The sequence below is a fragment of the Sphingomonas pruni NBRC 15498 genome (assembly GCF_001598455.1).
GTDB lineage: Bacteria > Pseudomonadota > Alphaproteobacteria > Sphingomonadales > Sphingomonadaceae > Sphingomonas > Sphingomonas pruni.
This window is the reverse complement of sequence record NZ_BCYZ01000030.1, coordinates 1-50,291: the sequence shown is the minus strand read 5'-3', so window position 1 is coordinate 50,291 and position 50,291 is coordinate 1. Positions and strand designations below refer to the sequence as shown.

Here is a 50,291-nt window from a genome sequence, read left to right as displayed (position 1 = left end):
GGGGGGGGGGGGGCGGAAGCACGACGGGTAATGTGCCGCCGTCCTCCCCCTCCGTCGCCTTCGGCGCCACCTCCCCCTTGCGGGGGAGGATTGAAATTAGCCTACCCGCGGCCTGTAAAAAATGACCCGCTCAGCCCTGCCGCGCCAGCTCGGCGCACACTGCGGCAGTGTGCTCGTCGGCCGGGAAGGTGCAGTCGATGCGGATTTCGTCCAGCGTCACGTCATGCGGCGCGGCGAAGGTGGTGATCGTCTCGAAGAAGCGCAGCTCGCCGCGCGGGCTGGCGAAGGTGAAGGTCACGATCGGGTCGCCATCTTCGTCGGCGTCGCCGAGCTGCCAACGCTGGGGTACGCCGGGATATGACAACGCGGCATCGAGCAGCGCCCGCGTGCGGCGGTCGGTGGGATTTGCGGCGAGATCGTCGTGCAGGTGCCGCACAAACCGCCGCGCGACCTCGGGCCAGTTGAGAATAACCTGACGGAAGTCGTTGGGATCGAACAATTGGTGGATCAGGTTGCTGTGCGCACTTTGCCAATCTCCGAGCAACAGTTTGTTCATCCGGATCGCCGCCTGATTGACCTCCAGCACTTCCCAATGCCGGCTGATGACGAAAGCGGGATAGGGTTCCTGATGTGCCAGGATCAGGTCGATCGCCCTGCGGACACGATCGAGCGCGGGGGCCGCCAGCGCGCTTTCGGGATGAATCGCGGCATAGCCCGCCGCGCGGAGCAGCGCGTTGCGGTCGCGCAACGGCATGTCGAGCGCGTCGGCGAGGCGCGCGACCATCTCGCGGCTCGCACGCGCCTTGCCGGTCTCGATGCAGCTGAGATGTCGTGTCGAAATGCCAGTATCGAGCGAGAGGTCGAGCTGGCTCATACGCCGCGCACCGCGCCATTCGCGCAGCACTTCGCCGACCGGAGAGAGAAGAGGGGCGACGGATGAACTGGCCACGAATCGTCCTGTATTCAGCGATCTGCGATAGCCTAACCCATGGCGTCGCGCACCACACGCCGCGATTCCGGTCCGGCGGAACGCGGACGCTCTTCAGCTAACCGCGGCGATGATCTCCGCATAGATGTCAACCAAATCGTCCAGGTCCGCGACGGCGACCGCTTCGTCGGTCTTGTGCATTGTCGCGTTGACTAGACCGAATTCGACGGTCGGGCAGAGTTGCGACAGAAAGCGCGCATCGCTGGTGCCGCCGGTGGTCGACAAAGCGGGCAAGACACCCGTGACCTTCTCGATCGCGCGCGTAACCAATGCGGACAATTCGCCTGGCTGGGTGAGGAACGCCTCGCCGGAAATGCGCGCGATCACTTGCGCTTCGGGGGCATGCGCCTTCACCGTCCGCTCGATCAGCGCGACCAAGTCCTCGCCATTCTGCTCGTCGTTGAACCGGATCGACATCCGCGCCGAAGCCTTGGCGGGGATGACGTTTGTCGCCGGATTGCCGACAGTGACATCGGTCACTTCGATGTTCGACGACTGGAACCAATGATTGCCATGGTCGAGCTCGATCGCGTCGATCGCCGCCAGCGCCGCGACCAATTTGGGGATCGGATTGTCGGCGAGATGCGGATAGGCGACATGGCCCTGGCGCCCCGGCACGTCGATCCAGATGTTGACCGACCCGCGCCGCCCGATCTTGATCATGTCGCCCAGCCGCGCGGTCGAGGTCGGCTCTCCGACAAGGCAGTAATCGAGCTTGAGGCCGCGTGCCTCCAGCCGGTCGAGGATCGCCCGCGTGCCATAGATGGCGGGACCTTCCTCATCGCCGGTGATCAACAAGCTGAGCGTCGGACCCTCGATGCGCGCGACGGCAGTCACAAAGGCGGCGATCGCACCCTTCATGTCGACCGCTCCGCGGCCGTAGAGCAGGTCGCCGCGAATCTCCGGCATGAATGCGCCACTCGTCCAACTGTCACCTGGCGGCACCACGTCGAGATGCCCGGCAAAGGCGAAATGCGGGCCCTTGCCGTGGCGGATGGCGATCATGTTCTCGACCGGTCCGTCCGGTTCCTCGCCGACCGTGAAGCGATCGATCTCGAATCCGATCACGCTCAGCGCTTGGGCGAGCACGTCGAACACTTCCCCTTTGGCAGGCGTCACGCTTTCGGCGGCGATCAACGCCTTGGTGAGTTCGACGACGTTCGGCACGGCATTCCCCGGTTTGACTTGATCCGCCTCTTGCCTTGCAACGGCGGGAAGGGAAAGGTCGGCGCGTACGGGGGTGCGGAGAATTGCCAATGCCTATTCTGTTCCTTCTCGCCGCCGCGTCGCTCGCGCCGCAGCAAGCCGATGACGGCGCGGTGGTCGATATCACTCCCGGCCATTGCCTGGCTGCCGCCGACCGGCTCGACGACGCCGTCCGACTGGCGCGGGCGATGCTCGACAGCAAGAGCGCGGCGGGCGGGCCCGATCGCACGCCGACCGAGGCACGTGTTGCGCGGGCGCAAGCAGTCGCCGCGGCGATCCGGACGCGTTACCCCAAGGCCGCCGCGACCGAGGACGATCGCGATGATCTGTCGGGCGGCGACGTGATGCCGTTCGCCGAACAATGCCTGACTGCCAAGCCGCCCAAGGGGAAATAGGACGTGCCGAAGCTCGACCTCGATGCGAGCCCCCAGACCAATGCCACCGGCTACCCGCCCCATCTACGCCGATGTGGTGAAGGAGCGCTGGTATCGTCGCCTCGCCCCGGCCAGCGGCATCACCGATTTCGGCTTCAGTCATGTCACGCTCAAGCCCGGCGCCTGGTCGTCGCAGCGCCATTGGCACGAGGGCGAGGACGAGTTCGTCGTTATTCTGTCGGGCGAGGCGGTGCTGGTCGACAATGACGGCGAACATACGATGCGCGCGGGCGACGTTGCCGCCTTCCCGAAGGGCGACGGCAACGGCCATGTGCTGCAGAACCGCTCCAATGCCGACCGCGTGTTCATCGCGGTCGGCGGCCCCGGGGAGAGCGATCGCCACTACCCCGATATCGACATGCATTTGGCCGGGGAGGTTGGCGAGCAACGGCGAAAAGACGGAAGCGGCTTTTGATCGACTGGCTGCTCGCTCGGCAACGCGGCATTGTCGGGGGCAGCCGCTTCATCGTCTCAGGTTGCGCCTTCGCGCTGATGGGCATCGCTAGCTTGCCGCACAATGCCGTCGACCGGATTGTCGCGATCATCGGCCTGGTGCTGGTGGCGATCGTCTTCGCAGTCTGGCTGACAGTGGTCGTGTTGACCGTCGCGCATCCGCGCCTGTTTGTTCGCCTTCGGGAGCGTCGTGCGCCCGCAGTCACGAAGCAGCCCGAAGAACAATAAGGCGGTCGCGGCTGATGGTTTTATGATGGCGCCGCGCCGTGCCCGATGCTAGCGGAAGGATCGGCCGGTCGTCGCTTGCGGGGCCGCCAATGAGGGAGTTCTGACAATTCGCCAGATCGCGGCTTTGCCGTACCGGACCGAAGGCGCCGCCAACGACGCCCCGATCCGCATCCTGCTCGTCACCTCGCGCGAAAATCGTCGCTGGGTCATTCCCAAGGGCAATCCGTCTTCGGGAGTGCTCGCGCATGCCGCCGCAGCGATCGAGGCCGAGGAGGAAGCGGGCGTGCAGGGGCTCGTCTGCCCGACGCCGCTCGGCACCTATCGCTATCGCAAACGGCAAAAGAACGGCGCGTCGCTGATGATCGACGTCGAGGTCTTTCCGCTGGCGGTCAATCGCGAGCTCAGCGCCTGGAAGGAGCAGGGCGAGCGCGAACGACGCTGGGTCAGCTTGGACGAGGCTGCATCGATGGTCGACGAGCCCGATCTCAGCGACCTCATCCGTTCGTTTGGCCCTTCCGAATTCAAGGCGGCCGCGCGCCGCACCGGCTTTGCCGCCGCTACCAAATCGAGGATCAGTCCCATGTTCGCCTGGTTTCAGCGCCTGTTGCCCAAGACGGGCAATTTCTTCGAGATGTTCGAGGCGCACGCGCAAACCGTCACCGCGGCCGCCGATGCGCTGTCGCGCTTGCTTCAGGACGGCACTGGCGCGGCGTCCGATCATATCCGCGAAGTGATCGAGCGCGAGAATGACGCCGACGAGATCACGCGCTCGGTGCTCAAGACCGTGCGCGAGACCTTCCTGACGCCGTTCGATCGCGGCACCATCACCAGCCTGATCGGGTCGATGGACGATGCGATCGACGAGATGCAGGCCGCCGTGCAGGCGATCGACCTGTACGAAGTCCGCGAGTTCGAACAGGAAATGAAGGACATGGCGGGGATCATCGTCGATGCGGCGCGGTTGACCGCCGAGGCGATGCCGCTGCTGCGCGACGTCGGCCGCAATGCCGGACGGCTGCACGAACTCACCGAGCGCCTGGTCCGGATGGAAGGCCATGCCGACGACATCCATCGTGCCGGGTTGAAGCGCGGTTTCGTCGAATATGGCCGCGACGACACTTTGCGCTTCATCGTCGCGCGCGAAGTGTACAAGCATCTCGAACGGATCGTCGATGCATTCGAGGACGTCGCCAACGAGATCGATGGCATCGTCATCGATCACGCCTGAGCCCAGTCGATGCACGAGCTCGCTTTCCCGCTGCTGGTCGGCCTGATCCTCGTCGCGCTGGCGTTCGACTTTTTGAACGGCCTGCACGACGCGGCCAATTCGATCGCGACGGTGGTGTCGACCAGATTGCTGAAGCCGGTCCATGCCGTGCTCTTTGCCGGCGTGTTCAATTTCGCCGCTTATTTCCTGACCATCACCTTTCCCAGCCTGCATGCCGTCGCCTCGACGATCGGGCAGGGGCTGATCGACAAGAATTTCGTGACGCCGGGCGTGGTCTTCGGCGCCCTGGTCGGGGCGATGTTCTGGAATGTCGTCACGTGGCTGAAGGGCATTCCGTCTTCGTCGAGCCACGCATTGGTCGGTGGGATCATCGGCGCTGGCGTGGCGCATGCCGGTGTTTCCGGGATTCAGTGGACTGGGCTCAACAAGACGCTGATCGCGATCGTGCTGTCGCCCGTGCTCGGCATGATCCTGTCGATGCTGATCATGCTGGTGACGAGTTGGATGTTCTCGCGGGCCAGCAACCAGGGGGCGGAACGCAGCTTCCGTGTGCTCCATATGATCTCGTCGGGCACCTATTCGCTCAGCCACGGCCTCAATGACGCCCAGAAGACGATGGGCATCATCACGGTGCTGCTGTTCTCGACCGGCTATCTGCACGGCAAGTTCGAAGTGCCGCATTGGGTCGCGATCAGTTGCTATATCGCGATGGGCCTGGGGACGCTGATGGGCGGCTGGAAGATCATCGAGACGATGGGTAGCCGCATCACCAAGCTGTCGCAGCATCAGGGCTTCAGCGCCTCGGCCGGCGGCACGATCATGGTGTTCACCGCGTCGCTGCTCGGCATTCCGGTCTCGACCACGCACACGATCACCGGGTGCGTGATCGGCGCCGGCGTCGCCAAGCGTGCGAGCGCGGTGCGCTGGGGGGTGGCGGGCGACGTCGTCGTCGCCTGGATCGTGACCATCCCGGCGTCGGCTGCGGTCGGCGCGGTGTTCTACTTGCTGACGACGTTGTTCTGATCGGTAGCGACCGTCAATCAGGCGCGCGCAATCCACGATAGTCGTTGCTGGCGGCAATCATGACCTCCGCGATCAGCGCGTAAGCCGTCTTCCAAGCCTCCATAGTCGCGCTGTCGATCGCGGGACCGCCATGCACGGTCACCATCCGCATCAGGGCGTCGCCCGCGACCGCATAATGGTGGTCCTCCACTCCGTAATCGACATGCCGCTCGGCCAGTTTGGATAGTCCGGGCAGCATGACGTCCAGCCTGCTAAGTCCTGTGACGATCCTGCCCAGCGCTTCGATCAGATGCCTGCCCTGTTCGACCATGTCGGTCCGGAACAGCGGGCGGGTCTCAGGGGCCAGCTCGAACAGGCGGCTATAGAATAACCGCGCGGCAGCATCGGTGTCGAGCACGATCTGGATGAAACTGTCTCGAACGAGATCGATCTGGTCGGTATCCATTGCCCGACGGTCAGCGCGATAGCGGGCGATGAGGCCGCATGATCCCCATCTACGTATTCGCCGGTGCGTGCTCGAATTTCTCGATCACCCATTCCTCTTCCTGGGCACCGGCGATCCAGTCCTGCATGAAGGGGTGTGTCAGCACGGCCTCGACATAGGCCGCCGCGAAGCGTGCGACAGGCAATTGATAGGTCACGATGCGCGTGCAGACGGGCGCGTACATAATGTCCGCCGCGCCGAATTCGCCGAACAGGAACGGCCCGGTTCCGCCGAACCGGGCGCGGGCCTGCGCCCAGATTTCCATCAGCCGTGTCAGTTCGGCGACGACGTCGTCATCGGGCCGCTTGGGCGGATAGACCTGGCGGATATTCATGCCATGCTTGTTGCGCAGCGCTGGGAACCCCGAATGCATCTCAGCCGCCATCGATCGCGCCATCGCCCGCGCGGCCTCGTCCTTGGGCCAGAACTTCCCGCCGCCGGTCTTGTCGTTGAGGAATTCCACGATCGCCAGACTGTCCCAGACGACGATGTCGCCATCCCACAGGATCGGCACCTTGCCCGACGAGGGCGCGAATTCGTCGCCCTGACGGCGCTTGTCCCAATTGTCGTCGTACAGCGGCACGACGACTTCCTCGAACGGCAGTCCCGATTGCTTGCACGCCAGCCAGCCGCGTAGCGACCAGCTCGAATAGGCCTTGTTGCCGATGATGAGCTTGAGCATGGCCGGGGGATAGAGGCGCGGCTGGGGCGCGGCAAGCGCCGAACGATACGCTAAGCCCGGTGGGCCGAAATCTCGCCCCGAGCATTGATCGCTTCATGATTGCGCACGCCTCGCCGCGCATGATCCATATCGGCTGCGCGGGCAGGAACTACCGGGACTTGAGCGGCGCATTCAATCCGGACGGCCTGCGGGCCTAGGACTGTCTGGCTTTTCATGCCGGGCCATTCGACACTGTCGATTGCGCGATATAAACGGTGGCATTCGCGCCGCTCAGGCTCAGTCGCCGATCACTTCCCGGATCCTGTTGATCAACACGTCCACCGCGAAGGGCTTGGTCACGACGTGCATGCCGCGCTCCAACTGCTTGTTCCCGATGACCGCGTTCTCGGCATAGCCGGTGATGAACAACACTTTGAGGTCGGGCCGTTCGACGCGGGCCGCGTCGGCCAATTGGCGGCCGTTCATTCCGCGGGGAAGTCCGACATCGGTAACCAGCAACTGGATCGCCGGTTGCGCCTGGAGGATTGCCAGGCCCGACGCCCCGTCGCCGGCTTCGATAGCGGTATAGCCAAGATCGTCGAGAGCGTCCGCGATCAGCGCGCGAATGGCGGGCTCGTCATCGACCACCAGCACCGTCCCGCCCGCGGCGGAAGGGACTGGCGGCACACTATGGACGGATTCCGGCTGCACCTCTTCACTAGAGTGCACGCGCGGAAAATACAGGGACATCGTGGTGCCCTGGCCCAGTTCGGAATAGATCCGTACCTGGCCGCCGGACTGGCGCACGAAACCATAGATCATGGACAAGCCGAGACCGGTTCCCTCGCCCAGCGGCTTGGTCGTGTAGAAGGGATCGAACGCGCGTTCGATGGTTTCTGCCGACATGCCCGTTCCGGTGTCGGTCACGGATAGCGACACATATTGGCCGGGCGGCAGATCGCGGTCGCGCGCGCCGGCCTGGTCGAGCCATTTGTTCGCGGTCTCGATCGTGATGCGCCCGCCATCGGGCATCGCGTCGCGCGCATTGATGCACAGGTTGAGCAGGGCGTTTTCGAGCTGGTTGGGATCGATCAACGTCGTCCACAAACCGCCGGCCCCGACCACCTCGATTTCGATCTGAGGGCCGACCGAGCGCCGCAGGAACTCTTCCATATTGGCGATCAGGCGGTTGATGTCGGTGGGCTTGGGGTCGAGCGTCTGGCGCCGCGAAAAGGCGAGCAGGCGGTGCGTGAGCGCCGCGGCGCGCTTCGTCGCGCTGCGCGCCATTTCGACATATTTGTCGATCTCCGCCGTGCGGCCCTGCTTGATGCGCATCTCGATCAGTTCGAGACCGCCCGAAATGCCGGTGAGGAGATTGTTGAAATCGTGCGCCAGCCCGCCGGTCAGCTGGCCGACGGCCTCCATCTTCTGCGCCTGTCGCAGCTGTTCCTGCGCGGCCTCGCTTTCGCGCGTGCGCTCTTCGACCTGACGTTCGAGCGATTCGGCCAATGCGGCGAGCGAGAACTCGGCCTGGCGACGCTCGATCGCGGCCTGGGTACGATCCGCAACGTCGCGGACGAAGGTGATGTCCTCTGTGATCCACGGACGCGGTCCCTTGTCGTTGAGATAGAGCAAGGCGACGAAATTGTTGTGATCGACCAGCGGCATGTTGAGGACCGCGCGGGCATGGATTGCTTCCAGTGCCGCGGCGGTCGGGGCGGTACGCGGGTCCTCGCGGGCATCGGCGATCGCAACCAGTTCGCCGCGCTTCAGATTCTCGATATAGGACCCATAGTCGCGAAAATGCAGCACGCCCGCCAGACTGGTCGTCCCGGCATTATTCCAGTCGCGCTCGATCGTGATCGTTTCAGCCACCGGATCGATGATGCCATAGCCCGCCCGGCTGACGCCAAGCGTCGAACCCAGGATTTCGGCCGCCAGGAACGACATTGCGGCGGGGTCGTCCATCTGCCGTAGGCGGTCCCCCAGCGCGATCAATGCAGCCTGGTAGGTTTCGGTGCGGCGACGCAACGTGATGTCCTGCGAAACACCGACCATCTGCGAGATCCGGCCGCGGTCGTCATACTCCAGCCGTCCATTGACCTGGATCCAATGGAGCGAGCCGTCCCTCCAACGTGCCCGGTATTCGACATCGAGATGTTCGCCGCTCGCCATCGCTCGTTCGGCGGCGGCACGCGCCGGATCGCGATCGTCAGGGTGGATCGCGGCGATAAGTTCATCATACCCGAACGGTTCGTCCGCGGCCCGGCCGTAATGCGCCTTGCATTCTGGGGACGCGTGCAGCGTCTTCGTCTCCAGCTCCATCGTCCACGCGGCGAGCCCGCCGGCGGTCAGCGCGACACGCAATCGCTCCTGTGCCGCGCCGACGTTCTCCAGCTGCGTCCGCGCTTCGTATTGCCGCAATCGTGCGCGCCGCGCCGCGCGGGCGAGGCTGATCAGCGTCGTGGGGTGAAATGGCCGTTCGAGGAACGTGACGTTGCCCAGCGTCTCGAGCAGCCGTACCGCGCCCGGGTTGCGCTCGAGCCCACCGCCGCGCGCGGTCAGGACGATGAACGGAAAGTCGGACCATTCGGCCTGGTCTGCGATGAACCCAGCGAGATCGCGCAGATCGGCGCCGCGCAATGCCTCCTCAGTGACGATCGCGTATCCGGCACCGCCGCGCAGCGTGCGGACGAACGACGGGAGATCAGGGGAGGCGGCGGCGTCGAGACCCGCTTCACGCAGCATGGCTTCCGCCACCATGGCGTCGCGACCATGCGGCGCCAGGACGACGGCCCCTTCGGCGATCGTACGATTCAAGGCCGGGTCACCCTCGCTTCACGTCGAGTAGACCGGCATCGTCGCCGACCATGCTCGGGACGCCGCGGAGTACTCCCTGGAACGCGGTAAGCGGTTCGCCAAGCGTGATCCCTTTTCTATCGATCATAAATTCTCTGATCGTGTCCTCATGGAAGCCTGTCCGCTTCTTAACGACCGAGATCGCGCGACGGACCCGTCCCAGCGCTTCGAAATAGCGCAACAGGATCACCGTATCGGCAAGGTAGGTGACATCGACGGGCGCCTTCATGTCCCCGACCAGGCCATGCTGAGCGACGGTCAGGAAAGTGGTAGTCCCCTGGCGGTTCAAATATTGCAGCAACTCGTGCATGTGCAGGACCAGCGCCTGCTCCTCGGGCATCGCGGCCTGATAGCCGTTAAGGCTGTCGATCACGACCGTACGCGCGCCATGCGTCTCGACGCAGACGCGCACGCGCTCGGAAAACTCCCCGGGGGTCAATTCGGCAGCGTCGATCTGCTCGATCGCCAGCCGTCCGGTATCGACCATCGCCTGAACGTCGATGCCCAACCCCTTCGATCGCTCGAACAACAGTCCGAGTTCCTCGTCGAAAATGAACATGGCCGCGCCTTCGCCGCGGGCGATCGCCGATGCGACGAAGCTGAGCGCGAGCAAGGACTTGCCGGTACCGGCGGGGCCAAGGATCAGGTTGCTCGCGCCGCGGTCGAAACCGCCACCGAGCAAATCGTTGAGGCGAGCATTCTCGATCGCCACGGTTTCGCGCTTGAACTCGAAGCGATGCTCGGCGGAGACCAAGCGGGGAAACACGCGAATGCCGCCGGTATCGATCACGAAGTCGTGATATCCGCCGCGATACCGACGTCCGCGATATTTGAGTACGCGCATGCGTCGGCGCTCAGGTCCGTAACTGGGGGATAATTCCTCCAGACGGATCACCGCATGCGCAACGCTGTGCACGGTCTTGTCCATGACGTCGGCGGTTAGGTCGTCGAGCATCATCACGGTCGCATCGTTGTGCGAAAAATAATGTTTCAGCGCAAGGATTTGGCGGCGATAACGCAGTGAGCTCTGTGCGAGCAGGCGGATTTCGGACAGGCTGTCGAGTACCACCCGCGCCGGCTGCAAGCGTTCGAACACCTCAAAAATCCGCCTCGTCGTCTCACCGAGCTCGAGATCGGATGAGTAGAGCAGGCTTTGCTGCTGTTCGTCGTTGAGCAAGCTTTCGGGCGGGACCAGCTCGAAAACCTCGAAGTTCTCCGGGAAGGTCCAGCCATGCGACGCGGCGCCGTCGCGCAGTTCCTCCTCGGTCTCCGACAAGGTGATGTAGAGTACCTTTTCACCCTGCTCCGCACCGGCCATGAGAAACTGGCTGGCGAGGGTGGTCTTGCCGGTACCCGGGCTGCCCTCGACAAGAAATAACCTGCCCTTAGCTAGGCCGCCGGCAAGGATTTCGTCCAGGCCGGCGACGCCGGTTGCACAATTTCCCATCGAAACTCCATCATTCGCAAAAATCGGACATTAACGGTATCGCGTCCGTTACGAGTTGATATTGCTCAATGCTGGATGGGCGATTTTGATCCCTTCCTATTGGCACTTGCGGGGTCATGCGGCCTCCAGCGAGGACGAGGGATTTTCATTTTATCGATACAGATCAGCTGCTTGGTACAGTTGGTCGGTATTGTGCAGCGGTAGGAGGTTGGGCAGTCGCGCAACAGCGAGCTCCGCGCGACGCCGATCGCGCGCACGAACGGCACGCGCCGTTCACGACGCGCGGCGGTCGATGGATGGACGATGTTGGCCTGCGCCGGTGAGCGGCGATCAGCCGGTCGCAGTCGGGACGATCAGATATTTCTCGCCGGTCTTCTTCGCGCTGTAGGCGAGCAGAATGTCCTTATCGAGCGCTTCCGCGAGCGAGATTTCCGCGGTGTAGTGGCTGGCAAAGGTCGTGCGGATTTCGGCGGCGACGCGCGCGCGCATGCGGCCGACCACCTCGGCGCCGGCCTTCATCAGGAACGGCGTGAGCAGGAAGCCGCCGACGCCCCAGGCAAATCCGACATCGGGGCCGATCAAGGTCGGCCCGAGGTCAAGCCGGCCATAGATATAGACCTGCTTATGGGTATTCGAACCATAGCGGCTATAGCTCGTCGCGTTGCGATTGGCGGCCACTTCCATCGCCGCGAGGATCTGGCCGGCCAGCTTGCCGCCGCCGATCGCGTCGAACGCCAGGGTCGCGCCGGTCTCGGCAAGCGCATCGACCAACTCGTCGCGGAAATTCTCCGATGTCGAATCGACCACATATTTGGCGCCGATATCGTGCAGGATCTTCGCCTGCTCGGCCGAACGGACGATATTCACCAGGCTCACGCCATCGGCGATGCAGATGCGGTTGAGCATCTGGCCGAGATTGGAAGCAGCGGCAGTATGGACCAGGGCGGTATACCCCTCGGCGCGCATCGTCTCGACCATTGCCAGCGCGGTCAGCGGATTGACGAAGGCCGACGCGCCCTCGCGCGCGGTTATGCCGTCGGGGAAGGGCAGCAGGTCGGTCAGCCGCGCCTTGCGATATTGCGTGTACATACCGCCGCCGATCACCGCGACCATCTTGCCGATCAGTTCCTCGGCGCCGTCGCCGGCGGCGATCACCGTGCCGGCGCCTTCATTGCCGACGGGCATCGATTCGTTGAGCCGCGCTCGCACCATCGGCATGCGCTGCTCCGGTATGCTGGCCGTCAGCACGGGACGATCGGCGGTACCGCCTTGTTCGAGCGTGGCGAGGTCGGCCGGGCCGGTCAGCAGGCCCAGGTCGGAAGGATTGATCGGCGCAGCCTCGATCCGGACGATAACCTCCCCGGGTCCAGGCGGTGACAATTCGACCTCGGCCAGCGACAATTCGAGCTTGCCGTCGGACACCAGCGAACGCAGTTCGAGGCCCTTGGTCGATGCGGTCATTCCATCCTCCCAGATTTTTCGATTGTCCGGTATGTAAGCCGGGGCGGGATGGACGCAAGCCCGAACCTCAGGGTTTCGGCCGGCCCTCCGCTTTCCATTCCGGTTTGAAGCCACCGCTCGCAAGCAGGCTGACCGGCGCGACCAGCGAGCGGATCGCGTTGGTCATATAGTCGATGTCGAGATTCTCGACGGTGTCGGTCGGCTGGTGATAGGTCGGCACCACCGCCCAGCCCGAGAAAGTGTGAGCGACGATCCCCTTGAGCGCGAGCGAATAATTGTCCGAGCGTTCGAAGAAATGCTGGTCGGGATAAGGGTCGGCCGCGATCAGCGCGCCCCGGCTCTTCATCATGTCGAACAGGTTGGAGCGTTCGGAGCCGGTCATCATCAGGGATCCCTTGGGCAATTTGGGGTCCTGTGCGCCGATCATCTCGAACTCGATATTGGCGACCAGCTCGCTCAGCGGCACCGGCGGATGTTCGCCGAACCAGGTCGAGCCGAGCCCGCCAATCTCCTCGCTGCCATAAGCGACGAACAGGATGCCGCGCTTCTGCCGCCCCATCGCGGCGAAGGCGCGCGCGAGTTCGATGACGGCAACGGTGCCGGAAGCATCGTCATTGGCGCCGGGCATGACAATGCCGTCCGGCCGCACGCCGAGGTGATCGAGATGCGCCGACAACAGGATCACGCCTGCCTTGGGATCGGTGCCCGGCAGATAGCCGATCGCATTGGTGGTGGTCGCCTTGGTAGTTTCGATCGGAACATGGATCGATATCTCGGCGCCTGCCGCGATACCGGCCAGTGCGTCGGCGGGAATTGTCGCGATCGTCATCGGCGGACGGCGGCTCGGCGTGCCCTCGATCGTCGTCGGCAAGGACGGCTTGCCGCCGATCATGGCCAGGAATTTGCGGCTGGCATCGCTCTCGGCGGTCAGCAGCAATTTGATCCCTTTGCCGCGCAGCTTGCGGGCGAAAGCCATCAGATCGTCGGCCGGTCCGGTATAGACGATCACGTCGGCCGCGGGAATGTCGCCATCGGGGCGCGTCACGATAACTGCCTTGCCGCCCGCGGCCCCTCCGCCCGTCAGCAACAGGTTGACACCCGCCACCAGCTTGCCGTCGACGGTCAGGACCGGCGGGCCGGCGATCGCGCGGCGGGTCAGCGGCGCGGTCTGGAGATAGGACTCCATTCCGGGCGCCCGGCGCAATCCGCAATCGCGAAACAACGAAGCGACATAGCCGGCGGCGATCGCCTCGTCGGCGGTAGCGCTGCCGCGTCCGCGCAAGCCAGGCCCGGCGAGCAATGTCTCTTCGGCGAGGACTCGATCGCGGTTGATCGTCGGCGGCGCCTTGTCGCGCGATGCGGCAGGAACCGCCGGCAACAAGGCGAGCGCCAGCGCCGCGACCAGACTGATATTTTTCATTGATGCTCCCCGGATCGGTTTGCGCGATCCTTAGGAAGGCCGGCGCGGGAAAGCTAGCCGAGCGCCTCGATCACCGCGGCGCGCAATTCGGGCATGCCGAGCCCGGTCTCGCTCGAGGTAGACAGGATGTCGGGGTGTGCGGCGGGGCGCTTGCGCGCTTCCTCGGCGGTTTCGGCGGACACCTTTTCCAGCTCGGTCGGCTTGATCTTGTCGGCCTTGGTCAGGACTAAGCGATAGCTCACCGCCGCCTTGTCGAGCATGTCCATTATCTCGCGATCGACATCCTTGATGCCATGCCGCGCGTCGATCAGCACCAAGGCACGCTTGAGCGCCTGGCGCCCGCGCAGGAAGTCGTTGACCAGATACCGCCACTTCCTGACGACATCCTTGGGCGCCTTGGCGAAGCCATAGCCGGGCATGTCGACCAGCCGGAAGGCGAGGGGCTCGCCCACGTCGAAGAAGTTGAGCTCCTGCGTCCGGCCCGGCGTGTTCGATGTACGCGCCAGCGCGTTGCGGTTGGTCAGCTTGTTGAGCAGCGACGACTTGCCGACGTTCGACCGGCCGGCGAACGCGATTTCGGGCACCACCGGATCGGGCAGATGTTCGAGCGCCGGGGCGGATTTGAGAAACGCGACCGGGCCGGCGAAAATCTTGCGCGCCGCCTCGATCGCGTCCTCGTCGAACTCGCTCACGTTACTTGACCACCGCTTGCTTGAGCGCGGGGTGCCGCGCGTAGAGCACGCGCTGCTGCAGCACGGTCAACAGGTTGCTGGTGATCCAGTAGACCTGAAGGCCGACCGCGAACGGCGCCATCACGAACATCAGCACCCAGGGCATCAGCGCGAAGACCTGCTTCTGGGCATCGTCCATCGGTTGCGGGTTCATCTTGAACTGCAGCCACATCGAGATGCCGAGCAGGATCGGCACCACGCCGATCGCGATCATGTGCGGCGGGGTGAAGTTCAACAGGCCGAACAGGTTGAGCGGCGTCAGCGGATCGGGCGCAGACAGATCCTTGATCCAGGCGACGAACGGCTGGTGCCGCATTTCGATCGTCAGCATCAGCACCTTGTAGAGCGAATACATGATCGGGATCTGGAGGAAGGTCGGCAGACAGCCGGCGAGCGGATTGACGCCCTCCGCCTTGTACAGCGCCATCACTTCCTGCTGCTGGCGCTGCTTGTCGTCCTTATGCTTTTCCTGCAGCGCCTTCATCTTCGGCTGAATCGCGCGCATCTGCGCCATCGAGGCGAACTGGCGTTGCGCGATCGGGAAGATCAGCAGACGGATCGTCACGGTCAACAGCATGATCGCCACGCCGAAATTGCCGACCATCCGGAACAGCCAGTCGAGATAATAGAAGATCGGCTTTTCGATGATGCGGAACCAGCCCCAGTCGAGCGCATAGTCGAGCTTACTGACGCCGTCCTTGTCGGTATAATGGTCGAGCAGCCGCACTTCCTTCGCGCCGGCGAAGAAGCGGCTGGTCTGGGTCAGGCGCTGGCCCGGCGCCAAATCTTTGGCGATGCGCGAATAATCGGCCTGATAACCGCCCTTGCCGGTCGACTGGAACTCGCCGGCAAAGCCCGCCGCCTGATCGGGAATCAAGGCGGTCAGCCAATATTTGTCGGTGAAGCCCAGCCAGCCGCCGGTGGACGAGAATTTTTGCGCCCCCTTGTCGACGTCCTTCCAATTGACGTCGTAATCGGCGGTGCCGTTGTGGACCGACATCGGGCCAACCTGGATCGACCAGGTGTCGAGGTCCTTCGACGCCTCGGCACGATTGACCAGGCCGTAAGGCGCGACCTTGATCGGCTGCGCCGCGCCATTGGCTACCGTCTGGCGGACGGTGAACATGTAATCCTTGTCGACCGCGAGATCGATTTCGAAACGCTGGCCCTGTCCGTTGCTGGTAGTCAGCGTGACCGGCTTGCCGGGGGCGAGGACGCTGCCGCTCGCAGCCCAGACGGTGTCGGGCGAGGGCGGCTTGATGCCGGTGTCCTGCCAGCCGAACTCGGCGAAATAGGCGCCGGACGTGCCAGCCGGGGACAACAGCCGGATCGGCGGCGAATTCTTGTCGACCGTATCCTTATACTGGGTCAGCAGCAGATCGTCGATCCGCGCGCCCTTGAGGTTGATCGAGCCCTTGAGCGTCGGCGTATCGATCGCAACGCGCTGCGCCGCGGTTTCGCCGAGCACGACCTTGGTGTCGCGAATCGCGCCGGAGCTGGCGGCGGTTGGCGCGCCTGGAGTTGGCTGAACTTGGGTCTTGCCACCCTGGATCTTGGTGACCGGCGGATTGGCCGGCGGCATGATCCGGTTCATGACCAGCGGCCACGCGAACAGCAGCAGTACCGCGAGTACCGCGAACATGATGAAATTGCGATTGTCGTTGTTCACGCGATCAGGAACCTTCGATCAGAAAAATCAGGGAACGGGATCGGGCCCGTACCCGCCCCAGGGATGGCACCGGGCGATGCGCTTTACCGCCAGCCACCCACCCTTCAGCGCGCCATAGCGGCGAAGCGCGGTGATTGCATAGGCCGAACACGAAGGCTGATAGCGACAGGTCGGCGGCATCACCGCCGACGGACCGATCTGCCACAGGCGAACCAACGCGATCAGGATTTTCGCGATCATCGGGAAACCTTCGCCAACGCCTTGGCGAGATCGGCCTTCAGCAGCGCGAAGTCGCGGGTCAGCCCGTCGGCGCGTCCGATCAGCACATGATCCGCGCCGGCCACGCCGTTGACCGGCAGGATATCGTGCGCGAGCGCCCGGAAACGCCGTTTGATGCGGTTGCGGACCACCGCGTTGCCGATCTTCTTGGTGACGGTATAGCCGATGCGCATCGCCGGATCGCCATCGTCGCGGCGGCGGACCAGCAGGACGAAGGCAGGCATCGGCGCGCGTCTGCCGCTGTTGGCGGCCAGGAAGTCACGACGCTTGGTCAGCGTGATGACGCTCTGCGCAACCGGCGCCGAAACGGCACCAGCCCGCGTCCCGGAAGGGAGCGGGCTGGCGAAATCCTGCGGCAAAGCAGGGTCGGGTGTTACGCCGACAGCTTCTTGCGGCCGCGATTGCGACGCGCACGGATCACATTGCGTCCGCCCACCGTCGCCATCCGCGCGCGGAAGCCGTGCCGGCGCGCACGCACCAGGTTGCTCGGCTGAAAAGTCCGCTTCATCGTTCATTCCCTGTACGTCGAAATTGAAAAGGGCCGCCACAGGGACGGCCTTGTGGGGTGGGCGCTTAAGCGAGAGCGCGGCCGAAGTCAACGCGGAACGGTCAGCCGGCATGGCGCGGAGATGGGAACGGTGTCTTGGCGATACAAGACACGTGAGATGGCGCCAAAATGGCGATAATCCCAATCGCGCCGGCGGGATAGCAGGCTAAGCAGGGGCAAGGGAGCCTGCATGACCACCATCGTTTCGACCGTCGCCTATCTCGGACTGGAAGCACGCGCGGTCGAAGTGCAGGTGCAGCTGATTCCCGGGCTACCCAAGTTCATCGTCGTCGGACTGGCCGACAAAGCGGTGGCGGAAAGTCGTGAGCGGGTGCGCGGAGCGATCGCGGCGATGGGATTGTCGATGCCGCCCAAGCATATCGTCGTGAACCTGTCGCCGGCCGATTTGCCCAAGGAGGGGACGCATTTCGACTTGCCGATCGCGCTCGGCCTGCTCGGGGCGATGGGGGTGGTCGATGCCGAGACGCTGAGCGAATTGGTCGTGGTCGGCGAACTCGGGCTGAACGGCCGTATCGCGCCGTCGCCGGGCGTCCTGCTCGCCGCGCTCCATGCGTCGAGCGAGGGCAAGGGGCTGGTCTGCCCGGCGGCGCAGGGCGCGGAAGCGGCCTGGGCGGGATCGATCGACGTAATCGCCGCGCCCGACCTGATCGGCCTGCTCAATCACCTCAAGGGCAATCAGCTGATCGGCCCGCCGCAACCCGGCGAGGCTGCGGAACCGACCGCCGGCCCCGATCTGCGGCAAGTCAAAGGGCAGGAAACCGCCAAGCGCGCGCTCGAAATCGCCGCGGCGGGTGCGCACAATCTATTGATGATTGGCCCGCCGGGCGCGGGCAAGTCACTGATGGCCTCGTGCCTGCCGGGCATCCTGCCGCCGCTCGACCCCGCCGAGGCACTCGAAGTGTCGATGGTCCAATCGGTTGCCGGCACGCTCGACGGCGGACGGATTACGCGGACCCGGCCTTATCGCGCCCCGCATCATTCGGCGTCGATGGCCGCTCTGGTCGGCGGCGGGCTCAAGGTGCGGCCGGGCGAAGTCAGCATGGCGCATCTCGGCGTGCTGTTCCTCGACGAACTGCCCGAATTCCAACGCGTCGTACTCGATTCGCTGCGCCAGCCGCTCGAGACCGGGACGGTCAGCGTCGCGCGGGCCAATGCGCACGTGACCTTTCCGGCGCGTGTGCAACTGATCGCGGCGATGAATCCGTGCCGGTGCGGGCATCTCGGCGATGCGTCGCTCGCCTGCGCCCGCGCGCCCAGATGCGCCGCCGACTACCAGGCCAAGGTGTCGGGGCCGCTGCTCGATCGCATCGACTTGCACGTCGAGGTCCAATCGGTCAGCGCCGCCGATCTCGTTCTGCCGCCGCCGGCCGAGGGATCGGCGGAGGTCGCGCGGCGCGTGATGGCGGCGCGGCAAGTCCAGACGCAGCGTTATGCCGGCGAAGCCGCCCGCACCAATGCCGAGGCCGATGGCGATTTGCTCGAGGCAGTGGCGACGCCTGACGATGCCGGGCGCACCTTGCTGGCCCAGGCGTCCGAGGCAATGCGGCTGTCGGCGCGCGGCTATACGCGCGTGCTCAGGGTCGCGCGGACGATCGCCGACCTCGCAGGCGCGCCCGATGTCGGGCGGGTCCATGTGGCGGAGGCGCTGAGCTATCGCCGTCGGGCGCCGTCCAGCTGAGGGACAGCGCCGCGGCTATTGAGTTGTATTCGCCCCGGAAAGCCGTCAGGCTGCTCTCGCGACTCGGGGGAGCATCTCGATGACGGGATGGATGGCGCCGGATTTGGCGCTGCATATCTGCCGCATTTCAGGACCCGCTGCGGTCAATGGGCGCCCGTCGGTGATGTTCACCGACGAGGATGCCGCAGCATCGGCCTGGCCAGTGCGCATTCTCGCGAGACGATAACAACGGGAGAGTTCGATGGAATGGATGTTGTTGCCGCTCAAGCGCTATGCCGATTTCCAGGGCCGGTCCCGCCGGATGGAATTCTGGATGTGGGTTCTGTTCACGATCATCGTGGCGATCGTCCTGGCAATCATCGACGGCATGCTGGGCTTGCGGTTGGGGCCGAGTTCGTCGACCTATTACTCCTCCGGCGGAGCCGCCGGGTTTTCGACATTCTCGAGCATGGGCATTCTCGGGATTATATGGTCGCTGGCGACGCTGGTGCCCAACATCGCGGTCGCGGTGCGCCGCTTGCATGACACCAATCGTACCGGCTGGTGGCTGCTCCTGCCGGTAATTCCTTACGTCATCGGCTTATTCATCATGCTGGGCGCCGCCGTTGGCCAGAATCTCGGCATGGTCGCGATTGGCGGGATATTCACCCTCATCGGATTGATCTGCGCGATCGTACTGCTGGTCTTCTATTGCCTGCCGGGCACGCCCGGTCCGAACCGCTTCGGACCCGATCCCATGGGCAGCACCGGCGATCTGGCGCAGACCTTCCGGTAAGCACCGCTGCGCTGACCGGCGGAGACGAGAACAGGGGGAGAGTTTACATGGAATGGATGTTCATGCCGCTCAAGCGCTATGCCGAATTTTCGGGACGCTCCCGGCGGCAGGAATTCTGGATGTTCATGCTGCTCCAATTCCTGATCTGGATGGTGGCGGTTATCGCCATGATGGCGATGGGATTCGGTGTGATGAGCATGGCGGGGGTAAACCCCGACGGCACGCCTCGCCTTGGCGGCGTGGCGGGGCTGTTTGCCTCGATGGGCATTTTCTTCGTCATCTTCGGGCTCATCTGGCTAGCGCTTTTCATCCCGACGATCGCCGTCTCGGTACGGCGGCTGCACGATACCGATCGCACCGGATTTTGGCTGCTTGTACCGCCGGCAATCTATGTCGTGGCAATTGCCGTGATGCTTGCTGGTGCGGCCAATCAGAGTGGCACGACGGCGGCGATAGCCATTGTCCTGTCGCTGCTGCAGTGGGTGGCGTCCATCGTCTTGCTCGTTTTCTACTGCCTGCCGGGGACCAATGGACCGAACAAATATGGTCCGGATCCCTTGGGCGGTGTCGGCAATCTGTCGCAGACCTTCCAATAAGTTGCGCGGCGGCTTGTCCGGACGATATCGTTCGTCCGGGCAGGCCGCCACCGCAGCATCGTTACGCGAAAAGGGCAGAGGGGACGGGCGCCCCCTCGGCAGCGGCGACCTCGCGACCTAAATTGCGCGGCGCTCGAACCCGGACACTCTCGACGGTATCTGCCGGCTGGTGGATTACGGCAAATCCCCGGAAGCACCGGGCAGGGCGCGGGCGACGGCGGTAAGCGGAGCGGAGAAAACGTCCCGCACCATGCTCGACGCGAACAAGGCTGCCGCCAGACTGGCCACCCCAAGCACGGCATATTGGAACATCGAGCTCCTATGCCTGCTCTGCTCCGCCACATTGACCAGGCTGTCCTCGCGCGGCTGCCTGCGTCTTTCCGTGCTCGTTGGTTCGAATGGCCCTTCTTTCGCTGCGCCGCTTTGGCCAAGCAGAGCTGGTATGTCGATCCGGTCCTGGCTTCTCAGGCCGAACGCATTGCCATGCTGCCAGACCACTCGGGCGACGATCACGGCAGACCCACGGCGCAGTTCGGCATATTGGCCGATCGCCGGCGGCGTGGCGGATAAGGCGCCGATACCGCGGCAGGAGATGTTGCGAACACGCACGTCATGCCAGCCATCGTCTTGGCGTATGCGGCAGATCAAATTGACCGACAGCCTGGTTTCGCGCCGTTTCTGCACGAATTCAGCGCGCTCGCGCTTGACGCATGCGAGGTGTGCGCCGTTCACATGGATGGGGCGCGCCGTCACGACCATCGCTTGCAAACTGCACGTGACGCACCGTCTTCGAGCAGGGCGCGTGGTGTAAAAGCATTGCTCTTCCCAATCGGGCTTATGTCGAAGCGGGGCAGACCGTACGAACAGAGTTGGAACTGCCGCCAGTGACTTGCCTAGTCCCGAGCTGGGTCGAGCCGTATTCCGGAAAACCGCGTAGGCTCCGAATTGCAAAGCGGAAACTATCCCAGGTTGGGTTGCACGCAAACGCTGAGGCACCGGCGGGTCCCCCTGAGTGGAGGACTGCGCTGACGGCGCCGGCGATAGCCGCCAATGCTGACCTCGCTAGCCGGGTGAACACGCCCGTATAACTACGGACCCCCTGTTGCACGATTTGAACAAGGCCAGCACGCCAAGACCGAACGATCTTGCTGGGAGAGAAAAGTGTTCGGATTTTCCATCGTTTATCTGCCGACCGGAGCAGTGCGGATGGTTTGCCTGCGCGGTGGCGGATGGCCGGATCCGAGGAAGTCGCCGTGAGTGTCCTCCGATCGTTCCCGCAGAGGCGACATGGCCGCGCTCTCCGACGCGAAGACTGTCGTGACGGCGGTCAAGAACGGTCGGAGACCGGATCATTTGCCGCCAGCCTGCTCATCACCATGCGGTGCCACTTGAGGAGCAACCTTCGTGTTCAATGTACTGGTTATTGACGACTCCCTCACCGTCCGCGCGATCATCGAGCAGTTGCTGGAGGGTGAGAGGGACCTGCGTGTGGTAGGATCCGCGGACAGCGTGGCCGCGGCACGGGAAATGATCGAGAAGCTCGTGCCCAGCGTCATCACACTCGATCTCGCTATGCCCGGCGTCGATGGCCTGACTTTCCTGGATGAGTTGGCCGGCCATCCGCACGCCCCGGTCCTCGTCGTGTCGTCGCGCACCACGTGGGGATCGGCGAGCGAAACGGAGGCCATCGAACATGGCGCCAAAGCGTGCTTCGACAAGGCGCATTTGCTCCACCACGGAAAGACTTTCACCGCGTTGGTCAGGAAAACCGTAGGCGACACAGCATCGGACGGCCGTTTTTAGCGCACCGCCCGGCAAACGTGTCGGGACTCGTTCGACGCCTCGATGACCTAGGCCGCCAAGTGTTTATCTTTTCGCTACTATCTTTGTGTCACGTATCGCGGGAGGAGTATCTCTTGCGTTCCAGAATATCCAAGACCGGAAATCGTTTCGGTGCCAGATATATTGGCACCGTTGTTATGCCTGTCCTCGTGATGGCACTCTGTCTCACGATCTTCGCTTTCTCCGCATTGCGATCGGCGGCGCAGCAGGCGGATCGCGTCGCCGCCGACAAACAGGCGCAGGAAGTCGGTGTCGCCGTCAACGGGGCACTGGACGAATTGGCCCAGAGCCAGAGCGGAGTCGCGATTTGGGATCCGGCAGTCAGCGAATTGCGTAAACCGAAACCCGACTGGAACTGGTTCGACAACAATGTCGGGACATGGCTCAATTTCGTCTACGCGCACGATGCGGATTTCGTTCTCCAGGCTGACGACGGGCCCGTTTACGGCATGGTCAACGGCCAGCGCGTTTCGCCGACGGCCTTTTTCCGGATAGCGTCAGCTGCCCGCCCGTTGGTCGATGCGGCGCGGGGCCGAAGCACCCGCCCGCCTAATCCGCACGAACGCCTGCCCGGATTTCCCGCCAATCCCGGGTCGACCGCACGAACCTCGCCGAGCGCGATTCATGCGACCGACTTCGCAACGATCGCGGGACGTCCTGCCGTAATCAGTGTCATGCGGATGATCCCCGACACGCCAAAGGTGAAGCCCATGCCGGGCAAGGAGCCGCTCCTCGTCAGCATCCGTTACCTTGGCTCTCGCTTCGCAGGCGGTTTGGCCAAGACGCAGTTCCTGTCCGGCGCCCGCGCGGTGCGGCAATTAACGCCGACACCCGGCGCGCAAGCTTTCCCATTGGACTCGAGCCGCGGAGAGCGCGTTGGGTATATAGTTTGGCAGGCCGACCAGCCTGGCCGAGCGGTGTGGCGGGCGATGGCGCCCAGCGCGGGTCTCGCCGTGGGAGGTTTGTTGGCAGCGCTTGTCGCGCTCATGATCGGCGTCGCCAAGCTGCTGCGTCGCGACGCCCGGTCGCTCGAGCAGTTGGAAGCCGCTCACCTGGAACTCAAGGCCAGAGAGGCCCAGGCGCATCATCTCGCCTATCACGACACGCTGACCGGCTTGCCGAACCGCGCCTTCTTCGGTTCGGTGGTCGACCAGATGGTCGCCGCATCGCATGGGCAGGACCCCTGGGCCGTTCTCCTTGTCGACCTCGACCGGTTCAAGCAGGTCAACGACACGCTGGGACATCTCGGCGGCGACATGCTCATCCAGCAGGTCGCCCAGCGACTCAAATCTCTTTGCAGTTCCGCTGACATCGTTGCGCGGATCGGCGGTGACGAATTCGCCATCCTTCTGGCCGCGCGTGGATCGCGCGACGAGATTGCGTCGATCGCCGACGCGATGATCGCAGCACTTCGTCAACCGTTCGAGATACTCGGCACTCACGTGTTCATCGGTGCAAGCATCGGTATTGCTTGCTACCCCTCACGCGGCGGCGACCGCTCCGAACTGATGCGCATGGCGGACATCGCAATGTACCGTGCCAAGGCCGAGGGTCGCGACGACTTCCGCTTTTTCACCGAAGACATGGATGAGAGCGTCAAGTTTCGGCGGGAGATCGAGCAGGATCTGCGCGAGGCGATCACGCACAAGCGCGATCTTCACGTGCATTATCAACCGCAAATGGACGCGTCCGGCGCCACCGTGATCGGCTTTGAGGCTCTGCTCAGATGGGACCATCCCGAGCGCGGTCCGCTCTCGCCGCAAGTGTTTGTCCCCGTTGCCGAGGATACGGGCTTGATCCGTGAGCTCGGTTTATGGGTGTTGAAAGAGGCTTGCGGCGTCGCCCGGGCGTGGCCGACTCTTTCGATCGCGGTCAATCTCTCGCCAGTTCAGTTCCGCATGCGGGACTTCGTCGAGGAGGTCACGGCGATTGTCCGGCAATCTGGCGCCAGCCCGGCGCAGATCGAACTCGAGGTCACGGAGAGCGTCCTTCTCGACGACGACGAGGTGGTCCGCTCCGCCCTGCGCGATCTGCGGGGAGCCGGTTTCCGCATCGCGCTGGACGATTTCGGCACCGGCTATTCGAGCCTGAGCTATCTCAACAAGTTCGAGGTCGACAAGATCAAGATCGACAGGAGCTTCACGAGCCGGATTGGTGAAACGGCCGATGCCGCGGCCATCATATACGCGGTGGTCCGGCTCGGCCACGCAATGGGTTTGTCGGTGACCGCCGAAGGCGTCGAAACGGCAGAGCAAAAGGCGTTTCTCGAGATCGCCGGGTGCAACGAGCTGCAGGGCTTTTTATTCTCCCCGGCGGTAACGCCGGAAGCACTCGACGACTTCATGCGAACCCATCGCCGGGCGGCTGCCTAGAGAGCGTGATGACATGAGTTTGACCGGCCGTGATTGCCGGGGCGTGTTCGCTGGCAAGGACCGCGACGCAGACCAGGGCGCGCGCCAAGGCAACCGCACAGCGGCGGGCGCCTTTTGGCGCAGCGCAGCGTCTCTCGTTGGTCACGATGCATTATGCATCGCTTCCTTCTCGTTCCTCGCCTTGCGCCAAAATCCGCTCCGTCATGGCGGGTCAAACTCATGTCATCACGCCCTAAATCAGTAGCTGGAGACGATCAGCGCGCTCGGCTCGCCTTGTGCTTCGAGGGTAGCCGGACCGATAGGTCGAGCGGGTAATCACATGTCGACGATGGGACGATCAGAGGCTGCCGGACAGCCTGACGCCACCGACCAATACCGCTCGGCGATCCATCACAAAGGCGGCAGGATCGGTTGGGTCGACGATCAACTGTAAATTCGGTTGTATCTTGATGCGCTTGGGCAGGGCCGCGCTATAGCTGAACTCCACCACCTTCTCGCCGCTCCTCGAGATTGCAGGGCCGAGGTGGGGCGATAGTCGCGCGTTGGCGAATGCAAGCCCCACGGTGTCGTCGGGGCGGGACTTGAATGGCGCGGAAAGAACGGCACCAAAATCCAGATAGATCGGAACCGGGTTGCGATCGTCCGGCGATACGGTTGCCCTGACAAAAACGCTCAATTGTCTTTTGGCATCGGCCGCGCAAGCTATGCGCCAATCGGCAATGCCATAGATTGACCAGTTCGGCGCGGCGCGTTTCGGCGTGGCGCCAAACACGCCAAATCGGTTGAAGTGAAGCCATCCGCCGAGTTTAATGGTGGCCGCGCCTCCCACCTTGCGGTCGGCCTCGACGATGACAAATGGCTTTCCGGCCAGGTTGAACGCGCCGAAGCCATGACCGTCGTGGCGTTGCGGATCGGCGGTATCCATTCCCGCCGGCTTGCCGGCAAAGACCGCTGCCGACAGGCTCCAGTTGTGGGACGGATGGAGCTTGATCATGCCGCCCGGTGAGGCGAGCGGCCAGGAGGGGCCTCCTTGCGGCAGATCGGACGCGAAGCTGGCGGGCCAGCCGAACGATGCGTTGATAAAGAAACTTGCCGTATCGCTGACTGCGAAGTCCTGGGAAGCGGGGAACTTCCCGATCCGGAATCGTCCGGCGCTGCCGAGCCCGAACTCGACCCATAACTGGTTAAGGCGCAGGGCCGGCTCCGCCTCGATGCCGCTCGCCGCCGCGAGATTGTCGATGCGGTTTGCCGAAAGGCCGGTCCCGAATATGTCGATCACGCTCACATGCGCCTTGGCCGATCGTATTCCGATCAAACGTTGCAGATCGGCATCGGCCAATATCGCGATCCGCCCTAACGCCGCCGACCCGCTGTGCCCGCTGCCTCCAGCCGCGATATTCAGGTCGGCGGCATAGGTTGCCGTGACTGAGACCGGAGGGCCGGGGGCGGGCATCGTCGCCACCGGATCGTTTTGCGCCGGCATATCTTGGCCGAAACAATGGGTCGCAGGGAATATGGGCAGACACAGGATCAAGCCGGCCAGCTTCCGCGCGCCTCGCTGTGTCGAGCGGCGCTCAGGACACGCTGCAAAGCGATCGGCGGCGTCTCGACATTGTATCGTACGTTTGCACATCGCGCGTCCTTGAATAACAATTCGGACTGCTCGATCACGCCTACCATCCCCGCGCACCACTGCCTATTCGTCCTGACAGTTGCCTGCCGCGCCATTCCGCTTCCTTCGCGCTCGGTAGCCGCATTAGTCTCCCAAAAACCCAGGTGAGATGTGCGGCTTAACCGGTGGCGGCAGGGAATGATGGGCGCCGCACTGGCACATACTCTGGAGATCGCCGCCTTTTCAGAGACCGACTTCAATGGGCTGCTCCCCGACGATGCAATTTCGACATCGGACGGGCTCGTCAGAAACAGCTGAATACGGTCTGGAAATCCCCAAAACGCTCGCTTATAGACGCCCGATCGTCGATCAACGGGCCCTGATGTGCCTCTTCGACACGCGGGCGTGGTGGAACTGGTAGACGCGCCGGACTCAAAATCCGGTTCCGAAAGGAGTGTGGGTTCGATTCCCACCGCCCGCACCATCTTCAAGCTGAAGAAGTTTGCATAATCCGCCGACGGCCCCCGCCTGGATTGGGCGAGGCCTATATCCTGCGCGCGATCACCGCCGCATAGGAGCCGAACCGCCAGTCGGTCATTTGGCCGACGATTTCCTCCGCGCGCCAGCGATCGGGTTTGGCAGGGCGCCATTCGGCCGGTTCCGCCGACATGTTGAATACGCACAACATGGTTTCGTCGGGGGTCGACCGCTCGATCGCCAGGATCGTCCTGCTGGCTTCGATCACCCGCGCCTCGCCACGCATCAGCGCGTCGCTCGCGCGGCGGAACGCGAGCAGATGCCGCGTCAGGTTGAGCAAGGAGTCCGGATTCCGGTCCTGGCGATCAACCGCCAGCGCGAGATGGTCTGCGCCGATCGGCAACCAGGGCGCGCCTGAGCTGAAACCGGCATGGTCGTTGGCGTTGCCCCGCCAGGGCATCGGCGTGCGCGCACCGTCGCGTGACAGGGTCAGCGGCCAATTGGCGATGGCTTCGGGATCGCGCAGCGCCTCGAACGGGATATCGACCTGGGTCAGGCCGAGTTCCTCGCCATTGTAGAGGAAGATATTGCCGCGCAGCGAGATCAGCAGCATCAGCTTCATCCGCGCGAAGGCGTCGCGATGCTCGGGCGCGGCCCAGCGCGAGATGGCCCGCGGCGCGTCGTGATTCTCGAACGCCCAGCTCGGCCAGCCGGTGCCGGGCGTATCGGGCCATTGCGCGAGCGCGTCGCGCACGAGCGCGGGCGTGAGCCTGTCGGCGTAGAGGAAATTGAAGCCATAGGCCGAATTGAGCCGATGATCGCCCTGGGTGAAGGCATGCATCTCGGCCTCCGGGCTCGGGCCGCCGACCTCCGCCACCGTGAAGGTCGCGCCATAACGGTCGAGCAAGGCGCGAAGCCGCTCGAGGAAGGCCGGGATTTCCGGCTGGCTTTGATTGTGAACGTGCAGCTGGAAATCGAACGAGCGCGTGCGTGGGCCGGGCGGGGCCGGCGGATTGTCGGTCAACGCCGGGTCGTGCATCGAAAAGTTGATCGCATCGATGCGGAAACCGTCGACGCCGCGGTCGAGCCAGAATTTCGCCACGTCTAGCATTGCGTCCTGCACTGCCGGCAGGTGCATATGCAGCTGCGGCTGTTCGGGCAGGAAGTTGTGCATGTAATATTGCCGGCGCGGTGCGCTCCACGTCCAGGCCGGACCGCCGAACACCGACTGCCAATTGTTGGGCGGCGAGCCGTCCGGTTTGGCATCGGCCCAGACATACCAATCGGCCTTGGAATTGGTGCGATCGGCGCGGCTCTCCAGGAACCAGGGGTGACGATCGCTGCTGTGCGAATAGACCTGGTCGATCAGGACCTTGAGTCCGAGCGCGTGCGCACGCGCGACCAAAGCATCGAAATCGGCGAGCGTCCCGAAAATCGGGTCGACATCGCAATAATCGGCCACGTCATAGCCGAAATCGAGCATCGGCGAGGTGAAGAAGGGCGACAGCCAGATTGCGTCGACGCCCAGGCTCGCGACATGGTCGAGATGCGCGGTGATGCCGGGCAAGTCGCCGATACCGTCGCCATTGGTGTCGGCGAAACTGCGCGGATAGATCTGATAGATCGCCGCCCCACGCCACCATTCGTGCGCGGTCTGGACGGAGGGCAGGCGGGCGACGTCGTTCACTGGGCCTCGCAGATGATGAAGTCGAGAGGAGCGAGGCTGACCTTCAGGCTGCCCGGCGCGGTGGCTTTGGCTTCGCACGCACCATGGAGAGCGGTGAAAGCGGAGGATTTGTCGTCGACCAGCACGTTGGCGGTGAGCGGTGCGGTGGAGGTGTTGAACGCGATCAGCACTTCCTTGCCGGTATAGGGATCGAACCGCGACACGGCGAAAAGACCAGGCTTGTCGCCCCAGGCGCGTGGCACCTGGCGCCCGCGAGTCAGCGCGTGGTGGCTGGTACGGATGCGCGCGAGCTCGGCGATCGTCTTGAAGATCGGGTTATCGGTGCCGAAGCTGGGTGTCGCGGTGGTCTTTGTGGTGCCGAGCAGCCTGGTGTCGTTATAGACCGCGACCTTGCTGCCGAACATGTCCTCGCGCGCCAGCTGGTCGTTGCCCTTGCTGACGAAGCCTTGTTCGTCGCCATAATAGATGGTCGGCACGCCGCGCAGTGTCAGCAGCATGGCATGGCCGAGAATGACGCGCTTCAGCACCTCGTCGTCGCTCGCCTGGGGGAAGCCGGCTTTCACGAACATCGAGAAGCGGCCCATGTCATGGTTGCCGAGAAAGGTCGGCAAGGTTCGCGCCGTCGCCTCGCCATCGGCATAAGCGGGGTCGCCGAAGAACATGTGGAACAACTCGCTAGTCGGCGCGCCGCGAGCGACGGTGTCGGCCACCGCGCGCTCGAACGCGAAGTCGAGCACGGCCGGCAGTTTGTCGACGCGCGTGTGCGCCGCAAGCCGCGCAACGTCGAGGTCGCCGGTGAACACCTCGCCGAAGATGTGGAAGTTCGGAATGCCCCTGGCCTTGGCGCGCGTCAGCATCGCCGGGACGAACGCCTGCCAGAACGCGGGGTCGACATGCTGCGCGGTGTCTATGCGGTATCCGTCGATCCCGAAATCGTCGATCCACTTGCCGAAAATGTCGATCATTCCCGCAATCACGCGCGGATTCTCGGTCATCAGATCGTCGAGGCCGGAGAAGTCGCCGAGCTGCGAATCCTCGGTCGAGAAGGTCGAATCGCCGCGATTATGGTAATAGATCGGGTCGTTGAGCCAGGCCGGGACCTTGGCTTTCTCCTCGCCCTTGGGAAGGTATGGCGTGTAGGCCCAGTCAGGGTCGGTCAGCTTGGCAAAATTCTCGGGCGTCGCGACGCCATAGCCGAGGAAGCCCGGATTGATCGCCGGACCGCTCGCGCCGCCCTTGCGCGTATAGGGATAGTCGGCACGGCTGCGGTAGGCGCACGGCTTGTCCGCTTCGCACTCGCGATACTTGATCACGTCTGCGGTGTGGTTGGCGATGATGTCCATATAGACCTTCATCCCGCGCGCATGCGCGGCGTCGACGAGCGCCTTGAAGTCGGCATTGGTCCCGAAATGCGGATCGACCCGAGTGAAGTCGGTGATCCAATAGCCGTGATAGCCGGCGGACTCGCTGCCCTTGGGGCCCTGGACCGGCTTGTTCTTGAAGATCGGCCCGACCCAGATCGCGGTCGCGCCGAGCGCCTGGATATAGTCGATCCGTTTGAGCAGCCCCTTGAGGTCGCCGCCGTGATAGAAGCCCTTGGCGGTCGGATCGAAGCCGGTGACGAGTCGGTCACCCTTCAGGCCGCCCGTATCGTTCTTCGGGTCGCCGTTCTCGAACCGGTCGGGAAGGACGAAATAGATCACTTCGTCCTCGGGCAGGCGATCGCGGTAGCTGGCGGCAGGCGCCGGTGCGGGGGCAGAGCCGGGCGACGCCAGCACCGGTTGCGCGAACGCGGTCGCGAGCAAGGCGGCAAGCAGCGAGCGGCGGATCATGCGTGTTTCTCCAGAGCGTCGCCCGTCATCGACATGACGAAGTCGCGATGGCTCGGCAGCGTCTCCGCCTTGACGCGATAAGACCGGGCGAGCGTGTCGAGGAATGGACCGACGTCCTGTCCGGGCACGTTGTCGGCCAGCGGCGACCAGCTATGCGGCATGATGCCCTGGCCGATCATCACTTGACCCCAGCTATCGTCGAGGAACAGCTCGTCCTCCTCGCGAACGAAGGCCCCCGCCTCGCGGAACAAGGCGATCTTCTCGCTTAGGGTGGCGGGCAACTCGATCGCCCGGCAATGATCCCAGAACGGCTCGCCGATGCGGTCGTTGGCGACATAATGCAGGACGATGAAGTCGCGGATGCGCTGCCATTCGACGACCGACAGGCGGTTGAAGGTTTCGCGCGCGCTGGCGACGTTCGAGAGGTCGCCCGACAGCAAGGTGAGCAACCGACCCAGGCCCGACTGGACGAGGTGGATACTGGTCGATTCGAGTGGCTCCATGAATCCCGCGGCGAGACCCAGAGCGATGCAATTATGCGACCAGAAATCCTGTCGGTGTCCGCTGGTGAAGCGGATCGGGCGCGGGTCCGCGAGCGGCTTGCCTTCGACATTGGCGAGCAGCAGGTCGCTCGCTTGCTCGACCGACATGAATTCGGAACAGAAGACATGGCCGTTGCCGGTGCGATGCTGCAGCGGGATACGCCATTGCCAGCCGGCCGGGCGCGCCATCGACTGAGTATAGGGGCGCAACTCGGGACGGGTCTCGCTCGGCACCGCCAGCGCAGTGTCGCAAGGTAGAAAACGGCGCCAGTCGACGAACGGTACGCCGAGCGCATCGCCGAGCAACAGGCTGCGGAATCCGGTGCAGTCGATGAAGAGCGTGCCCGCCACCTCGCGGTCGTGATCCAGCCGCAACGCGCGGAGATCACCCGTTTCGCCATCGCGCTCGATTCGTTCGATCAGGCCTTCGACCCGCCGCACGCCACGTTCTTCGGCATAGTCGCGAAGCATTGCCGCAAATAACGCAGCGTCGAAATGATAGGCATAAGCCAGTTCGGTCGGCTTGCCGTCGCGACCGTCTGTTGTGGCGAAACGACCCAGGCGCGTGGCGGCGACGTTATAGCTGTAATCGCCGTAATCGCCCGCGACGCCGAGGTGCCGGCCGCGCAGCCAGAGTTGGCGAAACGGGATCAGGCCGACGCCGCGTCCGACCTGGCCGAAGCTGTGGATGTAGCGATGCCCTGGACGGAGCCAATCGCTGAACTCGATCCCCAGCTTGAATGTAGCATTGGTGCGCCGCAGGAACTCGGCCTGGTCGAGCCCAAGCCCGATGATCAGGTTGTGGATCTGCGGGATCGTCGCCTCGCCGACGCCGACCGTGCCGATCGCGTCGGATTCCACGAGGGTGATGGTCGCGCGGTTACCGAGGAAGCGGGCGAGGATGGCGGCAGCCGTCCATCCTGCCGTCCCGCCGCCGGCGATGACGATGTCGAGCGACGTGGAATCAGTCATGTCAGGCCTTCACCATCGAATGAGCCTCGCCGGCCGCAACCGGCGAGACTGTTCGTGTATCAGAACTTGTAAGTGAAGCCTCCGACGACCCGGCGGCCATAGGTCTGGTATTTGAGCCAAGCGCCGGGGAATGCCGCACCATTCACGTCCGCAACCGTCGCCGACCGCGTGTTGGTCAGGTTCTGGCCCTGAACGTACAGCGAAAGGCCGTGCAACGCCGATTGCGCCGGGAAGTCGTAGCCGACCTGCGCGTCATAGACGGTTTCCGCCAGCACTTGCTGACGATCGAGACCGCCACTGAACAACGAGAAGTCGCCGAGGAAGCCGGAGCGATAGCGCATGCTGCCGCGCAGGCTGAACCCGTCGGCCTCATAATAGACCGTCAAGTTCCCGACATATTTCGAATAGCCCGGGATGACCGTGACCCGGCCCGCAAAGTCCTTAACCTTGGTTTCGGTATAGCCGAAACCGCCGGTCAGACCGAAGCCGGAAAGTGCTTTGGTGAACAGATCGAAGGGCAGCGTGCCGGCGGCTTCGATGCCGTAAATGTGCCCGCCATGCGTGTTCACCGGTCCGCTGAACTGGCCGATCGGCGAAGACGGTACGTTGCCGGCGGGTTTCGGGAAGCCAGAGTAATCGAAGTTCAGGTCGAAGGCGCTGGGATCGATGTAATTGTTGATGTGCTTATAGAAGGTCTGGAGCGCGATATAGCCCTTCGAACCGAAGTACTTCTCGAAATTGAGATCGAAGGCGGTTGCCTTGTACGGCCGCAACAGCGGGTTGCCGCCGCTGCCGACGTAGATCGGCGGCGTCCGCGAGTTGTCGATGCCGAAGTTCACGATATTGGTTAGCTGGTCCATGCGAGGGCGCATGATCTGCTGCGACGCGGCAAACCGGATCACGAAATCGTCCGAAAAGCGGAAGTTGAGGTTCATACTGGGCAGAACGATCCAATACGAATCCCTGACGGTCGGCTTGGTCGCGCCCTTGGACGTGAGCGCGGTGCGAATGCCCTGCACGCCGATATTGCCGGTCAGCCTGACCGATCCGAGATCGGCGTTCAGGTTGGCCATCGCGTAGGGCGTCCAGACCTCTTCGGTGACGTCATAAGCCTGCGACGCTCCGAACGGGTTGGCAATGAAGTCCAGCACGCCCTTCGCGACCAGGACACGAGGATCGTAGGCCAGGATCGGCCCCAAACCTCTGTCGAGCTGCACCGGGTCGAGGAGGAGGCTCGACGGGATCGTCGCAGTCGTCGCGCCGCCCGGCGGAGAAAGGAAGGCTTCGTCCTGCGTCAACACCTTGGTGCGATAGGTATAGTCGACACCGACCTTGATCGACTTGACGAAGGCGCCGATGTCATGCTCGATCTCGCCGCGCAGCTCGACCAGGTCGTCCTTGCTCTTGCGAATCTTGTCGTAACCCGCCTGGATCGGCGTGCCCGACCAGCCTTCGACGTCCGTCAGCACCAGCGCGGAGCTGGCGCCATTATAGTCGCTGGTGAAAACCGGCCCCTTGTCGGTCAGCTTGTAGCTGAGCGTTGCCGTTGGATTGGGCAAAGCACGGCCGAGCCCGGCGGTGGTTTCCAGACGGTCATCCTTGCGGTCGGTGCGCGACCAACTTGCGTCGAAAAGGGCGCGCGTCGACCCGCCATTGTCCCACTTCAGGTTGCCGGCGAGCGAGTACGTGCTGGCCACGCGATCGTTCGCATAATTTTCGATGACGGGCGTTCCCTTCACCGTCGCCGACGTCACCAGCCCACGCGAATCCGCAACGTAGCTCAGAATCTGGTCGTGCCCGCAACCGCCGCCGCAGTTGAGCGGCATCTCGAAACCACGTTGATCGATGCGGTCGACGAAACGGGAATAGAAGCCGTCGACCGTGAGCATCAGGTCGTCGCTTGCCTTCACCTGGATCGTGCCATTGGCGCCGAAACGCTTGAGCTTGTCGGACTCCGACCAGGTCTTGATCCCGTTCATGCCATATTGGTTCGGCCCATAGGCCCCATATCCCCAAGCGTTCCAATCGCGGGTCTGATACGGCTCATCGGTGTACGCCGCCGACAGGGCGATTCCGATGCGGTCATTGGCGAACTTGTCGACATAGGTGCCATAGACGCGATAGCCTAGGTCGCTCGTCCCCGGCTGGAGCTTCTGGTCGACATAGGTGCCGCGCCCGCCGATCGCGAGGACGCGCTTGCTGACGTCGAGCGGACGGATGGTGCGTAGGTTGATGCTGCCGACCAGGCCGCCAGCGGTGAGATCGGCTTCCGACGACTTGTAGACGTCGACGCCCGCCAGGACTTCCGACGGATATTGGTCGAATTCGACGGCGCGGCTGTCATTGGTCGTGGTCTGCTGACGACCGTTGAGCGTGGTGGTCGAAAAGTCCGGCCCGAAACCGCGGATCGAGATGATGTTCGCGCGACCGGCGCTGCGCTGCGCAGAGATGCCGGGCAGGCGCGCGATCGATTCGCCGATGCCGTTGTCGGGAAGCTTGCCGATATCTTCCGACGAGACTGATTCCACGATCTGCTCGGAATTCTTCTTTTTGGCGGTCGCGCTGGCCAAGGCTGCGCGGAAGCCGCTGACGATGATGTCTTGCGGCGCGTTGGCATTGGCCTGATCGTCGGCCTGCGGCGCCGCCGCGGCAGTCGTATCCTGGGCCAGCGCCGGCGAAGCGATCACCGTCAACGCGCCGGCAAGCGCGATGCCGCTTGCGCACAGGGCAAGCTGGGTACGACGGTTCGAACGGAAAGCAGTCATCAATTCCTCCCCTTGCGGCCGCGCCATGTTTGGCTTGCGGCATCGACGCGGCCCACATGGCCCGTGCAGTGACATTGCGATTATGTTGCAGCGGGGATGGGGCCAAGTTGGCCACATACGTATTCAGGATTATGCATAAGCAGGTGTTGCCCGGCTGCATCGCCGTCCATCAGCGCGGAGCACCAGACAGGATACGGTAGCTCCAGGGGGCCAGCCGGACACTGGTTGATCGCGTAACCGTTACCGTGCTGCCATCGGCGAAATCGGAATAGGTGCCATTGCTCGGGCCATCGGTGAAGCTGACCGTCTGCGTCTCGCCGGACAGGTTGAACAATGCGAACACCTTGTCGCCATTCTTCTCGCGGACGAACGACAGTACTTTCGACGGAGCGCTATTGACCACCGGCGTCATCGCAGCGCCCCAGGGTGCGTTCCACAAAGCCGGATGCGCCTTGCGAAAAGCGATCAGCCGCTTGAACAGGTCGGCATTGGGATGGTCACGCCACTCGATCGGGTCGCGCTCGAAGAATTTGAGCCGCTTTGGATTGCCTGCTTCCTGGCCATTGTAGATTAGCGGGATGCCCTCGCCGACGAACGACAAGGCGATCGCGTCGGGCAGCGCTTTGCCGAAGCGTTCGAATTCGGTCCCGTCCCAGGCGTTCTGGTCGTGGTTCTCGGTATAGACCATGCGCATCGCCTCGGCGGGCCAGGCGCTCTCGGTTTCCGAATAATAGCCGAACAAGGCGCCGACATCGGCCTTGCCGGCAGCAATGTCGGCCATCGCGTTGTTCCATTTCCAGGCATAGCTCGCGTCGAACGCCTTGCGGTGGACGTCGCGCTGGTCGAACTCGGCGAGCATGAAGACCGGCTTGATCCGGTCGAGGCGGCTCCGCGCCGTCTCCCAGAAATCGAGCGGAACATAGCCGGCGACGTCGCAGCGGAACCCGTCCACGCCGGCGGTCTGCACCCAATAGGCCATCGCATCGGTCATATAGCGCCGCAGGCCGGGCTTCGAATAATCGAGGTCGATTATGTCGGACCAGTCCCACCAGGGCGTCGGGCGGTTGGCGCCTTTCCAATCGTGCTCGTACCAATCGGGATGCGCGGCGTGGATCGGATTGTCCCAGGCGGTGTGGTTGGCGACCCAGTCGAGAATGACGTGCATGCCCAGGCGATGTGCCGCGGCGACGAACGATTTGAGATCGGCGAGCGTCCCGAATTCGGGGTTTACGCCATAATAGTCGCGCACCGAATAGGGGCTGCCGGGAGTCCCTTTACGATGCTCGACGCCGATCGGGTGGACCGGCATCAGCCAGAGGATGTCGACGCCCAACGCCTTGAGGCGCGGCAGTTGTTTTTCCGCGGCGCGGAATGTGCCTTCGGGCGTGAACTGACGGGTGTTGATCTGATAGAGCACCGCGTCCTTCGACCAGGCCGGATGCTTCAGCGTGACATAGGGCTGGGGTGTATAAGGATCGGAGGCCTTGGCCACCGCGGTCGTCGCTTGCGACAGCGTGAGTCCGGCCAGCAGTGCAAGCGCGATCGTCTTCAGCATCCCGTCCTCCTTTTTGAATAACCTTCTCCCGTGAGCGGGGAGGGTCTTGAGCGTCACTTTGCCACGCGCTTCGGGCAGTTGCGGCTGAATACGTATGTGATGGCGTTCCGGCCCTCGCTCCACTCGCCTAGGCTGCAATGATCGCTCCACGACAGAGGGCGGCAGGGGAGGACGATTTGGCGGACACTCATTACGCGCGCGGGCCCTATCGCGCCGCCGCGCTGCCCGCTACACTCGCGCCCAACCGGCCGCAGGCGATGGCCGGCAGCGGGAGAAGCCGTCGGGCGATGCTAACCGACAAACCGACGTCCTTCGATATAGCGCAACGCGCGGGCGTATCCCAACCGACCGTGTCGCGTGCGCTGCGCGGCGACCCGACCGTCAGCGAAGCGACGCGCAAGCGGATCGAGGCGATCGCGGCGCAACTCAATTACAAGGTCGACAAGAACGCTTCCTCGCTGCGCAGCCGCCATACCAACACCCTGGCGCTGTTGTTCTTCGAAGATCCGACGCCCGACGATTCGCTGATCAATCCGTTCTTCCTGTCGATGCTGGGATCGATCGCGCGAACCTGCGCCTTGCGCGGCTACGACTTGCTCACCTCGTTCCAGCAGCTCTCGTCGAACTGGCACGTCGATTATGAGGACAGCCATAAGGCCGACGGCATCATCCTGCTCGGCTATGGCGATTACGAAACCTATCGCGCGCGGCTCGAGCAACTCGAGGCGCAGGGCACGCATTTCGTGCGCTGGGGATCGGTCCAGGCCGGTCAGCCGGGGACGACGATCGGCTGCGACAATGTGCGTGGCGGGCGCGACGCGGGTGCGCATTTGATGGGGCTGGGGTGCCGCCGGATCGCTTTCCTGGGGCAAGTGTCGAGCCATTCGCCTGAACTGGCCGATCGGTATCGTGGCGCGTGTTCGGCGATGCTGGAGGCGGGCATCGATCCCGATCCGGCGCTTCAGGTTGACGCCATCACTACCGAGGCGTCGGGCTACGACGCGGCGATCGAATTGTTGCGGCGCGGTGTGGCGTTCGACGCGGTCTTCGCCGGCAGCGACCTGATCGCGATCGGCGCGATGCGCGCGCTGGAGGAAGCAGGGCTCGACGTGCCCGGCGATGTGTCGATCGTCGGCTTCGACGATATTCCCGCGGCCAGCCTGTCGCATCCGCCGCTGACCACGATCGCGCAGGATTATGCCAAGGCCGGGGCGGCCTTGGTCGACACGCTGTTGCGCCAGATCCGCGCGCAACCCGTCGAAGCGGCGATGCTGCCGCCACGATTGGTCGTTCGGCGCTCGACGGCGCCGCGGGCATGAGCGGACTTCCGGCGGAGAAACCGCGTCAGAGCTGGCGCGGGCTGTGGAACATTTCGTTCGGCTTCTTCGGCATCCAGATCGCGTTCGGGCTGCAGAACGCCAATCTCAGCCGCATCTTTCAGACCTTGGGCAGCGACGTCGGAAGTCTCGCACTGTTAGCGATCGCCGCGCCGGTTACTGGCCTGGTCGTGCAGCCGCTGATCGGCCATTTCAGCGACCGCACCTGGGGGCGGTTCGGACGCCGCCGCCCATATTTCCTGACGGGCGCCGTGCTCGCCGCGCTGGCATTGCTCGGCATGCCCAATGCCTCGAATTTGCTCGCGGCGGCGTTGCTGCTGTGGGTGCTCGACGCTTCAATCAACGTCTCGATGGAGCCGTTTCGCGCCTTCGTCGGCGATATGGTCGCGCCATCCCAGCGCACGGCCGGCTATGCGTTTCAAACGGGCTTTATCGGCGCGGGCGCGGTGATCGGCAGCCTCGCGCCGTTCGCGATGGCGAAGCTGGGGATCAGCAACGTCGCGCCGCCGGGCGAGATCCCGCAGTCGGTCCATTACGCCTTCTATCTGGGCGCGGCGTTGATTTTTGCGGCGGTGCTGTGGACGGTACTGACGACGCGCGAATATTCGCCGGAACAGATGCGCTCGTTCGGCGATACCGATGCCGGCGGAGCGCAAGAAACGCCGATCGCGCCGCGGGGCAGTTGGTGGTGGCTGCTGGCGGGTGCGGCGGTCCTCGCCGGCGTCTGGTGGTTTGGGCTAGAGCGCGATCTCTACGTGCTCGGGGGCGCCCTCGCGGCCTTTGGTATCCTTGGTCTGATCGCGGCCGCGATGGTGCGCGGCGGTGGCGACAATGCGCTGGTCCAGATCATGAGCGACCTGTCGCGCATGCCGGACCAGATGAAGCGGCTGGCGCTGGTCCAGTTCTTTTCCTGGCTCGCGCTGTTCATCATGTGGATCTACACCACGCCGGTAGTGGCACAGTATGTGTTCCATTCGACCGACACCGCGGCGAAGGCATATAACGATGGCGCCGATTGGGTCGGGGTGTTGTTCTCGGTCTATAACGGCGTCGCGGCGCTTGCCGCATTCGCGCTGCCGGTGCTGGCGAAACGGATCGGCGCGCAAAAGACTCACATTGTGTGTCTGATGATCGGCGCCGTCAGCTTCACCTCGCTGCTGGTCATTCGCGACCAGACGATGCTGCTCCTGCCGATGGTCGGGATCGGCTTCACCTGGGCATCGATCCTGACGATGCCCTATGTCATCCTGGCCGGCGTGCTGCCCCAGCATAAGCTCGGCATCTATATGGGGATCTTCAATTTCTTCATCGTTGTGCCGCAATTGTTGGTAGCTACAGTGATGGGCGCGATCATCCGCACCTTCTTCCCAACCCAGCCGGTCTGGACGATGGCATGTGGAGCGATCGTGCTGGTGCTTGCTGCCGCTGCGATGCTGCGCGTCAAGGATAGTGCAGTCGCTAGCGCGGCAGCGTAATCGTTGCCGCCAACCCGCCTTCGGGTCGGTTTTCCAGCCGCACATCGCCGCGCGCCTCGCGCACGATCGCCCGTGCCAGCGCAAGGCCAAGCCCGATGCCGCCGGTTTCCTTGTTGCGCGATCCCTCAATCCGCGTGAAAGCCTCGAACACCTCGGCGATGCGATCAGGCGGGATGCCCGGGCCGTTGTCGCACACCACGATCTCTACCGCCCTGGCGTCGGACCGCAGGAAGACGTCGGCGCCGCCACCATATTTGACAGCGTTCTCAATCAGATTGCGGATTGCGCGGCGCATCAGCGACGGTCTCAAATGCATCGTCAGCCGTTCGGCCTCGGCGAAATCCACCGGCATGCCGAGGTCGCGGAAATCCTCGACCACCGCATCGACCAAAGCCGCCAGATCGACCTCGATCGCCTGCTCGCTCGGCCGCCCCAGCCGCGCCAGCGACAATATGTCGTCGAGCATGCGGTTCATCTCGTCGATCGTGTCCGCCATGCGCGCGCGGTCGTCGTCATCCTCGACCGATTCGACGCGGACGCGTAACGCCGCCAGCGGCGTGCGCAGATCGTGCCCGATCGCGCCCAGCATGCGGTCCTTTTCCTCGAGCATCGCCGTCACCCGCGTGCGCAGGTCGTTGAACGCGGTAATCAGCGTGCGGACGTCGTGCGGTCCGCTCTCGGTGATCGGGCCATCGGCTTCGCCGGGATGGAAACGCTGCGCTGCTTTGGCCAGCGATCTCAGCGGCTGGGCGATGCGGCGTGTCGCCAGCAACACCGGCAACAGGACGATGGCGTAGAGCACCAATGTCTGGCCGATCAGTCGCGACAGGAACGGCCATTCCGAATCCTGCCAAGGGACCGATGCCGCCCACCATCCTACCTTGGGCTGCTCGACGGCGATCAACAGCTCGTGCTGTACGAAGCGATAGCGTTGCGCACGGACGCGCGACATTTTGCCGAGACGTGGGTCATCGGATTGCAGCCGGCGGATTCCCGTCACTACCTGGCCGACAGGAACGCCGGCCTCATTGAGGCGGGCGCGCAGTGCTTCCTCGATATCCGGCCGCCGGCGTAGCCCGCCCTCGATCGGGTTGGACGGCCAGGGGCGCGAGCGGAACCGGTCCCATGGTGTCTCGTCGCCGACCGGGGGGGCGGCCGCGATGTCGAGCGGCCGGTCACGCCGATTGCGTGGGCCCTGCGACGCGTCGACGATCCGCGCCGCCACGGGGCCGACGGTCTGCTCGAGCCGGAATGCCTGGCGATCGCGCAGGCTCAGCCCGAAATTGACGGCCTGTGCGACGAACAGGGCGATGGCGACCAATACCGCCATCTGACCGGGCAGGTTGCGCGGCCACACTCTCATAATCGCGTGACTTCCGCGGCGAGTGTGTAGCCGCCGCCCCATACCGTCTTGATGACCGTCGGGTTCTTGGGATCGGGCTCGATCTTGCGCCGCAGCCGGCTGACCTGGTTGTCGATCGCGCGATCGAACGCCATCGCCTCGCGACCTTGGGTCAGATCAAGCAACTGGTCGCGGGTGAGGACCTGGCGCGGGCGCAGCACCAGCGCCAGCAACAGATTATACTCGCCGGTCGATAACGGCACCGACACGCCCTCGCGATCGACGAGCGCGCGTTCGCCCGTTTTCAATACCCAGCCGGCAAAGGCATAGGATCCGCTTTCGGGGGCATGCTGACGCGCACCGTTACCGGCGGCGCGGCGCAGGATGACGCGGGCGCGGGTCGCCAGTTCGCGGGGGGAGAAGGGTTTGACGACATAATCGTCGGCACCCATTTCGAGCCCGACGATGCGGTCGGTCTCCTCGCTCTTGGCGGTCAACAGGATGACGGGAACGTCGCCGGTCGCCCGGATGTGGCGGCACAGGCTCAATCCGTCCTCGCCCGGCATCATGATGTCGAGAATGATCAGGTCGATCGCATAGGCCGCCATCCGCGTGCGCGCGCTCTCGGCATCGCCCGCCTGGGTGACGCGGAAGCCCTGCTTGGTCAGATATTGCGCCAGCGGCTCACGAATCGAGCGCTCGTCATCGACCAGAAGAATGTGGGGAATGCCGCCCATCGGCACTTCGCTAAGCATCAATCGTCCCCCTGAAAAGCCCTGACGGCCAGTTGGCCCGATGAGGAAAGGTGGAGGGCCGGGCGGGTGAGGAGGGGCACCCGCCCGGCAGCCTGGGCATATGGGGATTACTGCCCGGGCTTGTCCGTCGGTGCGGATGGCGACGGTGGGGGCATGTCGCCGCCGCCGCGCATGCCGCGCATCTGTCCCATCGCGTCGCGCGCCGCCTGACGCTCGGCCGCATCGACCTTTCCGTCCTTGTTGGTATCCATCCGGTCGAAGCGCTGCGCGGCTAGCGCCCTAAATTCCTCGCGGTCGATCACCCCGTCGCCGTTGGTGTCCAGCCGGGCGAACATCCGTCCACCAAAGCCGCGGCCGCCGGGTCCGGCTGGCGGCGGCGGAGATGCTCCGTCGGCGGGCTGCGGGGGAGGTGGGGCTGCGTCGGCGCCACCCATTCGCCGGTGCGACGGCATTTCGTCCGGCGTCAGCTTGCCGTCCTTGTTGGTATCCAGGCGATCGAACCGCGCGTCGGCCTGCGCCATGGCTTCGTCGCGCGACAGCACGCCGTCGCCATTGGCATCGCCTCTGGCAGCTGGCGCGGTCTGCGCCGCGGTCGGCCCGACCAGCGCTACCGTCATGAAGCTTGCGCTCGCGAGCGCCGCGGCAAGAAACACTCGATTCATCCCGTTGTCCTCGATCGGGCGAAGGGTCATTCCCTGCCGTCTGGGGACTTGTCGTTCCTCTGTGTCGCTCGCGCATGTCAGTCCACGGCGAAATTGTCGCAAATTGTCGCGCTACAATGGAAATACCGCGTCAGGCGAAGATCGCGACGCTTTGCATCTGTTCGGCGATGGGCTCGCCATCGGCGTTCCAGATCATCATTTCCTGGCTCGAGCTTCCGGCCTTGGCGTAATCGGCATTGGTCCGGAGCAGCCACCATCCTTCGGTGGTTCGCGGCTGCGCGCCGAGCAGGTTGAGCTGCCAGGTCATCGAACTGCACGGTGCCGGCCCGCCGATCAGCTTGAGCGCGGCGGGCGGCAGGCAATCGGCGACCGCGATCAACTCGACCATCGGATCCAATCCATCGCGCTCGTTCAGCCGCACCCAGCGCAGCCATTCGGCCGGACCGACCGTCGCATCACGCCGGTCGAGCAGTTCGAAATTCTGCGCGAAGGAAACCGCCGAATTGCCTTTGAAGGTTGTGTCGCCAGGCCCCGGCCGCGGAAAGTCGGGGGCGGTGCCGACCTGATGGTCAAGCTTCGAGTCCACCGCGCTCATGAACACGAACGTCGCGCGCAATCCGAGCCCCGCCTCGCTTTCGACATCGGCCTGAATGAAGGCAGCGTTGCGGCCACGCCGCAGCCGGCTCGCGCGGATCACGATCTCGCCGGACAACGGGCCGATGAACGCGACCAGCGCGGATCGCAGCGGCGGCAGGTCGGTGTCGGACTGCTGCGCCGCATGGAGCGCGAGCGCCGCCGACAGGCCGCCATAGCTCGTGCGTCCCTGCAACCAGCTGTCGGGAATGCTGCCCCGCCAACCGCCCTCGATCGGTTCGAGCGCGTCGATGATTTGGTTCAAGCCCGGCATGAATTCCCCTTGTTCTGGTGATTATGCCGGCTGCACGGCGAGGCGGTCGCGCAATTCGCGCTTGAGCACCTTACCGATCGCGCTCCGCGGCAGTTCGTCGATCGGATGGAGCGCCGACAGGCGCTGCGTCTTGCCGAGCTGGTTGTTGGTCCACGCCATGATCTCGTCGGCCGAAGCATCGACACCACTGTTCGGGACGTAGAATCCGACCGGCGTTTCGCCCCATTTTTCCGACGGCACGCCAATCACGGTGCACTCCTGAACTGCGGGATGCTGTTTCAGCACCGCCTCGATATCGACCGGATAGATGTTGAACCCGCCCGAGATGATCAGGTCCTTCTTGCGGTCCATCAGGATCAGGAAACCGTCCTCGTCGAACCGGCCGATATCGCCATGGCGGATGAAGCGATTGCCGTCCTTGTCGTACCATTCGGCTTCGGCAGTTGCCTGTTTGCGGCCGTGATAACCGGTCATCATCGCCGGCGAGCGGCCGACAACCTCGCCCGTTTCGCCCTGCGCGACTTCGTTTCCGTCATCGTCGATCAGCCGCATGTCGTGGCCGGGCAGCGGTTGTCCGACCGTGTGAAGCTTGTCGGGGAAAGCGGTGCAGTCGAGCCCGGTCGAGGCGCCGCCCTCGGTCATGCCGTAGAATTCGACCAACCGCCCGGGCCAGCGTGCCAGGATGTCGGCCTTGAGCGTCGGCGAGAATGGCGCACTGGTCGAGGTCTTGAGCCTGAACGCCGACAGGTCGAACCGGTCGAAATCGGGCACCGCCATGATCCGCTGATATTGGACCGGCACCAGCATCGCGTGCGTCACGCGGTGCTTCTCGGCGAGTTCGAGGAACGCGCGTGCGTCGAACTTCTTCATCAGCACCACGGTGCCGCCCCAGCCGAGCGTGGGAAGGAAACTGACCAACGTCGTATTCGAGTAAAGCGGAGTCGAGTTCATCGTCACCGCGTCACCATATCCGCCCGCTGAATTGCGCCCGATATGCGACCAGCGCATGGCATGCGACTGGACGATGCCCTTGGGCGTGCCTGTGGTCCCTGATGAATAGATGATATTGAAGCCGTCGGCCGGCGCGATCGTAACCGGGCGGGGTTTGCTGCCCGGCGGCGCCAGCCAGGCTTCGAATTCCGGGGTGTCGAGGCGAATCTGTTTCGCGGCGATCCGCTGTTCCGCGATAGCCGCCTGGTTGTCGCCGTCCAGGAAGACGAGCGGTGCGCCGCAATCGGCGATCATCGCGGCAAGCGCCTCCGGGGTCGAGGACGGCGCGAGCGGTGCGGCGACGCAGCCGGCGCGCAACGCGCCGAGGAACACGGCCGCATAGGCGATCGACGAGGCCGAGATGATCGCCACCGATTGTCCCTGTTCGACGCCATCGCGCTGCAGCGCCGCCGCGACGCGATCCATCATCGCGTCGAGCTCGGCATAGTCATAGCTGGCTTGCGCGTCGGCCACGGCGGTCTTGCCGCCGCGCTCCTTGGCATGTTCGCGAATAATGTCGGGCAGGGTAGCGAAGTCACTGGTGAGCAAGGCTTCGGCGCTCATGATCTCTCCTCAAACTTGCCGCGAACCGCTAGGCGAAGCCGACACGAAATGCCATACGCGATATTCGAAAAATAGAATCAGGGGGAAGCCGATGCTGTTCTACGATGCGGTCAATCCCGCGCCCAACCCACGGCGTGTGCGAATCTACCTCGCCGAAAAAGGGCTGACCGTTCCGAGCGAAAAGGTTTCGATTCCCAAGGGCGAGCATAAGGGAGAGGCATATCGCGCGGTCAATCCGCTCGGTCAGGTGCCGTGCCTGAAGCTGGATGACGGCACCGTCATCACCGAGAGCGTGTCGATCTGCCGCTATTTCGAGGCGCTCAACCCTGACCCGCCCTTGTTCGGTGTCGGCGCGCAAGGACAAGCCGAAGTCGATATGTGGACGCGCCGGGTCGAACTTCGCCTGATGACCCCGATCGCGATGGTGTGGGTGCACACGCATCCGCTCACGGCGCGCGTCGTCCCCAAGCAATATACCGAGTTCGGCGAGAGCAACCGCCCGCGGATCGACACGGTGATGCGCGAATTCGACACCGCGCTGGCCGAGCGCCAGTTCCTTGACGGAAAAGGATATTCGATGGCCGATATCGTGCTGCAGACGACGATCGATTTCGCCAAGTTCATCGGCGTCGACATGCCCGAGGGCGCGAGTGCGCTCAGCGCCTGGTACGACCGCGTCGCGGCGCGCCCGAGTGCAGCGGCATGAGCGCCGGGATGGACGGCCGCGTCGCGATCGTCACCGGAGGCGGGACGGGGATCGGGGCGGCAACCGTCAAAATGCTAGCCGCTCAAGGCGTACATTGCGTGGTCAATTACGCGTCGAGCCGGGATGATGCCGAAGCGGTCGCGGCGGAAGCCGGCAATGGCGCGATCGCGGTCCAGGCCGATATCGTCGAGGATGTCGCTTGCCGCGGGCTGGCCGAGGCCGCGATCGACGCGTTCGGGCGGATCGATTTCCTGGTCAACAATGCCGGGCGGACCAAATTCGCCAATCACGAGGATTTCGATGCGCTCGATGCCGAGGACTTCGTCGACATCTACCGGCTCAACACCGTCGCCGCGTTCCAGATGGTGCGCGCCTGTGCGCCCGCGATGCGCGAACAGGACGCGTCGGCGGTCGTCAATGTCGCCAGTGTCGCGGGCGTGTTCGGGATGGGGTCGTCAGTCGCCTATGCCGCGTCGAAAGGCGCGTTGATCACCATGACCAAGAGCCTGGCACGCGTGCTGGCGCCCCGGATTCGCGTCAACGCGGTCGCGCCCGGTTATGTCGGCACCGGCTGGTTCGAAAAGCGGCTGGGCGCGGAAGGGTTCGAGCGGCTCAACCAGAACATCGCAAGCCGCGTGCCGATGGGCTTTGCCGCCGGTCCCGACGATATCGCCGGCCCGATCGTGCAATTGCTCGATCCCATAGCCCGCGCGATCACCGGCGAGGTGACGTTGCTCGATGCCGGCGGCCATCTCGACGTCGCGCTGACGCGGCGGCCAGGGAAGGAAGGCTAATCCGTCACCCCAGCTTTCGCTGGGGTAACGGAATGAGGCTCAGCCCTCGGCAACCGCAACCGGTGACGCCGGCACGCGATCGAGTACTTTCCACAGGATGATACCGAGCGCGATCGTCACCAGCACTGCGGCGACCAGGAAATTCGCGCCGGTGAATCCATGATGATCGCCCGTAGCCAAGGCCTGCGTCAGGACGAGCGGCCCCAGGATCGACGACACGCTGCCCATGCTGCCGATCCCGCCCTGCAATTGCCCCTGGCGCGTGGCATCGACCATGCGCGACAGCAGGCCGTTAAAGGCAGGGAAGACGAAGCCTTGAAACGCGCTGATCGCCATCAGGACATAAGCCTGCCAGCCGGCGGTGGCGAAGGCGAACAGGTAAAAGGCGGTGCCGGCGGAGCACATGCCCACGACCATCGCCTTGCGCTCGCCGATCCGTCTGATCACCGGGCCGGTCAGCCCCGCCTGGACACAGGCCATGATAAAGCCGACGAACGCCAGGCTCCAACCGATCGCGCGCGCGTCCCAGCCGAACCGCATCGTCGCCCAGAACGACCAGGTTGCGGGATAGACCATGTGCGCGAGCTGCCAGATGAACCAGGCGAGCAGCAAAGGCGCGGCATTGCCGGCATGGAAGAGCGGGCGGAAAGCGCCGACGATATGCGCGTCGCGCAGGTGGAAAGGACGGCGATTCTCGGGCTTCAGCGTCTCCGGCATGAACAGGAACATCGTCGCCGCGTTGAGCAGCGCCAGCGCGGCCGCGGCGACGAATGGCGCGCGCGGACCGAAGCTCGACAGCAGGCCGCCAAGCGCCGGACCGAGGATGAAGCCGATGCCGAACGCCGCGCCGATCAGTCCGAAGGTCGCGCCGCGCTTCTCGGGCGGCGTGACGTCGGCGATCACAGATCCGGCGGGGCCATAGACCGCACCCGCCGCGCCGGCGATTGCACGGCCCAGGAACAGCCAGCCGAGCGTCGGCGCCCAGGCCATCAGCGCATAATCCATCCCGAAGCACAGCATCGAGGTCAGCAATATCGGCCGTCGCCCGAAGCGGTCGGACAGATTGCCCAGCACCGGCCCTGCGAAGAACTGCATCACAGAGAAAACGACGAGCATATAGCCGGCAACCCGCGTGGCCTGCTCAAGGTCGATATGGCCGAGCTGCGTGATCAGCTTGGGGAAGACGGGCATGACGATGCCGAACCCGATCGTGTCGATCAGCACCGCGGTGAGCGCGATCGGCACGGCACGATTGTCGAAGCGCATTATTTCTCCCCGGCGACCGATTCTTGGCCGGCATCCGATTGCGGTGCCTGCTGCTCCAGGTCCATACCCGTTTTGTTCCGATATCGCAAAGCGCCGCTCCAAGAGAACAAGGAGCGGCGCTTGGGGACTTCAGGCGAGGTGGGCGACGAGATTGTCGAGGGTCTTGCTGGTGCCGTTGGCGACGCCTAGCCTGATATAGTCGTCGAGATGCTCGTCCGAGCGGCAGACGATCTCTACCGTCATGCGAGTGCCGCCGTCATGATCGGCAAGCCTCACGCGACCGATTGCATCCATGGCCTCGAACTCGAGCATATGCGGCGGCTCGATTCGCCGATAGGTGCCGGTGAACGCCATATGCGCATGGCTGGGCGAGACGAACACGAACTCGCCGCCGACGCGCAGATCGATCTCGCAGCGCGACAGCGGCTCGCCGCCGGCATCCCACCAGAGGCGCAGACTCTCGGGCGTGGTCCAGGCGGTGAACACGGCTCCGGGCGACGCGTCGAAATCGCGGACGAGGCGGATGGCGTGGGCGACGCGGTCGATCGTGAAACCGGGGGCGTCGGCGGCGATAGCGGGGGCAGGCATTCAAGTCTCCTTCTTGATGGTGGCGAGGTGGCGGTCGAGATTGTCGAAGCGGCGGTCCCATTGGTCGCGGAACCGCTCGATCCAGTCGGCAGCGTCCTTCATCGCCTCGGCGCGCAATCGCCGCGGGCGGCGCTGCGCGTCGCGGCCACCCTCGATCAGCCCGGCATATTCGAGCACCTTCAGATGTTTCGAGATGGTTGGCTGGCTGAGCGCGAAAGGCTGCATGAGTTCGGACACGGTGGCCTCGCCCAGCGCCAGCCGGGCAAGGATCGCGCGACGGGTGGGATCGCTGAGCGCGGCAAAGGTCGCGTCGAGAAGAGGTGATTCCATAGCCATATGGCTATATAGATGGATGGCTATGAAATAGTCAAGCCTTCGCCTTGTACCGTCTATGCGGGTTTCGAATTAGGTGCAGGCCTCGCAACCCTCCCATCGTCATCCCGGCCTTGTGCCGGGATCCGCCGTGCTGCTTGGCCATGGTTAAGAGACTCAGAGGTCATCACGCGCGGCACGGCGGATCCCGGGACAAGCCCGGGATGACGAGTGGGAAGTCGGTAGCCCTTAGAAGGCGACGAACCGCGCGCTGCCGCCCGGGATTTCCCTCAGTCCGGCATCGTCTCGAACACCGTCAGCCCTTCCGGCATGACCACCCAGTCGGGCTTGTCGCGGACGAAGATCGCAAGCGTCGGCTTGAAGTGCGCCGGATCGTCGAGCGAACCGGCGTAGATGGTATGGCTGTCGTGCACGCCGTGGATGCCGCCGAACACCAGTCCGCCGCATTCGGGGCACGAATTACGCGTGGCGCTGCCGCCGCGCATCGCGGGCGAATGAAATTGATGCGTGCGGCCGGTGATCGTCAGTGCGCTGGCGGCAAAACCCATGAAGGGGATGAACCCCGATCCCGATGCCTTGCGGCAGTCGCCGCAATAGCAGAAGCCCATGCCGTCCGGCACCCCGCGCGCTTCGTAGCGCAATTGCCCGCACAGGCATCCACCGGTGATCGTCGTCATCCGCCTCTCCGCTTGCCCTTGTTCTTGAGCGCTTCGCGTTTGCTCAGGCCGCTCAATCGATCCTCGTTCACCGCGACATAACGCGCGATTTCGTCGGGATCTGTCCAGGCATATTGGCGCAGCGCCCAGCCGATCGCCTTGCGAAGAAAGAATTCTGTCGATCCGATCGACGGCTCGATACAGGCATAAAGCAGTTCGAGGTCCGTCTCGCTTTTGGCGAGCAACTGGCAGAGGATCGCACTCCTCCGCTTCCAGATGTCCGCGTCGATCGACCAAGCCAGCATCGTTTCGCGCATCGCGGCGCGGTCGTTTTGCAGTACCGCCCATAGCCGGTGTCCGGCGATCTCGTCGACATAGTCCCACCATGCGCCGGTGACGATCATCTCCTCGTACATCGGCAGCGCGTCGATTCGCTGAAACCGCCGTGCCGCCTTCACCGCGCTGAGCTCGATTGCCGCATACCGCTCCTCGCGATGGGTTGCGCCGCGCCACAAGGCGAGCACATCGGCTTGCCACGCCGCGCTGTCGGGCCAATCGAGTCCGGCGAAGACCCGCTTCAGCGCGGCGCGCCGCGGCACGGTCGGAACGCCGAGATAGGGCATCGCCGATTTCATGTATGCCTGCATCGCCGGCGCGCGTGCCGGTTCCGCTACGGCCTGCAGTGCTTCGCGGACCTGTATCGTCAGGGGCTTTCCCGCCGGCTTGGAATGTGTCATCTCCGGACCATACCCGATATTCAGATTCGGTGAAGAGGAGAGGTTTGAATGGCATCCGCCGCCGAACTCGATCGTCCGTCCGACGCACTCGAGAATTTCCGTTCCGAAGTCCGCGACTGGCTCGCCGCCAATTTCCCCGCGTCGCTAAAGGGCAAGGGCAATGCTCTCGCCAGCGTCGAGGGTCCGACCCAGGAAACGCCGGAGATGACGGCGTGGCGCGAGGCGATGGGTGAGAAGGGCTGGGGCGTGCCGACCTGGCCAAAGGAATATGGCGGCGGCGGCCTCAGCCGCGCAGAGGCCAGGGTGCTGGCGGACGAGATGGCGCGTGTCGACGCGTGGAATCCGATCGGCGGCATGGGCGTGATGATGTTCGGTCCGACGTTGCTCGAATATGGCAATGAAGCACAGAAGCGCGAGCATATCCCGGCGATCGCCAAGGGCGAAGTCCGCTGGTGCCAGGGCTATTCCGAACCCAATGCCGGCTCGGACCTCGCCAATCTCCAGACCTTCGCCGAGGACAAGGGCGATCATTATCTCGTCAACGGCCAGAAGACCTGGACCTCGGGCGGACAATGGGCGGACAAATGCTTCTGCCTCGTCCGCACCGACAAGACCGAAAAGCACAAGGGGATCAGCTTCCTGCTGATCGACATGACCTCACCCGGCGTCGAGGTGAAGCCGATCAAGATGATCAGCGGCATGTCTCCTTTCTGCGAGACCTTCTTCACCAACGTGAAGGTGCCCAAGGAGAATCTGGTCGGCGAGGAAGGGCAGGGCTGGACGATCGGCAAGCGCCTGCTCCAGCACGAACGTACCAATCTGTCGGGCGGCGGCTCGCGATTGCAGCCGAGCGGGCCGGGGCTGCCCGACATGGCCAAGAAATATGTCGGCACCGATGCCGAGGGGCGGATCGCCGACGCCGATCTTCGCACCCGGATCGCCAAATTCGAGATGGACTGGCGCGCCTTCCTGCTGACGGCGATGCGCATCCAGGCAGAATCGAAGGCGAAGGGCGGCGTGTCCGAAGTGTCGTCGATCCTCAAGACGATCGGCACCAAGCTCGGCCAGGAACGTGCCGAACTGACGATCGAGATCGAGGGGCTGCAGGGCCTGGGCTGGGAAGGCGAGGGTTTCACCCAGGAAGAACTGCATGCCGTGCGCGCCTGGCTCTTCGGCAAGGCGACGACGATCTATGGCGGGTCGACCGAGATCCAGAACAACGTGATCGCCAAGCGCATCCTCGGGATGCTGGATCATCAATGAGCAACCGCCCTCTCCCCGCCGGGGAGAGGGCAGACGAGCCCGGCGGAGCCGGGCGAAGTCGGGAGAGGGGCA

General features: G+C 64.1%; 45 protein-coding genes, 1 tRNA gene and 1 pseudogene. 17 read left to right on the top strand and 30 right to left on the bottom strand.

The annotated features are described in order from the left end of the window. Nucleotides 1-130 precede the first annotated feature (130 nt). Nucleotides 131-949, bottom strand: a complete 819-nt coding sequence (locus SPR01S_RS10905; RefSeq protein WP_066589335.1) for a helix-turn-helix domain-containing protein — start codon at nt 947-949, stop codon at nt 131-133. Nucleotides 950-1,042: 93 nt separating this feature from the next. Then, a complete protein-coding gene (gene dapE, locus SPR01S_RS10900; protein ID WP_066589333.1) occupies nt 1,043-2,155 on the bottom strand; it encodes a succinyl-diaminopimelate desuccinylase in 1,113 nt (370 codons plus the stop codon). A gap of 89 nt (nt 2,156-2,244) precedes the next feature. Between dapE and SPR01S_RS10895 the strand changes: the two genes are divergently transcribed. From SPR01S_RS10895 to SPR01S_RS10875, 5 genes and pseudogenes are all read left to right on the top strand, one after another. Then, nucleotides 2,245-2,589 (top strand): hypothetical protein, encoded by a 345-nt coding sequence (locus tag SPR01S_RS10895; protein WP_066589327.1) that lies wholly within the window; start codon nt 2,245-2,247, stop codon nt 2,587-2,589. Nucleotides 2,590-2,592: 3 nt separating this feature from the next. Continuing rightward, nucleotides 2,593-3,043, top strand: a pseudogene (locus tag SPR01S_RS10890) (cupin domain-containing protein). Beyond that, entirely contained in the window at nt 3,040-3,309 is a 270-nt protein-coding gene (locus SPR01S_RS10885; protein WP_066589324.1) for a hypothetical protein, read from the top strand. Before SPR01S_RS10890 ends, SPR01S_RS10885 begins: the two are co-directional and overlap by 4 nt. A 124-nt stretch (nt 3,310-3,433) precedes the next feature. After that, nucleotides 3,434-4,537 carry a DUF47 family protein gene (locus SPR01S_RS10880; protein WP_245661948.1) on the top strand — a complete coding sequence of 368 codons (1,104 nt, stop codon included), beginning with the start codon at nt 3,434-3,436 and terminating at the stop codon, nt 4,535-4,537. Nucleotides 4,538-4,546: 9 nt separating this feature from the next. Continuing rightward, a complete protein-coding gene (locus SPR01S_RS10875) occupies nt 4,547-5,560 on the top strand; it encodes an inorganic phosphate transporter (protein WP_066589322.1) in 1,014 nt (337 codons plus the stop codon). A 13-nt stretch (nt 5,561-5,573) separates the two neighbouring features. Here SPR01S_RS10875 and SPR01S_RS10870 read toward each other — a convergent pair whose 3' ends face one another. From SPR01S_RS10870 to rpmH, 11 genes are all read right to left on the bottom strand, one after another. Then, entirely contained in the window at nt 5,574-6,005 is a 432-nt protein-coding gene (locus SPR01S_RS10870) for a globin domain-containing protein (RefSeq protein ID WP_066589320.1), read from the bottom strand. Between the two features lie 49 nt (nt 6,006-6,054). Then, nucleotides 6,055-6,726: a glutathione S-transferase family protein gene (locus SPR01S_RS10865; protein ID WP_066589317.1), complete on the bottom strand. Its 672-nt coding sequence runs from the start codon at nt 6,724-6,726 to the stop codon at nt 6,055-6,057. A 276-nt stretch (nt 6,727-7,002) separates the two neighbouring features. Further along, nucleotides 7,003-9,525, bottom strand: a complete 2,523-nt coding sequence (locus SPR01S_RS10860; protein ID WP_066589314.1) for an ATP-binding protein — start codon at nt 9,523-9,525, stop codon at nt 7,003-7,005. A gap of 7 nt (nt 9,526-9,532) precedes the next feature. Beyond that, nucleotides 9,533-11,011: an ATPase domain-containing protein gene (locus SPR01S_RS10855; RefSeq protein WP_066589311.1), complete on the bottom strand. Its 1,479-nt coding sequence runs from the start codon at nt 11,009-11,011 to the stop codon at nt 9,533-9,535. 330 nt (nt 11,012-11,341) lie between these two features. After that, complete coding sequence (locus tag SPR01S_RS10850; RefSeq protein WP_066589303.1) at nt 11,342-12,472, bottom strand: zinc-binding dehydrogenase; 1,131 nt, start codon at nt 12,470-12,472, stop codon at nt 11,342-11,344. 67 nt (nt 12,473-12,539) lie between these two features. Continuing rightward, the gene (locus tag SPR01S_RS10845; RefSeq protein ID WP_066589300.1) at nt 12,540-13,892 is read right to left on the bottom strand and encodes a M28 family metallopeptidase; all 1,353 of its coding nucleotides are present in this window, start codon (nt 13,890-13,892) and stop codon (nt 12,540-12,542) included. A 53-nt stretch (nt 13,893-13,945) separates the two neighbouring features. After that, nucleotides 13,946-14,584: a ribosome biogenesis GTP-binding protein YihA/YsxC gene (yihA, locus tag SPR01S_RS10840; RefSeq protein WP_066589297.1), complete on the bottom strand. Its 639-nt coding sequence runs from the start codon at nt 14,582-14,584 to the stop codon at nt 13,946-13,948. Between the two features lies 1 nt (nt 14,585). Beyond that, nucleotides 14,586-16,292, bottom strand: a complete 1,707-nt coding sequence (gene yidC / locus SPR01S_RS10835) for a membrane protein insertase YidC (RefSeq protein WP_084251104.1) — start codon at nt 16,290-16,292, stop codon at nt 14,586-14,588. A 27-nt stretch (nt 16,293-16,319) separates the two neighbouring features. Continuing rightward, nucleotides 16,320-16,532 carry a membrane protein insertion efficiency factor YidD gene (gene yidD, locus SPR01S_RS10830; protein ID WP_066589294.1) on the bottom strand — a complete coding sequence of 71 codons (213 nt, stop codon included), beginning with the start codon at nt 16,530-16,532 and terminating at the stop codon, nt 16,320-16,322. Then, complete coding sequence (rnpA, locus tag SPR01S_RS10825) at nt 16,529-16,930, bottom strand: ribonuclease P protein component (protein WP_245661947.1); 402 nt, start codon at nt 16,928-16,930, stop codon at nt 16,529-16,531. Before rnpA ends, yidD begins: the two co-directional genes overlap by 4 nt. Nucleotides 16,931-16,944: 14 nt before the next feature. After that, nucleotides 16,945-17,079, bottom strand: a complete 135-nt coding sequence (gene rpmH, locus SPR01S_RS10820; RefSeq protein WP_066589281.1) for a 50S ribosomal protein L34 — start codon at nt 17,077-17,079, stop codon at nt 16,945-16,947. Nucleotides 17,080-17,308: 229 nt separating this feature from the next. Between rpmH and SPR01S_RS10815 the strand changes: the two genes are divergently transcribed. The 4 genes from SPR01S_RS10815 (at nt 17,309) to SPR01S_RS10805 (ending at nt 20,188) form a co-directional block, all read left to right on the top strand. Beyond that, nucleotides 17,309-18,817, top strand: coding sequence for a YifB family Mg chelatase-like AAA ATPase (locus tag SPR01S_RS10815; protein ID WP_066589278.1), 1,509 nt, complete (start codon nt 17,309-17,311; stop codon nt 18,815-18,817). A 79-nt stretch (nt 18,818-18,896) separates the two neighbouring features. Further along, a complete protein-coding gene (locus SPR01S_RS21560; protein ID WP_157082156.1) occupies nt 18,897-19,043 on the top strand; it encodes a hypothetical protein in 147 nt (48 codons plus the stop codon). Between the two features lie 15 nt (nt 19,044-19,058). Continuing rightward, the gene (locus SPR01S_RS10810; RefSeq protein WP_066589276.1) at nt 19,059-19,592 is read left to right on the top strand and encodes a DUF805 domain-containing protein; all 534 of its coding nucleotides are present in this window, start codon (nt 19,059-19,061) and stop codon (nt 19,590-19,592) included. 62 nt (nt 19,593-19,654) lie between these two features. Further along, nucleotides 19,655-20,188, top strand: coding sequence for a DUF805 domain-containing protein (locus tag SPR01S_RS10805; RefSeq protein WP_245661946.1), 534 nt, complete (start codon nt 19,655-19,657; stop codon nt 20,186-20,188). Between the two features lie 174 nt (nt 20,189-20,362). On the opposite strand, the gene SPR01S_RS10800 is transcribed toward SPR01S_RS10805, so the two are convergent. Next, on the bottom strand, nt 20,363-20,941 hold the full coding sequence (locus tag SPR01S_RS10800) for a PilZ domain-containing protein (protein ID WP_218016741.1): 579 nt from the start codon (nt 20,939-20,941) through the stop codon (nt 20,363-20,365). Nucleotides 20,942-21,592: 651 nt separating this feature from the next. On the opposite strand from SPR01S_RS10800, the gene SPR01S_RS10795 reads away from it, so the two are divergent. Both SPR01S_RS10795 and SPR01S_RS10790 read left to right on the top strand, forming a co-directional pair. Then, nucleotides 21,593-21,991: a response regulator gene (locus SPR01S_RS10795; RefSeq protein ID WP_066589264.1), complete on the top strand. Its 399-nt coding sequence runs from the start codon at nt 21,593-21,595 to the stop codon at nt 21,989-21,991. A 113-nt stretch (nt 21,992-22,104) separates the two neighbouring features. After that, on the top strand, nt 22,105-24,402 hold the full coding sequence (locus SPR01S_RS10790) for a bifunctional diguanylate cyclase/phosphodiesterase (RefSeq protein ID WP_157082154.1): 2,298 nt from the start codon (nt 22,105-22,107) through the stop codon (nt 24,400-24,402). 337 nt (nt 24,403-24,739) lie between these two features. Here SPR01S_RS10790 and SPR01S_RS10785 read toward each other — a convergent pair whose 3' ends face one another. Beyond that, nucleotides 24,740-25,936 (bottom strand): carbohydrate porin, encoded by a 1,197-nt coding sequence (locus SPR01S_RS10785; RefSeq protein ID WP_169803419.1) that lies wholly within the window; start codon nt 25,934-25,936, stop codon nt 24,740-24,742. Nucleotides 25,937-26,413: 477 nt separating this feature from the next. On the opposite strand from SPR01S_RS10785, the gene SPR01S_RS10780 reads away from it, so the two are divergent. Beyond that, nucleotides 26,414-26,498, top strand: a tRNA-Leu gene (locus SPR01S_RS10780). A gap of 60 nt (nt 26,499-26,558) precedes the next feature. Here SPR01S_RS10780 and SPR01S_RS10775 read toward each other — a convergent pair. The 5 genes from SPR01S_RS10775 to SPR01S_RS10755 form a co-directional block, all read right to left on the bottom strand. Continuing rightward, nucleotides 26,559-28,178 carry an alpha-glucosidase gene (locus tag SPR01S_RS10775; RefSeq protein WP_218016740.1) on the bottom strand — a complete coding sequence of 540 codons (1,620 nt, stop codon included), beginning with the start codon at nt 28,176-28,178 and terminating at the stop codon, nt 26,559-26,561. Next, nucleotides 28,175-30,010: an alpha-amylase family glycosyl hydrolase gene (locus tag SPR01S_RS10770; RefSeq protein ID WP_066589254.1), complete on the bottom strand. Its 1,836-nt coding sequence runs from the start codon at nt 30,008-30,010 to the stop codon at nt 28,175-28,177. The genes SPR01S_RS10775 and SPR01S_RS10770 overlap by 4 nt, the downstream gene beginning before the upstream one ends. Beyond that, complete coding sequence (locus SPR01S_RS10765) at nt 30,007-31,524, bottom strand: tryptophan halogenase family protein (protein ID WP_066589251.1); 1,518 nt, start codon at nt 31,522-31,524, stop codon at nt 30,007-30,009. Before SPR01S_RS10765 ends, SPR01S_RS10770 begins: the two co-directional genes overlap by 4 nt. 59 nt (nt 31,525-31,583) lie before the next feature. Further along, nucleotides 31,584-34,289, bottom strand: coding sequence for a TonB-dependent receptor (locus SPR01S_RS10760; RefSeq protein WP_169803418.1), 2,706 nt, complete (start codon nt 34,287-34,289; stop codon nt 31,584-31,586). Between the two features lie 169 nt (nt 34,290-34,458). Continuing rightward, nucleotides 34,459-35,844: an alpha-amylase family glycosyl hydrolase gene (locus tag SPR01S_RS10755; protein WP_066589247.1), complete on the bottom strand. Its 1,386-nt coding sequence runs from the start codon at nt 35,842-35,844 to the stop codon at nt 34,459-34,461. Between the two features lie 257 nt (nt 35,845-36,101). On the opposite strand from SPR01S_RS10755, the gene SPR01S_RS10750 reads away from it, so the two are divergent. Both SPR01S_RS10750 and SPR01S_RS10745 read left to right on the top strand, forming a co-directional pair. Then, nucleotides 36,102-37,163 carry a LacI family DNA-binding transcriptional regulator gene (locus SPR01S_RS10750; protein ID WP_066589349.1) on the top strand — a complete coding sequence of 354 codons (1,062 nt, stop codon included), beginning with the start codon at nt 36,102-36,104 and terminating at the stop codon, nt 37,161-37,163. Next, a complete protein-coding gene (locus tag SPR01S_RS10745) occupies nt 37,160-38,656 on the top strand; it encodes an MFS transporter (RefSeq protein ID WP_066589241.1) in 1,497 nt (498 codons plus the stop codon). The genes SPR01S_RS10750 and SPR01S_RS10745 overlap by 4 nt, the downstream gene beginning before the upstream one ends. Here the strand turns inward: SPR01S_RS10745 and SPR01S_RS10740 are convergent. From SPR01S_RS10740 to SPR01S_RS10720, 5 genes are all read right to left on the bottom strand, one after another. After that, nucleotides 38,640-40,019: a sensor histidine kinase gene (locus tag SPR01S_RS10740; RefSeq protein ID WP_066589239.1), complete on the bottom strand. Its 1,380-nt coding sequence runs from the start codon at nt 40,017-40,019 to the stop codon at nt 38,640-38,642. The genes SPR01S_RS10745 and SPR01S_RS10740 overlap by 17 nt on opposite strands. Then, entirely contained in the window at nt 40,016-40,735 is a 720-nt protein-coding gene (locus tag SPR01S_RS10735) for a response regulator (RefSeq protein ID WP_066589237.1), read from the bottom strand. The genes SPR01S_RS10740 and SPR01S_RS10735 overlap by 4 nt, the downstream gene beginning before the upstream one ends. A gap of 125 nt (nt 40,736-40,860) precedes the next feature. Next, complete coding sequence (locus tag SPR01S_RS10730; protein ID WP_084251105.1) at nt 40,861-41,415, bottom strand: EF-hand domain-containing protein; 555 nt, start codon at nt 41,413-41,415, stop codon at nt 40,861-40,863. 130 nt (nt 41,416-41,545) lie between these two features. Further along, nucleotides 41,546-42,322, bottom strand: a complete 777-nt coding sequence (locus tag SPR01S_RS10725) for a thioesterase family protein (protein WP_066589233.1) — start codon at nt 42,320-42,322, stop codon at nt 41,546-41,548. 21 nt (nt 42,323-42,343) lie between these two features. Continuing rightward, nucleotides 42,344-43,876, bottom strand: coding sequence for a class I adenylate-forming enzyme family protein (locus SPR01S_RS10720; protein WP_066589230.1), 1,533 nt, complete (start codon nt 43,874-43,876; stop codon nt 42,344-42,346). Between the two features lie 91 nt (nt 43,877-43,967). Between SPR01S_RS10720 and SPR01S_RS10715 the strand changes: the two genes are divergently transcribed. Together SPR01S_RS10715 and SPR01S_RS10710 are read left to right on the top strand one after the other, a co-directional pair. Next, the gene (locus tag SPR01S_RS10715) at nt 43,968-44,582 is read left to right on the top strand and encodes a glutathione S-transferase family protein (RefSeq protein ID WP_066589227.1); all 615 of its coding nucleotides are present in this window, start codon (nt 43,968-43,970) and stop codon (nt 44,580-44,582) included. Beyond that, a complete protein-coding gene (locus tag SPR01S_RS10710; RefSeq protein WP_084251100.1) occupies nt 44,579-45,376 on the top strand; it encodes an SDR family NAD(P)-dependent oxidoreductase in 798 nt (265 codons plus the stop codon). Before SPR01S_RS10715 ends, SPR01S_RS10710 begins: the two co-directional genes overlap by 4 nt. 39 nt (nt 45,377-45,415) lie before the next feature. Here SPR01S_RS10710 and SPR01S_RS10705 read toward each other — a convergent pair whose 3' ends face one another. From SPR01S_RS10705 to SPR01S_RS10685, 5 genes are all read right to left on the bottom strand, one after another. Continuing rightward, nucleotides 45,416-46,642 carry an MFS transporter gene (locus SPR01S_RS10705; RefSeq protein ID WP_174531888.1) on the bottom strand — a complete coding sequence of 409 codons (1,227 nt, stop codon included), beginning with the start codon at nt 46,640-46,642 and terminating at the stop codon, nt 45,416-45,418. A 129-nt stretch (nt 46,643-46,771) separates the two neighbouring features. Next, the gene (locus SPR01S_RS10700; protein ID WP_066589224.1) at nt 46,772-47,230 is read right to left on the bottom strand and encodes an SRPBCC domain-containing protein; all 459 of its coding nucleotides are present in this window, start codon (nt 47,228-47,230) and stop codon (nt 46,772-46,774) included. Then, a complete protein-coding gene (locus tag SPR01S_RS10695) occupies nt 47,231-47,560 on the bottom strand; it encodes an ArsR/SmtB family transcription factor (RefSeq protein WP_066589221.1) in 330 nt (109 codons plus the stop codon). 272 nt (nt 47,561-47,832) lie between these two features. Then, nucleotides 47,833-48,240: a GFA family protein gene (locus SPR01S_RS10690; protein WP_066589218.1), complete on the bottom strand. Its 408-nt coding sequence runs from the start codon at nt 48,238-48,240 to the stop codon at nt 47,833-47,835. Next, nucleotides 48,237-48,956, bottom strand: coding sequence for a DNA alkylation repair protein (locus SPR01S_RS10685; protein ID WP_066589215.1), 720 nt, complete (start codon nt 48,954-48,956; stop codon nt 48,237-48,239). The genes SPR01S_RS10690 and SPR01S_RS10685 overlap by 4 nt, the downstream gene beginning before the upstream one ends. Before the next feature lie 48 nt (nt 48,957-49,004). On the opposite strand from SPR01S_RS10685, the gene SPR01S_RS10680 reads away from it, so the two are divergent. Then, nucleotides 49,005-50,219, top strand: coding sequence for an acyl-CoA dehydrogenase family protein (locus SPR01S_RS10680; RefSeq protein WP_066589212.1), 1,215 nt, complete (start codon nt 49,005-49,007; stop codon nt 50,217-50,219). The last annotated feature ends 72 nt before the right edge of the window (nt 50,220-50,291 follow it).

Excerpts from the sequence above, each read along its gene's own strand:
- SPR01S_RS10745 (WP_066589241.1), top strand. The coding sequence starts at position 37,160 with ATGAGCGGACTTCCGGCGGAGAAACCGCGTCAGAGCTGGCGCGGGCTG.
- SPR01S_RS10770 (WP_066589254.1), bottom strand. The coding sequence starts at position 30,010 with ATGATCCGCCGCTCGCTGCTTGCCGCCTTGCTCGCGACCGCGTTCGCG.
- SPR01S_RS10725 (WP_066589233.1), bottom strand. The coding sequence starts at position 42,322 with ATGCCGGGCTTGAACCAAATCATCGACGCGCTCGAACCGATCGAGGGC.
- SPR01S_RS10710 (WP_084251100.1), top strand. The coding sequence starts at position 44,579 with ATGAGCGCCGGGATGGACGGCCGCGTCGCGATCGTCACCGGAGGCGGG.
- SPR01S_RS10895 (WP_066589327.1), top strand. The coding sequence starts at position 2,245 with ATGCCTATTCTGTTCCTTCTCGCCGCCGCGTCGCTCGCGCCGCAGCAA.
- SPR01S_RS10810 (WP_066589276.1), top strand. The coding sequence starts at position 19,059 with ATGGAATGGATGTTGTTGCCGCTCAAGCGCTATGCCGATTTCCAGGGC.
- SPR01S_RS10850 (WP_066589303.1), bottom strand. The coding sequence starts at position 12,472 with ATGACCGCATCGACCAAGGGCCTCGAACTGCGTTCGCTGGTGTCCGAC.
- yidD (WP_066589294.1), bottom strand. The coding sequence starts at position 16,532 with ATGATCGCGAAAATCCTGATCGCGTTGGTTCGCCTGTGGCAGATCGGT.
- SPR01S_RS10815 (WP_066589278.1), top strand. The coding sequence starts at position 17,309 with ATGACCACCATCGTTTCGACCGTCGCCTATCTCGGACTGGAAGCACGC.
- SPR01S_RS10765 (WP_066589251.1), bottom strand. The coding sequence starts at position 31,524 with ATGACTGATTCCACGTCGCTCGACATCGTCATCGCCGGCGGCGGGACG.
- SPR01S_RS10695 (WP_066589221.1), bottom strand. The coding sequence starts at position 47,560 with ATGGAATCACCTCTTCTCGACGCGACCTTTGCCGCGCTCAGCGATCCC.
- SPR01S_RS10685 (WP_066589215.1), bottom strand. The coding sequence starts at position 48,956 with ATGACACATTCCAAGCCGGCGGGAAAGCCCCTGACGATACAGGTCCGC.
- SPR01S_RS10715 (WP_066589227.1), top strand. The coding sequence starts at position 43,968 with ATGCTGTTCTACGATGCGGTCAATCCCGCGCCCAACCCACGGCGTGTG.
- SPR01S_RS10760 (WP_169803418.1), bottom strand. The coding sequence starts at position 34,289 with ATGACTGCTTTCCGTTCGAACCGTCGTACCCAGCTTGCCCTGTGCGCA.
- SPR01S_RS10690 (WP_066589218.1), bottom strand. The coding sequence starts at position 48,240 with ATGACGACGATCACCGGTGGATGCCTGTGCGGGCAATTGCGCTACGAA.
- SPR01S_RS10720 (WP_066589230.1), bottom strand. The coding sequence starts at position 43,876 with ATGAGCGCCGAAGCCTTGCTCACCAGTGACTTCGCTACCCTGCCCGAC.
- SPR01S_RS10875 (WP_066589322.1), top strand. The coding sequence starts at position 4,547 with ATGCACGAGCTCGCTTTCCCGCTGCTGGTCGGCCTGATCCTCGTCGCG.
- SPR01S_RS21560 (WP_157082156.1), top strand. The coding sequence starts at position 18,897 with ATGACGGGATGGATGGCGCCGGATTTGGCGCTGCATATCTGCCGCATT.
- SPR01S_RS10865 (WP_066589317.1), bottom strand. The coding sequence starts at position 6,726 with ATGCTCAAGCTCATCATCGGCAACAAGGCCTATTCGAGCTGGTCGCTA.
- SPR01S_RS10805 (WP_245661946.1), top strand. The coding sequence starts at position 19,655 with ATGCCGCTCAAGCGCTATGCCGAATTTTCGGGACGCTCCCGGCGGCAG.
- SPR01S_RS10735 (WP_066589237.1), bottom strand. The coding sequence starts at position 40,735 with ATGGGCGGCATTCCCCACATTCTTCTGGTCGATGACGAGCGCTCGATT.
- SPR01S_RS10845 (WP_066589300.1), bottom strand. The coding sequence starts at position 13,892 with ATGAAAAATATCAGTCTGGTCGCGGCGCTGGCGCTCGCCTTGTTGCCG.
- SPR01S_RS10680 (WP_066589212.1), top strand. The coding sequence starts at position 49,005 with ATGGCATCCGCCGCCGAACTCGATCGTCCGTCCGACGCACTCGAGAAT.
- SPR01S_RS10870 (WP_066589320.1), bottom strand. The coding sequence starts at position 6,005 with ATGGATACCGACCAGATCGATCTCGTTCGAGACAGTTTCATCCAGATC.
- SPR01S_RS10755 (WP_066589247.1), bottom strand. The coding sequence starts at position 35,844 with ATGCTGAAGACGATCGCGCTTGCACTGCTGGCCGGACTCACGCTGTCG.
- SPR01S_RS10700 (WP_066589224.1), bottom strand. The coding sequence starts at position 47,230 with ATGCCTGCCCCCGCTATCGCCGCCGACGCCCCCGGTTTCACGATCGAC.
- SPR01S_RS10740 (WP_066589239.1), bottom strand. The coding sequence starts at position 40,019 with ATGAGAGTGTGGCCGCGCAACCTGCCCGGTCAGATGGCGGTATTGGTC.
- rpmH (WP_066589281.1), bottom strand. The coding sequence starts at position 17,079 with ATGAAGCGGACTTTTCAGCCGAGCAACCTGGTGCGTGCGCGCCGGCAC.
- SPR01S_RS10705 (WP_174531888.1), bottom strand. The coding sequence starts at position 46,642 with ATGCGCTTCGACAATCGTGCCGTGCCGATCGCGCTCACCGCGGTGCTG.
- SPR01S_RS10750 (WP_066589349.1), top strand. The coding sequence starts at position 36,102 with ATGGCCGGCAGCGGGAGAAGCCGTCGGGCGATGCTAACCGACAAACCG.
- SPR01S_RS10730 (WP_084251105.1), bottom strand. The coding sequence starts at position 41,415 with ATGAATCGAGTGTTTCTTGCCGCGGCGCTCGCGAGCGCAAGCTTCATG.
- SPR01S_RS10855 (WP_066589311.1), bottom strand. The coding sequence starts at position 11,011 with ATGGGAAATTGTGCAACCGGCGTCGCCGGCCTGGACGAAATCCTTGCC.